47 protein-coding genes (2 of these 47 only partly in view) are annotated in these 57,671 nt (G+C 57.7%); 29 read left to right on the top strand and 18 right to left on the bottom strand.

Features of this window, described 5'->3' with window-relative positions; translation table 11 throughout:
- The 4 genes in view from AM329_RS24170 to AM329_RS24155 are tightly spaced (at most 2 nt apart) and all read left to right on the top strand, a layout consistent with a single transcriptional unit that may run on beyond the window.
- Nucleotides 1-535: the 3' portion of a DUF3131 domain-containing protein gene (locus AM329_RS24170; protein ID WP_032609973.1), read on the top strand. Its footprint begins 860 nt before the window's first position; the window shows 535 of its 1,395 coding nt (coding positions 861-1,395); its start codon lies beyond the left edge, outside the window; its stop codon occupies nucleotides 533-535.
- Nucleotides 532-966: a globin gene (locus AM329_RS24165; protein WP_003862244.1), complete on the top strand. Its 435-nt coding sequence runs from the start codon at nucleotides 532-534 to the stop codon at nucleotides 964-966. Before AM329_RS24170 ends, AM329_RS24165 begins: the two co-directional genes overlap by 4 nt.
- A gap of 2 nt (nucleotides 967-968) precedes the next feature.
- Nucleotides 969-3,677 (top strand): response regulator, encoded by a 2,709-nt coding sequence (locus AM329_RS24160; RefSeq protein ID WP_022651692.1) that lies wholly within the window; start codon nucleotides 969-971, stop codon nucleotides 3,675-3,677.
- A complete protein-coding gene (locus tag AM329_RS24155) occupies nucleotides 3,646-5,844 on the top strand; it encodes a glycoside hydrolase family 2 (protein WP_032609974.1) in 2,199 nt (732 codons plus the stop codon). Before AM329_RS24160 ends, AM329_RS24155 begins: the two co-directional genes overlap by 32 nt.
- A 38-nt stretch (nucleotides 5,845-5,882) precedes the next feature.
- Here the strand turns inward: AM329_RS24155 and AM329_RS25925 are convergent, their stop codons facing one another.
- Complete coding sequence (locus tag AM329_RS25925; protein ID WP_155858692.1) at nucleotides 5,883-6,050, bottom strand: hypothetical protein; 168 nt, start codon at nucleotides 6,048-6,050, stop codon at nucleotides 5,883-5,885.
- Nucleotides 6,051-6,066: 16 nt separating this feature from the next.
- Here AM329_RS25925 and AM329_RS24150 point away from each other — a divergent pair, with 16 nt between their 5' ends.
- Nucleotides 6,067-6,306, top strand: coding sequence for a hypothetical protein (locus AM329_RS24150; protein WP_050596974.1), 240 nt, complete (start codon nucleotides 6,067-6,069; stop codon nucleotides 6,304-6,306).
- A gap of 39 nt (nucleotides 6,307-6,345) precedes the next feature.
- On the opposite strand, the gene AM329_RS24145 is transcribed toward AM329_RS24150, so the two are convergent.
- On the bottom strand, nucleotides 6,346-7,068 hold the full coding sequence (locus AM329_RS24145; RefSeq protein ID WP_003862234.1) for an SDR family oxidoreductase: 723 nt from the start codon (nucleotides 7,066-7,068) through the stop codon (nucleotides 6,346-6,348).
- Nucleotides 7,069-7,166: 98 nt separating this feature from the next.
- Between AM329_RS24145 and AM329_RS24140 the strand changes: the two genes are divergently transcribed.
- The 7 genes from AM329_RS24140 (at nucleotide 7,167) to AM329_RS24110 (ending at nucleotide 26,164) form a co-directional block, all read left to right on the top strand.
- Nucleotides 7,167-8,084 carry a LysR family transcriptional regulator gene (locus AM329_RS24140; RefSeq protein WP_003862232.1) on the top strand — a complete coding sequence of 306 codons (918 nt, stop codon included), beginning with the start codon at nucleotides 7,167-7,169 and terminating at the stop codon, nucleotides 8,082-8,084.
- Nucleotides 8,085-8,977: 893 nt separating this feature from the next.
- Nucleotides 8,978-20,401, top strand: coding sequence for a BapA/Bap/LapF family large adhesin (locus AM329_RS24135; protein ID WP_032609978.1), 11,424 nt, complete (start codon nucleotides 8,978-8,980; stop codon nucleotides 20,399-20,401).
- An 82-nt stretch (nucleotides 20,402-20,483) separates the two neighbouring features.
- Nucleotides 20,484-21,887, top strand: coding sequence for a TolC family outer membrane protein (locus AM329_RS24130; protein ID WP_022651698.1), 1,404 nt, complete (start codon nucleotides 20,484-20,486; stop codon nucleotides 21,885-21,887).
- A complete protein-coding gene (locus tag AM329_RS24125) occupies nucleotides 21,884-24,076 on the top strand; it encodes a type I secretion system permease/ATPase (protein WP_032609980.1) in 2,193 nt (730 codons plus the stop codon). The genes AM329_RS24130 and AM329_RS24125 overlap by 4 nt, the downstream gene beginning before the upstream one ends.
- Nucleotides 24,057-25,256, top strand: coding sequence for an HlyD family efflux transporter periplasmic adaptor subunit (locus AM329_RS24120; protein WP_032609982.1), 1,200 nt, complete (start codon nucleotides 24,057-24,059; stop codon nucleotides 25,254-25,256). Before AM329_RS24125 ends, AM329_RS24120 begins: the two co-directional genes overlap by 20 nt.
- 250 nt (nucleotides 25,257-25,506) lie before the next feature.
- A complete protein-coding gene (locus AM329_RS24115) occupies nucleotides 25,507-25,806 on the top strand; it encodes a type II toxin-antitoxin system RelE/ParE family toxin (protein ID WP_032609983.1) in 300 nt (99 codons plus the stop codon).
- Between the two features lie 10 nt (nucleotides 25,807-25,816).
- Nucleotides 25,817-26,164, top strand: a complete 348-nt coding sequence (locus tag AM329_RS24110) for a HigA family addiction module antitoxin (protein ID WP_032609984.1) — start codon at nucleotides 25,817-25,819, stop codon at nucleotides 26,162-26,164.
- 75 nt (nucleotides 26,165-26,239) lie between these two features.
- Here AM329_RS24110 and AM329_RS24105 read toward each other — a convergent pair whose 3' ends face one another.
- Nucleotides 26,240-27,421: a PLP-dependent aminotransferase family protein gene (locus AM329_RS24105; protein WP_023314694.1), complete on the bottom strand. Its 1,182-nt coding sequence runs from the start codon at nucleotides 27,419-27,421 to the stop codon at nucleotides 26,240-26,242.
- Between the two features lie 20 nt (nucleotides 27,422-27,441).
- Nucleotides 27,442-28,329: a LysR family transcriptional regulator gene (locus AM329_RS24100; protein ID WP_022651703.1), complete on the bottom strand. Its 888-nt coding sequence runs from the start codon at nucleotides 28,327-28,329 to the stop codon at nucleotides 27,442-27,444.
- 97 nt (nucleotides 28,330-28,426) lie between these two features.
- Between AM329_RS24100 and AM329_RS24095 the strand changes: the two genes are divergently transcribed.
- Complete coding sequence (locus tag AM329_RS24095; protein ID WP_022651704.1) at nucleotides 28,427-29,029, top strand: short chain dehydrogenase; 603 nt, start codon at nucleotides 28,427-28,429, stop codon at nucleotides 29,027-29,029.
- On the opposite strand, the gene AM329_RS24090 is transcribed toward AM329_RS24095, so the two are convergent.
- From AM329_RS24090 to AM329_RS24070, 5 genes are all read right to left on the bottom strand, one after another.
- Complete coding sequence (locus tag AM329_RS24090; protein WP_022651705.1) at nucleotides 29,026-29,757, bottom strand: bifunctional 2-polyprenyl-6-hydroxyphenol methylase/3-demethylubiquinol 3-O-methyltransferase UbiG; 732 nt, start codon at nucleotides 29,755-29,757, stop codon at nucleotides 29,026-29,028. The genes AM329_RS24095 and AM329_RS24090 overlap by 4 nt on opposite strands.
- A gap of 74 nt (nucleotides 29,758-29,831) precedes the next feature.
- Entirely contained in the window at nucleotides 29,832-30,830 is a 999-nt protein-coding gene (locus AM329_RS24085; RefSeq protein ID WP_022651706.1) for a transketolase family protein, read from the bottom strand.
- The gene (locus AM329_RS24080) at nucleotides 30,830-31,675 is read right to left on the bottom strand and encodes a transketolase (RefSeq protein WP_032609986.1); all 846 of its coding nucleotides are present in this window, start codon (nucleotides 31,673-31,675) and stop codon (nucleotides 30,830-30,832) included. The genes AM329_RS24085 and AM329_RS24080 overlap by 1 nt, the downstream gene beginning before the upstream one ends.
- A 12-nt stretch (nucleotides 31,676-31,687) precedes the next feature.
- Nucleotides 31,688-32,437, bottom strand: a complete 750-nt coding sequence (locus AM329_RS24075; RefSeq protein ID WP_032609987.1) for an SDR family NAD(P)-dependent oxidoreductase — start codon at nucleotides 32,435-32,437, stop codon at nucleotides 31,688-31,690.
- Between the two features lie 36 nt (nucleotides 32,438-32,473).
- Complete coding sequence (locus AM329_RS24070; RefSeq protein WP_023323645.1) at nucleotides 32,474-33,805, bottom strand: MFS transporter; 1,332 nt, start codon at nucleotides 33,803-33,805, stop codon at nucleotides 32,474-32,476.
- A gap of 215 nt (nucleotides 33,806-34,020) precedes the next feature.
- On the opposite strand from AM329_RS24070, the gene AM329_RS24065 reads away from it, so the two are divergent.
- Nucleotides 34,021-34,941: a LysR substrate-binding domain-containing protein gene (locus AM329_RS24065; RefSeq protein WP_023323646.1), complete on the top strand. Its 921-nt coding sequence runs from the start codon at nucleotides 34,021-34,023 to the stop codon at nucleotides 34,939-34,941.
- A gap of 18 nt (nucleotides 34,942-34,959) precedes the next feature.
- On the opposite strand, the gene AM329_RS24060 is transcribed toward AM329_RS24065, so the two are convergent.
- The 6 genes from AM329_RS24060 to AM329_RS24035 all read right to left on the bottom strand — a co-directional run bounded on the left by AM329_RS24060 (nucleotide 34,960) and on the right by AM329_RS24035 (nucleotide 42,556).
- Nucleotides 34,960-36,339, bottom strand: a complete 1,380-nt coding sequence (locus tag AM329_RS24060) for an amidohydrolase family protein (protein WP_023314699.1) — start codon at nucleotides 36,337-36,339, stop codon at nucleotides 34,960-34,962.
- Nucleotide 36,340: 1 nt separating this feature from the next.
- Nucleotides 36,341-37,297: a carbamate kinase family protein gene (locus AM329_RS24055; protein WP_032609988.1), complete on the bottom strand. Its 957-nt coding sequence runs from the start codon at nucleotides 37,295-37,297 to the stop codon at nucleotides 36,341-36,343.
- Nucleotides 37,294-38,874 (bottom strand): hypothetical protein, encoded by a 1,581-nt coding sequence (locus AM329_RS24050; RefSeq protein ID WP_032609989.1) that lies wholly within the window; start codon nucleotides 38,872-38,874, stop codon nucleotides 37,294-37,296. The genes AM329_RS24055 and AM329_RS24050 overlap by 4 nt, the downstream gene beginning before the upstream one ends.
- A gap of 11 nt (nucleotides 38,875-38,885) precedes the next feature.
- Nucleotides 38,886-40,301 carry a DUF1116 domain-containing protein gene (locus tag AM329_RS24045; protein ID WP_032609990.1) on the bottom strand — a complete coding sequence of 472 codons (1,416 nt, stop codon included), beginning with the start codon at nucleotides 40,299-40,301 and terminating at the stop codon, nucleotides 38,886-38,888.
- Nucleotides 40,301-41,842 (bottom strand): acyl-CoA synthetase FdrA, encoded by a 1,542-nt coding sequence (fdrA, locus tag AM329_RS24040; RefSeq protein WP_032609992.1) that lies wholly within the window; start codon nucleotides 41,840-41,842, stop codon nucleotides 40,301-40,303. The genes AM329_RS24045 and fdrA overlap by 1 nt, the downstream gene beginning before the upstream one ends.
- Before the next feature lie 108 nt (nucleotides 41,843-41,950).
- On the bottom strand, nucleotides 41,951-42,556 hold the full coding sequence (locus AM329_RS24035) for an ankyrin repeat domain-containing protein (protein WP_022651715.1): 606 nt from the start codon (nucleotides 42,554-42,556) through the stop codon (nucleotides 41,951-41,953).
- Nucleotides 42,557-42,876: 320 nt separating this feature from the next.
- Between AM329_RS24035 and AM329_RS24030 the strand changes: the two genes are divergently transcribed.
- Complete coding sequence (locus AM329_RS24030; protein ID WP_015571650.1) at nucleotides 42,877-43,806, top strand: LysR substrate-binding domain-containing protein; 930 nt, start codon at nucleotides 42,877-42,879, stop codon at nucleotides 43,804-43,806.
- On the opposite strand, the gene AM329_RS24025 is transcribed toward AM329_RS24030, so the two are convergent.
- Entirely contained in the window at nucleotides 43,803-43,961 is a 159-nt protein-coding gene (locus AM329_RS24025) for a YqaE/Pmp3 family membrane protein (protein WP_003862203.1), read from the bottom strand. The two genes, AM329_RS24030 and AM329_RS24025, sit on opposite strands and share 4 nt — an antisense overlap.
- 179 nt (nucleotides 43,962-44,140) lie before the next feature.
- Here AM329_RS24025 and AM329_RS24020 point away from each other — a divergent pair, with 179 nt between their 5' ends.
- A complete protein-coding gene (locus AM329_RS24020; RefSeq protein ID WP_032609995.1) occupies nucleotides 44,141-44,659 on the top strand; it encodes a rhodanese family protein in 519 nt (172 codons plus the stop codon).
- Nucleotides 44,660-44,741: 82 nt separating this feature from the next.
- Complete coding sequence (locus AM329_RS24015) at nucleotides 44,742-44,921, top strand: hypothetical protein (RefSeq protein WP_003862199.1); 180 nt, start codon at nucleotides 44,742-44,744, stop codon at nucleotides 44,919-44,921.
- A 37-nt stretch (nucleotides 44,922-44,958) separates the two neighbouring features.
- On the opposite strand, the gene stpA is transcribed toward AM329_RS24015, so the two are convergent.
- Entirely contained in the window at nucleotides 44,959-45,363 is a 405-nt protein-coding gene (stpA, locus tag AM329_RS24010; RefSeq protein WP_022651717.1) for a DNA-binding protein StpA, read from the bottom strand.
- 496 nt (nucleotides 45,364-45,859) lie between these two features.
- Between stpA and alaE the strand changes: the two genes are divergently transcribed.
- Nucleotides 45,860-46,309 (top strand): L-alanine exporter AlaE, encoded by a 450-nt coding sequence (gene alaE / locus AM329_RS24005; protein ID WP_032609996.1) that lies wholly within the window; start codon nucleotides 45,860-45,862, stop codon nucleotides 46,307-46,309.
- A 32-nt stretch (nucleotides 46,310-46,341) separates the two neighbouring features.
- Here alaE and AM329_RS24000 read toward each other — a convergent pair whose 3' ends face one another.
- The gene (locus AM329_RS24000; RefSeq protein WP_006811693.1) at nucleotides 46,342-46,686 is read right to left on the bottom strand and encodes a DUF2002 family protein; all 345 of its coding nucleotides are present in this window, start codon (nucleotides 46,684-46,686) and stop codon (nucleotides 46,342-46,344) included.
- Between the two features lie 158 nt (nucleotides 46,687-46,844).
- Between AM329_RS24000 and AM329_RS23995 the strand changes: the two genes are divergently transcribed.
- The 11 genes from AM329_RS23995 to emrA all read left to right on the top strand — a co-directional run.
- Complete coding sequence (locus AM329_RS23995; RefSeq protein ID WP_017382769.1) at nucleotides 46,845-47,171, top strand: DUF883 domain-containing protein; 327 nt, start codon at nucleotides 46,845-46,847, stop codon at nucleotides 47,169-47,171.
- A 243-nt stretch (nucleotides 47,172-47,414) separates the two neighbouring features.
- A complete protein-coding gene (gene nrdH / locus AM329_RS23990; RefSeq protein ID WP_032609998.1) occupies nucleotides 47,415-47,654 on the top strand; it encodes a glutaredoxin-like protein NrdH in 240 nt (79 codons plus the stop codon).
- A complete protein-coding gene (gene nrdI, locus AM329_RS23985; protein WP_003862188.1) occupies nucleotides 47,651-48,061 on the top strand; it encodes a class Ib ribonucleoside-diphosphate reductase assembly flavoprotein NrdI in 411 nt (136 codons plus the stop codon). The genes nrdH and nrdI overlap by 4 nt, the downstream gene beginning before the upstream one ends.
- Complete coding sequence (gene nrdE, locus AM329_RS23980; RefSeq protein WP_022651719.1) at nucleotides 48,034-50,178, top strand: class 1b ribonucleoside-diphosphate reductase subunit alpha; 2,145 nt, start codon at nucleotides 48,034-48,036, stop codon at nucleotides 50,176-50,178. The genes nrdI and nrdE overlap by 28 nt, the downstream gene beginning before the upstream one ends.
- 9 nt (nucleotides 50,179-50,187) lie before the next feature.
- Complete coding sequence (gene nrdF / locus AM329_RS23975) at nucleotides 50,188-51,147, top strand: class 1b ribonucleoside-diphosphate reductase subunit beta (protein ID WP_022649130.1); 960 nt, start codon at nucleotides 50,188-50,190, stop codon at nucleotides 51,145-51,147.
- Between the two features lie 333 nt (nucleotides 51,148-51,480).
- Nucleotides 51,481-52,683: a glycine betaine/L-proline ABC transporter ATP-binding protein ProV gene (gene proV / locus AM329_RS23970; protein WP_022651720.1), complete on the top strand. Its 1,203-nt coding sequence runs from the start codon at nucleotides 51,481-51,483 to the stop codon at nucleotides 52,681-52,683.
- Entirely contained in the window at nucleotides 52,676-53,740 is a 1,065-nt protein-coding gene (gene proW, locus AM329_RS25705; protein WP_015571659.1) for a glycine betaine/L-proline ABC transporter permease ProW, read from the top strand. Before proV ends, proW begins: the two co-directional genes overlap by 8 nt.
- A gap of 9 nt (nucleotides 53,741-53,749) precedes the next feature.
- Complete coding sequence (gene proX, locus AM329_RS25700; protein ID WP_017382774.1) at nucleotides 53,750-54,745, top strand: glycine betaine/L-proline ABC transporter substrate-binding protein ProX; 996 nt, start codon at nucleotides 53,750-53,752, stop codon at nucleotides 54,743-54,745.
- A 190-nt stretch (nucleotides 54,746-54,935) separates the two neighbouring features.
- Nucleotides 54,936-56,120, top strand: a complete 1,185-nt coding sequence (locus AM329_RS23960) for an MFS transporter (protein WP_032610002.1) — start codon at nucleotides 54,936-54,938, stop codon at nucleotides 56,118-56,120.
- A 314-nt stretch (nucleotides 56,121-56,434) separates the two neighbouring features.
- Complete coding sequence (gene emrR / locus AM329_RS23955) at nucleotides 56,435-56,965, top strand: multidrug efflux transporter EmrAB transcriptional repressor EmrR (RefSeq protein WP_017694792.1); 531 nt, start codon at nucleotides 56,435-56,437, stop codon at nucleotides 56,963-56,965.
- A gap of 130 nt (nucleotides 56,966-57,095) precedes the next feature.
- Nucleotides 57,096-57,671: the beginning of a multidrug efflux MFS transporter periplasmic adaptor subunit EmrA gene (gene emrA, locus AM329_RS23950; protein ID WP_022651722.1), read on the top strand. 597 nt of this gene lie beyond the right edge of the window; the window shows 576 of its 1,173 coding nt (coding positions 1-576); the start codon lies at nucleotides 57,096-57,098; its stop codon lies beyond the right edge, outside the window.

Below are 57,671 nucleotides of genomic sequence, written 5' to 3'. Positions count from 1 at the left end.
CGTCGATATTCAAAAAAGGCTGCGCGCCCGGGCCGAAGGAGTATGGCTCAGCCAAAAAACGCGCTGGGAGCACGACGGCATACTCACCGCACGCGCCGATTTTTACCTCTCTCAGGCGCCATGGCACGTCGAGGACACCGTCTGGGGGAATGGTTACGCCTGGAATACGTTGGGCGATGACGGTAAAAGCTATCCCCGGCTGGCACAGGTGACCACCAAAGCGGTCTTCATGCTCTGGACGCTGTGGGAAAACGAATATACCGATGCCCTTATGGCTATAACCCGACACCTGAATAACCCGCAACAGGGCTGGTTTGAGGGCCGCGTTGAGGCCACCGGCGATATCAACCCGACGCTAACCCTCTCGACGAACGCCATGGTGCTGGAAGCGCTGCTGTACAAACACAACGCCGGACCGCTGTTTGAAAACGGCCTTGTGAAGAATGATGGCTATTTTGCCCGCCGCACGTCGGATCCTTTCAATCCGCCCGGCCTCTGCCTGCCCGGCGAACGTGCCTTGAGGGCCGCACCATGAAATTTTATCGCGATCTCTTTGACGCCAGCCTGAACCGCGTCCTGCCGGAGAATGATAAACGGCACTTTTTTGAAACGTTCTGGGAAACGTTTATCCATATGTCACCGGAGACAGAACAGCACTTTGCCCGGGACCAGGGCGGAGATGGCCAGCAGACGATCTTCAAGAGCTTTTTCGCCATGCTTGCCGTTGACGGTGCGCTGTTTGTACCCGATTTTCTGGAACGCCTGGCGCGGGAGCAGAGTGATGAAGGACTAGGCCTGCCACCGCGATTTTTCGGCCTCTGGCGGGAGGCAATGCTCAGGACCGTGCGCGCCTGCGATCCACTTTGCGATGAAGAGATCCTCACAGCCTGGGCGATGGCAATTGCCCCCGGGCTGGAGTATCTGCGCCGCCAGGCGGAGCTGCACTATAAGGCCAGAGGTGAGTAACCATGCGAGCCACATCCCGTTTCGATCTCAACGCGCTGCCTGTGGGGGTGATGATTTACGATCCCGCCGAGCATCTGCTGGCCTGGAATGACCAGATATCGCGCTTTTACCCGGTGATCGCCCCCTGGCTGATCGCCGGCGCTTCCCTCGAGAGCCTGGCGGAGAAATTTATTGATGCGGGTTATAACATCGACTCCACCCGCCGCCGGACCCTGCGTGAAGCGATCGTTCGCAACTGCCGTCAGTCAAGCCATCGAGAGGTGCGGCAGTCGGGAAACCGGCGGCTCTACGTGCAGCACCAGCGTCTCGCCGATGGCGGCATTCTCAGCCTGCATACCGATATTACCGAGCTTGACGACGCCCAGCGCTCGCGCCAGCAGCTGCACGATGATTTTTTACTGACCGCAGAGTCCATTCAGATCGGCATCTGGAACTGGCAGGTCTCTCACGACAGCCTGGAGGTGAACGATACGTTGCTGGCGATGGTGGGTCAGTCGCGTACGCAGCTGCACTACCCGCTGCGCTTTTTACTGAATCTGGTCCATGAAGAGGATCGTGCCGTCCTGCGCAACGCGATGATCGCCTCCAGGCAGGAGCACATGCCGGTGTTTGAAAGTGAGATTCGCGTGCAACACGCGACGCAGGGCTGGCGCTGGATGCTGGTTTCGGGACAGGTGGTCACCCTCAGTATGCAGCAGCAGGCCGAACGGGTGATCGGCACCCTACAGGACATCACCCGCCGCAAGGAGGCCGAGTTGTTAGCCATTGAAGCGGCGAAAGTGGCCCGGGAGGCCAACGAGGCGAAGAGTGCATTTCTCGCCAACATGAGCCACGAAATTCGCACCCCGATGAACGGCATTCTGGGCATGACTCAGCTCTGCCTCGATACACAGCTCACCCCCGAACAGCGTGAATATCTTTCTCTGGTGATGAGTTCAGCGCAGTCACTGCTGCATATCATCAATGACATTCTCGATTTCTCACGCATTGAGTCAGGTAAGATGACCGTCGATACAGAGCCGCTGGAAATCCGCCCCTTTGTGCAGTCGCTCATCCGCCCGCATATGCCCTCCGCCAGCGAAAAAGGCATTGAACTGCTGGTGGATATCGCTCCGGGGGTGCCGGAAGTGCTAATCGTTGATGGTCCCCGACTACGTCAAATTCTGACTAATCTCCTGGGCAACGCGCTGAAGTTCACCCATCACGGTGAGGTTATGCTGGCAATAGAGCCTACAGAAAGTGAAGGGCACTGGCGTTTTCGCATACGCGACAGCGGCATTGGCATCCCGATGGAGAAACAAAAAGCCATTTTCGAGGCGTTCAGCCAGGCCGATAGCTCTACCACCCGCCGCTACGGCGGTACTGGCCTCGGGCTGACCATTTCTGCCCGCCTGGTAAGTCTGATGGGCGGAGAGCTAACGGTTCAGAGCGAGCCGGGTGAAGGCAGCGAATTTGCTTTTACGTTGCCACTGGAAGGTCAGTTGGCTGTCTCAGCAACCGATGCTCCTGTAGCACGCTTTAACGGCGAATCGGTACTGGTGGTAGACGACAACAGTACCAACCTGCGGCTGCTGGACACCATGCTTCGCCAGATGGGTCTGACACCGACCTGTGTTAACAACGCCGGGGAAGCGTTAAGCCTGACCGCAAAAAGGGGATACTGGCCGCTGATCCTGCTGGATGCCCAGATGCCGGATATGGACGGTGTATCGCTGGCCATTGAGCTCTCCGTTATGCCGCAGGCCGAGCAAAGCCACATCATTATGCTCAGTTCCATGAGCCGCCATTTCGATGCCAATATGCTCAAGCGCATCGGGGTTGCCCACTATTTGCATAAGCCGGTTGCCCAACGTGAACTCTATCAAACCATAGCCAGCGTCCTGGCACCCGCTCCACATCTGGCATCGCCCCCTTCTCTTTCTCCCTCTCCCGTCACCTCGCCTGTACCGGCGCAGGGCGGACTTCACATTCTTCTGGCCGAGGACAACCTGGTGAATCAGAAAGTCGCCAGACGCCTGCTGGAGCAGCTCGGCCACCGTTGCGAAGTGGTATCCAATGGCCGTGAGGCCCTCGAACGCTGGCGTGAACAGTCCTGGGATTTGATGTTGGTTGACTTGCAAATGCCAGAAATGGACGGTGAAACGGCCATTCGCCTGCTTCGTGAGGAGACACTGACGCGGGGGCGTAGCCACCAGCCCGCCATCGCGATGACCGCCCATGCCATGCAGGGTGACAAGGCGCGCTGTCTGGCAATGGGCTTCGACGGCTATATTGCCAAGCCGGTAAGTCAGGAGGCGCTCAGGGAGGAGATAGCCCATGTTCTCGCCGGAGAAGATAAGGGTCTGCCGGATGAGGCACAGCTGTTAAAACAGTGCGCGGACGATCCTGAACTGGTTAATGAATTGCTGGCGCTGTTCGGCAACGGTCTTGACGAGGCGGTGGCAGCCATGGCGCTGAACATTGCGCATAATGACCGCGATGCCCTGCGGCGGGCCGCTCATAAGCTTCGCGGCGAAGCCGTCACCCTCGGTTTCATTCGTCTTTCAGAAGTGCTCCAGCAATTGGAGAGTCAGGCGGTCTCGCTGAACCAGACGGGGCTGAGCGTTTTACATGGCGAGCTTATCGAGGAGGCCAGACGCTCTGCGGCCTGGCTGCGCCGCAGAGCACAGGAGGTTAAAGATGATCAGGCTTCTTCTGCTGCTGGCAATTAGCCCTCTGCTGGCCCAGGCCAGCCAGCCCGTCACCTGGTCACTGGCCGGAATGTGGCGCGTGCATGACGCCAACCTCAGCACCTTTGATGGCGCCAGCGCGCCTGACCGCGACTGGCGATCGATTGCGGTTCCGGCCAACTGGTACAGCGCCGGATACGATCATCAGGGTGCCCTCTGGTATCGGCACGAATTTACCCTGCCCAGGCGCGCGCCCGATACCATGGCCACCCTGGTCTTTGATGGCGTGGACTATTTTGCCGACGTCACGCTCAACGGCAGGCATCTTGCCCATCACGAGGGGTATTTTCAGCGCTTCTCGGTAGACATAAGCGATGCTTTGCAGCGACACAATAAGCTCGCCGTGCGGGTGGACAGTCCCTGGGAAGATCCGAAAACAATCTGGCCGCTGCATAAAACGATGGTTAAAGGCGTACTTAACCAGCACGATACCCGCCCTGGCGGGGCCTGGTCAGAGGACGGCCAGGATGCCAACTCCGGGGGGATCTGGTCGCCGGTAAAGCTACATTTGAGCCGCGGAGTGACCATCGACGAGGTAATACTGCGTCCGGACTGGCGTGAAGGGCTGAGCAAACCAGCGCTGCACGCCGAGATCCGCTACCGGGCGTTGTCTGCCGGTGACGTAACTTTGCGCCTGTCGGCCACGCCAGACAATTTTACGGGCCCGCCTGTAAAGCAGAAATTCCCTGTAAACCTTGCGAGAACGGACGGAAAGCCGCAATCGCTTCGCGTCACGCTGCCAATGCAAGGCGCCAGGCTCTGGTGGCCAGTGGGCTATGGCAGGCCAAACCTGTACCGAGTGCGCGCAACCCTGACGGATAAGCAAGGAGTGATGGATACCGCAGTTGCCCGTACCGGGTTACGCAAGATAGTGAAGCAGCCTGACAACAAGGGCTGGCTCTTTAATGACAAACGCCTGTTTATCAAAGGGAGTAATTACATCGGCTCCCCGTGGCTTAGCACCATGACACGCAAAAAATATCGCCGCGATTTCAGGCTGGTGCAGGCAATGAACGCCAACGCGATACGCGTTCACTCGCATGTGGCAGGCCGGGCACTTTACGATGTGGCTGACGAAATGGGGCTGATGATCTGGCAGGATGTCCCCCTGCAATGGGGTTACAATAACAGCGACGCCTTCGCGGATAATGCCGCGCGACAGACCCGCGAGATGGTTGAACAGTTTGGTAATTCCCCGGCCATTATCGTCTGGGGCGGTCATAACGAGCCGCCATGGAATTCACCGTGGATGGAAAAACGCTTTCCCGACTGGAATAAAAACCTGAACCAGACGCTGACGAAACGCGTCGGAGACGCGCTTTCGCAAGATACCTCGCGCATAGTGCATCGTTTTTCTGCGGTGGAAGAACACTACTGGGCCGGATGGTACTTTGGCACCATGCGCGATCTTCTTGGCCCCGCCAAAACCGCGATCATCACGGAGTTTGGCGCTCAGGCGCTACCGCGACTCTCAACCCTGAAAACCATCATTCCCGCCCGCCTGATGTGGCCGAAAAGCACCGCCGCCGACGATCCCGGCTGGACGCACTGGAAATACCATAACTTCCAGCCCTTCCAGACCTTTAAATTTGCCAATATTCCGCGGGGCAATACCATTCAGGAGATGATTGCCAACACCCAGCGTTACCAGGCAGAGCTGGTGGCAATGGCGGCAGAGAGCTATCGTCGGCAGCGCTACCAGCCGGTAACTGCCCTCTTCCACTTTATGTTTGTAGAAACCTGGCCCTCCATCAACTGGGGCGTCGTGGATTATCTGCGTAAGCCGAAAGCGGGCTACTACGCCCTGCAAAAAGCCTATCAGCCTATTCTGCCGTCGATTGAACCCGTGACGGCGGTGTGGCGTCAGGGAAGCGAAGCAACGGTTCGCCTGTGGGCGATCAATGACACCTGGTCCGCCTGTGAGGCGTGTCGTCTGAAGTGGCAGGTGAAGCAAAATGGTCGGGTGCTGGCTAAAGGCAATACAAGCCTCACGCTTCCCCCCGATTCGGGCAGCAGGATCAAGGACATCACCGTCACACCGACCACCAGGCATAACGTTACCATTGAGTATGATATTTCGGATCGCGCCGGTAACACCGTGGGTTCCAACCAGCGCAATGAGAGAGTGGAAAGCCCTCCTGAGCAATGAATGCTGGTTACCCAACGATGCTATTGATACCCGGCATGTCAGCCTTTAAGCGTGTTAACGAACCAGCACATGGCCTGGCCGGGCGGATGTTCTTCCAGGTGCACTGCCCGCATGGAAAAACCGGTCCCGACGTCGGGCTGCATCTGCACGTTCAGCGTAACCCGTTTTCCCGCTGCGAAATCTTCCTCGACCATTGGCAGCGGCATATAACCCCCCCAGTCCGTGGAGCTGGCGCCTCAGTTCAACATTCGCGTCACCTCGCTTCAGCCGGGTGCCGTTGAAAGTGAATTATTCGAGCATATCAGTGACAAAAATTATCGTGCACAGATGGAACAGCTGAAGGAAAAGATGACGTTCCTGAAAGCCGATGATGTCGCCGACTCGATTCCTTACGTGTTGCAGGAACCGGAACATGTGAACGTGGCAGAGCTGTTTATTATGCCGCCCGAACAGCCGTGGTAAGAGAGTGAAGCGGGTCAGGCTGATGCCTGACCCGCTACGTTAGTTTGCGGAGGCCGTAGGTCTGATGGTGATTTCGGTGGTATCGACACTCTCAGGCGCCTCGATGATGTGGCGCACGGCGCGAGCGATATCAGCTGGTTTGAGAGCAATAGCTCGGTACGCATCCATCACCGCCATGGTTTCTTCGTGCGTAATGGTCGAGGCCAGTTCGCTTTCCACCACTCCGGGGTTGACGCAGGTCACGCGGATGTTTGAACTTTCCTGACGCAAACCATCGGAAATGGCCCGGACCGCAAATTTGGTCGCACAATAAACTGCGGCCGTGGGCACGACGGACAAGGCACCGATCGAGCCAATATTAATGATCTGCCCCGAGTTCTGGGCTTCCATAATCGGCAGAACCGCGCCAATTCCCCACAGTACCCCCTTAATATTCACGTCAATGGTGCGTTCCCACTCATCCTGCTTGCCAGCCGAAAGCGGAGACAGAGGCATAATGCCCGCATTGTTAATAAGAACGTCAATGCGGCCCCACTTTTCCCGTGCAGCCTCAACGAAGGCGGCCATAGACTGGCGGCTGGTAACGTCTAATACCTGAGCCTCTGCCTCTCCTCCTGCGCTGCGGATTTCATCAGCCAGGGCGTGGATGCGCTCCAGCCTGCGTGCCCCCAGGAAAACTTTTGCGCCTGCCTTTCCCAGCTCTCTGGCAATACCTTCTCCAATACCGCTGGAGGCACCGGTAATTAAGATCACTTTGTTCATGTTTTGCTCCTTCAGTTGAGTTCAAAGCAATCATAGAGTCTCAACATTGTTTCTTGTATCCTGCCTTTACTGGACTCACTGGTTAGCAATGTTAAACAATGAAAATTGATCTTAATTTGTTACCGCTTTTTCTGGCGGTCGCCGAGGAGCGCAGCTTCAGCGCGGCCGCCGGGCGGCTAGGCATCACCCGTTCCGCTGTCAGCCAGGGGATAAGACGTCTCGAAGATGGGTTTCAGACCCTGCTGGTGATGCGCACCACGCGCTCGGTAAGGCTCACCGAAGCGGGTGAACGGTTGCATAAATCGTTGCTGGGGCCCATCGCCAACATTGAGGCGGCCTTTGACGATGTCACCTCGGACAGCATGCCGCGCGGACAGCTCAGGATCGCTGTCACCTCAATAGCGGAAGCGTTTCTTTCGGGCCCACTGCTCGCCTCGTTTACGGCCGCGCATCCTGCGGTATCGCTTGATGTCTTCGTGTCAGATGAGGAATTCGATATCGTGGCAGCGGGCTATGATGCTGGGGTGAGACTGGGCGAAGTTATCGAAAAAGACATGATCGCGATTCCCCTTACGGGCCAGCAGCGTGAACGGGTGGTGGCTTCACCTTCCTATCTGGCGACACACAGCGCACCGGCGCATCCCCGTGAGCTGGTCGCTCATCGGTGTATCGGCTGGCGCCCTTCCCCGGACGTTGCCCCCTATCGCTGGGAGTTTGAGGAAGCAGGCGTCCCTTTCGATGTGGCAATTGAACCACAAATCACCACTAACGATCTGCGTCTTATGCTCAGCCTCGCGCTGGCCGGCGGTGGTATAACCTTTGCCACCGAGGACACCTTCACACCGTACATTGAATCAGGACAGCTGGTTTCCTTACTGGATGCGTTTCTTCCATCTTTTCCTGGTTTTTATCTCTATTTTCCCCAGCGCCACAATATGGCCCCCAAGCTCAGAGCCCTGATCGAGCACATCCGCCAGTGGCGACAGCTCCCCGCCACGCAACCCACACAGCGTTGAATGGTTCCAACCCTGAATGCAGATTTTCCTCAATCTGCTGCGTCCCTTTGATGAGCATCAACGACAGCACGTCATTACCATGGAAAATGACAACGGACACGATGGGCAGGACTTCACACAAGGATGGAACCTTAAAAATGTACAGACCAATAGTTGTTATCCTTTTTATTCTTTTGACATTAGCCGCCCTCGTGGAAATCGGCTTAATTTCTTTAGACTAATACCGATTGCCTCTGAAAGGCCACGCTTGCGGCCTTTTATTTATAAAACATGAGAAGAAATCACGTTATTTTTGGAGTAGCAGAAATTAACCCGCACGCAAAAATATATTTTATAAATGAGAGAATTTAAAATATATCATACACCAGAAATTTTACCCTAACTTAAATTACTATTAAGCAGAAATTAAACATAACCAAAATTAAATATTTACCGCACATTTTAATTATTATTATCGCCCCACCAGCAGCGTTTTAAGGGTTGCACCTTTAACGCCAAAACCCTTGACCCACGTGCCCTCATAGCTAACGAAATATATTAACGCTATCAATTAATCGCCCCTGCAATAGCCGTACTGGGTTTACGAACACTTAATTTGCATATTCAGACATTTATAGCTATATCATTTTCATAACGAAATAAATCAATACCTGCACAAATAATAAGGCTTATAAATCGCAAACATATAAATAAACAACTATTTCCTGTGTAAATAATTAGCTTTGCCCTGAGGTTGCCACTTTTAATCCTGGCGGGCATCGGTCGCGCTAAAGAAAGTAACGGTAAATCCTGTTTATTAAACAGTATTTTCGCCGGGAGCGCGTTCGTCTCTTCAGAAACGATGGCTTTGTTTTACACGCCGTAACCAATCACTCAGCTGGAGTAATAATTGTATGAGCCAAATATCTGTTATATCTAAATTAACTGGCGTGGAAACGACCACGGAAGGGACACAGATAACACTCGATCACTCCTCAATCGTTAAACTTAACGTGGATCGCGCCGACATCTCAGGTTACTCCCGCAGCGGAAACGATCTGGTGATTACCCTCAACTCGGGCGAAGTGATTACCCTCAAGAATTTCTACGTCACCGACGCGCAGGGCGTGAGCCAGCTGGTGCTTGAGGAGAGCGACGGTGCGCTGTGGTGGATTGAAGATCCAACCGGTGCCGCAACCTATGAATCCATCGCCTCCACCGATGCATTACTGGCGGCGTCAGGGAGTGATGCCGGCGGCGCCGCTGCGTGGCCCTGGGTGCTGGGTGGCCTGGCCGCCGCAGGTGGGATTGCTATTGCGGCGGGAACTGGCGGTGGAGGTGGCGGAGATGACGATAACAACAGCCCGAATCCCGGCAATCCGGGAAATCCTTCCGAGCCAGATACCACGCCTCCGGATGCCCCCACCAATCTACAGGTCTCACCTGACGGCAAAACCGTCACCGGTACCGCTGAGCCGGGCAGCACGATTACCCTGAAAGATGCCGATGGCAACACCATCGGAACGGGCAAGGCGGGCAGCGACGGAAAATTTACGATTGATCTCGGTACGCCACTCACCAACGGGGAACAGATCACCGCCACCGCCACCGATCCATCCGGCAATACCAGCCAGGGCGGTCAGGTCACGGCACCGGATCTCACCGCACCGGATGCCCCGGCCAATCTGGAGGTCTCCCCTGACGGCAAAACCGTCACCGGTACCGCTGAGCCGGGCAGCACCGTTACCCTGAAAGATACCGATGGCAACACCATCGGAACGGGCAAAGCGGGTAGCGACGGGAAATTTACGATTGATCTGGGTACGCCGCTCACCAACGGGGAACAGATCACCGCTACCGCCACCGATCCGTCCGGCAATACCAGCCCGGGCGTTCAGGTCACGGCACCGGATTTAACCGCGCCGGATGCACCGGAGATTGTCACCGTCAATGATAACGTAGGCGCCGAAACAGGCCCGCTGAGCAACGGACAACGCACGGACGATGCCCGCCCGACCTTCAGCGGCATCAGTGAAGCCGGCACCGTCATTACCTTCTATGACAACGGGAAACCGATTGGCACCGCCACAGCCGATGCCACAGGGAAATGGAGCTTTACCCCGTCGACCAACCTGTCTGAAGGCAACCACGCCATTACCACCACCGCGACCGATGCCGCAGGCAATACTAGCCCGGCGTCCACGGCGGTAAGCTTCGTGGTCGATACCGTCGCGCCTGGCGCGCCAACTATCGTCAGCATCACCGATGATGTTGCGCCTGGCACCGGCACACTCGGGAGTGGAAGCAGCACCAACGACCCACGGCCACAGCTCACCGGCACGGCGGAAGCGGGCTCGACGGTCACCATCTATGATAACGGCATTGCCATTGGCACAGCCGTTGTGGGCAGTAACGGAAGCTGGAGCTTTACGCCGTCGGTGAACCTGAGCGAAGGCAGCCACCAGCTTACCGTGCGCGCCACCGACGTCGCCGGTAACACTGGCCCGGCCTCTCCGGTCTTTACCGTCACGGTAGATGTCACCGCGCCGCAAACGCCTTCCGGGTTTATCATTAACGACGACACGGGCGTACTGAAAGGAGCGATCGGTGCCGGGCAGTTTACCGATGCCTCAGAGCCACGTCTGACGGGCAGAGGCGAACCGGGCAGCACGATCACGGTTTACGATAACGGCGTTGTTATCGGCACCACCACCGTTCTGCCGAACGGCACCTGGAGCATCACGCCGACGAGTCCACTGGCAGAAGGCGCACACTCGATTACCCTGCGGGAAACCGATGCGGCAGGCAACCAGAGCGGTCTGTCTCAGCCGATCAACTTTACCGTCGATCTTACGCCGCCAGACATGCCGGTTGCGACGCTCAACTCCGCAGGCACCCAGATCACCGGTACCGCCGAGCCGGGCAGTAAAATCGTCATCACCAACAATGCCGGGCTGCAAATCGGGACCGCCACTGCCGACAGCAACGGCAACTATGTCGTCAACCTGAACCCTGCGCAGACCAACGGCGAGATTATCTCCGTGGTCGCCTCCGATGCCGCAGGCAACCAGAGCTCACCGGCGCTGGTCAACGCAGCGGATATCACCCCACCTGCCGCACCGGGCAACCTGGTGGTGGCGGAAGACGGGGCCAGCGTCAGCGGAACCGCCGAGCCAAACAGCACGATTATCATTAAAGCGCCGGACGGTACGATCATCGGCCAGGCCACCGCCGGCCCGGACGGCACCTTCACCATCCCGATTTCGCCAGCCCAGACCAACGGCGAAGCCCTTGAAGTGACGGCCACCGACGGCAGCGGTAACACCAGCCCGTCTGGCTTTGCCGACGCGCCAGACAGCACCCCACCGCTGGCACCGGAAAACGTGGTGATCTCTGCCGACGGCACCACCGTAACCGGTACAGCCGAGCCGGGCAGCACCGTCACCATCCGTGAAAATGGCGTGAAGGTCGGGGAAACGGTCGCCGACGATCAGGGGAATTTCAGCGTTGAACTGATCCCGCCGAAAGCCAACGGCGAAGCCCTGACCGCCGATGCCACCGATACCGCCGGAAACACCGGCCCGACCGCGCCGTTTGACGCGCCGGACATCACCGCGGCACAAACCCCGGTCATCACGGGCGTGGTGGATGATGCCCCAGGCGTCACCGGTCCTGTCAGCCAGAACGGTCTCACCAACGACAACACGCCAACCATCAACGGAACGGGCGAGCCTGGCACCACCATTACCCTCTACAGCGGTACTACCGTGCTTGGCACCGCGCTGGTTTCGGCGAACGGTCAGTGGTCCATCACGCTGGAAACCGCGCTACCGGACGGCGGGCACGTGCTGACGGCGACGGCGGTTGACGCCAATAATAACCTCAGCGGGACATCGAACACCTGGAGCATCACGGTGGATACCGCCGCGCCGGGCGCGCCGGCCATTACGCAGGTCATTGATGACGTACCGGGCCGCACGGGTGCGCTCGACACCAATGAAACTACCAACGACACGCTCCCGACGCTGAACGGTACCGGTGAGCCGGGCTCCACCGTGACGATCCGCCTGGACGGACAGGATATTGGTACTGCCGTTGTTAACAGCGGTGGCGCATGGACATTCACACCTGCTACCCCATTAGTGAACGGGCAGCATACGTTCACCGTCGTCGCGAGCGATGCGGCCGGTAACGCCAGCGCACCATCAGCCGGCTTTACCCTTACCGTCGATACCACCCCGCCACCAGCGGCCACCATTGACACCGTCTCCGATAACGTGGGGCCCGTGCAGCTTCCGCTTAACAGCGGGGACACCACCGACGACACGCTGCCGCAGTTGCAGGGAACCGCACCGGACGGCACCACCATCACGATCTATGACGGAACCACCCTGCTCGGCACGGCGGTGCTCGACGGCAGCGGCGGCTGGAGCTTTACGCCAACCACGCCGCTGACGGACGGCCCGCACTCGCTGACGGTCCACGCAACGGATGAGGCGGGTAACACCACCATTTCGCCGCCGTTTGAACTGGCGATCGACACGACCGCGCCTGCAACGCCGGATATTCCTGAGATCACCGTCAACCCGGACGGCGGCACGCCGGGGACGGCTCTGAATCCAGGGGAGACCACCCGGGATACCACGCCAACCCTGAGCGGCTCGGGCACGCCGGGGGATATCGTGAACATTTACGATGGCGCTACTAAAATTGGTGAAGCCGAGATCGATGGCGACGGTAACTGGAGCTGGACGCCGGATGATCCGCTCCCTGACGGCACCTACGATCTCTCCCTGACGGTCACTAACCAGGACAGCGCCGGGAACGAAAGCGCGCCGTCCACGCCGGTGACCATTACCATTGATACTGACGCGCCTGCCCAACCGGGAACCCCAACGGTGACAGACAGCGTAAGCCAGATCACCGGACCCGTGCTGGATGGCGAATCCACCAACGATCCGCGTCCGGTCCTGAGTGGCACCGGTACGCCGAATGACGTCATTACCATCTATGACCAGGTGGGTACAGGCGAGCCGCAGGCCGTGGGCAGCGTTACGGTGGACGGTAACGGTAACTGGAGCTGGCGTCCTGAGAGCAACATTGGCGAAGGGACGCACGAATACACGGCGACCGCCACCGATGAAGCCGGGAATGAATCTGTGCCATCAGCCGGTATCACGATAACGGTCGATACCCTCGCCCCGGATACTCCGGTTATCAGTGCCATTGGTGGCGTGCAGAATGGCGAGTCTACCAACGACACTACGCCAGGCATCGGCGGAACCGGCACCACCGGCGAGACGGTGATCATCTACAACAACGGCGTGGAAGTCGCGCGCGTAGAAGTCGTCAATAATGAATGGTCCTATACCCTGCCGACACAAACCGACGGCCCGCTGAATATCACCGTCGCCGCGGTGGACGATGCCGGTAACGTTAGCCCGGTAAGTCCGGTCTTTACGGTGGAGGTTGATACGCAGGCGCCAACCGTGCCGCAAATTGACGCCGTCTCTGACAGCCAGCTGACCAACAGCGTGCTTTACACCCGCGACGGTACGCCAACCCTCACCGGGATTGGCGAGCCGGGTTCGAGCGTCACCGTCTCCGTTGATGGTGTCGCCTCGCCGGTGGTCGTGGAGGTTCAGCCGAACGGGACATGGTCCTGGACCGCCGACCCTGCGCTCACCGAGGGGCCGCATACCTTCTCAGTGGTCGCGAGTGACGCGGCGGGGAATACCTCCGCCAGCTCCGGCGATCTCAGCGTGACGGTGGATACCCTGCCGCCTGCAACGCCAACGAATATGACCATTGCCGCGGAGGGCACCCCGCTGACCGGGACGGCGGATGACGGAACCACGGTGACGGTTCGTGACGCCAACGGCAATATCATCGGGACCGGGGTCGCGACGGGAGGCTCCTTCTCCATTGCCCTCTCCCCGGCCCAGTTGGATGCCGCGACGCTGACGCTGATCGCCACGGACCCCGCAGGCAATGCCAGCCCGTCAACCACCTTTGACGTGCCGGACTCTCCGCTCGAGCTGCCTGCGGTGCCGGTGATTACGGCGATCAACGATGACGTCGATCCCGTCACGGGCGATGTGAAAGATAAAACCACCAATGACACCACGCCTACCCTTACCGGCACCGCCGATCCGGGCAGCGTGATCGCCATTTATCAGGATGGGGTGCTGGTTCCGCTGACCAACGTTGTTGCGGATGCAAACGGCAACTGGAGCTACACGCCGCTGTTGCCGCTGACGGAAGGGCCACACACCTTCGCCGTGACCGCCACTAACACCACCACCGGCGCGACCAGCGGGCAGTCGCCTGTCGCGACCGTCACCGTCGACCTTACCGCCCCGACAGCGCCAGCCATCGGTGCGGTGACCGATGACGTAGGTCCGATCACCGGGCCAATCGCCGACGGGCAGAGTACCAACGACAACCGTCCTACCCTGACCGGGACAGGCACGGCCGGGGACACCATTACGGTGTACGATGACGGCGACCCGCTGGGCACCGTTATTGTCGGTCCGACTGGCACCTGGAGCTACACGCCGCCTGCGCTGGACGACGGCAGCCACACCCTGACCGTGACCGCCACCGATCCGGCAGGCAATGAGAGCACCCCGTCGGCCGGGATCACCATTGTGGTCGACACCGTCTCCACCACGCCGGTGATTACCAGCGTGACGGATAACGCAGGCAATGCGGCAACGCCTGTTCCAAGCGGCGATCCAACCAACGACACCACGCCAACCCTGACCGGTACCGCTGAGCCGAACAGCGTCGTCGCCATTTTTGATGGCACCACGCAGATTGGTACCGTGGCAGCAGACGGTACCGGCGCCTGGACATTTACTCCTGAAACCGCCCTCGGCGAAGGGACGCATGACTTTACCGTCAGAGCCACGGATCCGCAGGGCAACGTCAGCCAGCCGTCCAACGCCTGGAGCGTCGAAATCGATCTTACTGCGCCACAGGTGCCGACGATCGTTACGGTCAGCGACAACGCCCCGGGTGGCGTAACCGGCCCGCTTACCGCCGGGCAGGTGACAAATGACACCACGCCAACCCTGAGCGGCACCGGCCAGGCGGGCACCACTATTCACGTTCTGAATAACGGCGTGGAGATTGGTACCACTACGGTCGACGGCAACGGTAACTGGACCTTTACGCCGGATCCGGTCCTGACGGACGGGACGTATAACCTGCGCGTAAACGCCAGCGATGATGTTGGAAACGTCTCCGCCAACTCGCCAGTGTTCGCCTTTACGGTGGATACCACTGGCCCTGCGGCCCCGGTGGTCACCACGGTGATAGACGATGTCAGCCCGGGAACGGGAATCATCGCCAGCAACGGTTCCACCAACGACACCCGTCCAACCTTCAACGGTACGGGGGAAGTGGGCGCAACGGTGCACGTTATTGTCGATGATGTGGAAATCGGCACGGCGGTCGTCAACGCCCAGGGTAACTGGACCTTCACGCCGACCACCGCGCTGGGTGAAGGGCCGCATACCATTACCTTTAACGCCACCGATGCCGCAGGCAATACCGGGGTCACCTCGCCACCGTTCAACCTGACGGTGGATACGACGGTGCCCGAAGCACCGGTCTTTACCCCCGCCACCGACAATGCCGGTCCCGTGCTGGGCCCGGTCGCCTCGGGACAAAGCACAGACGACACCACGCCAACGCTGAACGGCACCGCGGCAGCCAACGCGACCATCACCATCTATGAGAATGGTCAGCAGGTGGGCACCGCCGTGGCGGATGCCAACGGCGTATGGAGCTTCACCACCGGCACGCTGGCAAACGGCAGCCACACCTGGACCGCCACGGCAACCGATGCCGCGGGCAACATCAGTCCTGCCTCACCGGGCTTTACGCTGGTTGTGGATACAACTGTGCCTGCCGCGCCGGTTATCACCCAGGCGATAGACGATGTTGGCACCATCACCGGGGCGATTGGCTCCGGCCAGACCACGAACGATCCTCTCCCGCGGCTGGTGGGGACCAGCGAGCCGCTGGCCACCGTGAATATCTACGAGGGCACTACGCTGGTGGGCACCGGTACTGCCGATGCTAACGGCAACTGGACCGTCGATATCACCGTGCCGCTGGGCACCGGGTCACACACCTTTACCGCAGAAGCAACGGATCAGGCGGGTAACACCGGCGCGCCGTCCGCCGACTTCAGCCTGATCATTGACACCACGCCGCCAGCGCTACCGGTGCTGACCAGTGTCACCGACGACGTCGGTAATGCTGCGACGCCTGTCGCCAACGGCGGGTTAACCAACGATGCACGACCAACGCTCACCGGTACGGCAGAAGCCGGCGCGACGGTAACCATCTACGACAATGGGGTACAGATTGGCACCGCGGTCGCCACCGGCGGCGCGTGGAGCTTTACGCCGTCCACCCCGCTGGCTGACGGGCCGCATAATCTGACCTTCTCCGCCACCGACGCCGTGGGCAACGCCAGCGCGCAGACCGGGGGTTACACCATCAATGTGGATGCCACCGCCCCTGTCGCACCGGCAATCACCTCGATTGTGGATGATGTGGGAACCGTCACCGGCCCTGTCACCGGCACCAACCCAACCAACGACACCCGTCCGACCTTAAACGGCACGGCGGAAGCCAATGCCACCGTACGTATTTACGACGGCACGACGCTGGTGGGAACCGTTACCGCCGATGCCAACGGCAACTGGACGCTGCCGCAAACCAGCACCACGCTGATCGAAGGCGCGCATAGCTTCACCGCCACCGCCACCGATGCCGCGGGCAATACCAGCGCGCCATCGCCGATTATCACGATCAATGTTGACCTGACGCCGCCAGCAGCCCCAACCGGGCTGGCGGTGATCACCAACGGGACGCAGGTTACCGGTACGGCGGAAGCGGGAAGTACCGTCACCATCACCAGCAGCACCGGAACCGTGCTTGGCACAGCCGTTGCGGACGGCAGCGGAAACTTCAGCGTCACCCTCACCCCTCCACAGACCGGCGGGGAGTCACTGATTGTCTTTGCTACCGATAAGGCCGGTAACGCGGGTATCACCACCTCCGTGATTGCCCCGATCACCACGATCCCGAACGCGCCGGTTATCGCTAACATCGACGATAACGTCGGCACGGTGACGGGCAACCTGACCAACGGGAAAACCACCGATGACACCACGCCAACCCTGAGCGGCACGGCGCAGCCGAACGCGACCATCACCCTCTATAACAACGGGGTGCTGATGGGCACGGTCACCGCGAATGCCAGCGGCAACTGGAGCTTCACCACGCCGGTGCTGAGCGAAGGGCCACATGCCTTCACCGCCACGGCGAGCAACGGCTCGGGCACCAGCCCGATTTCCACGTCGACCACCGTCATTGTCGATCTCACTGCGCCAACGGCTCCAACCGGGACCTTCAACGCAGACGGCAGCGTACTGACCGGTAGCGCCGAAGCGGGCAGCACCGTCACCATCCGTCTGGCGGACAATTCAACGGTCACCGCCACGGCAGACAGCAACGGATCCTGGAGCTACACCTTCCTCAATAAACAGACGGAAGGCCAGACGCTGCAAATCACCGCCACCGATGCGGCAGGGAACGTCTCGCTGCCCGGCTCAGCCCTTGCGCCGGTGGTGCCGCTCTCTGCCAGCACCAACGTTGAAGAGCTGGCGCTGACGACCACCGCAACGGTGACCAACTCGCAGTACAGCGACTATGGTTTCCTGCTGGTGGGTGCCGTAGGTAACGTGCTGACGCTGCTCGGCAACGACACCGCGCAGGTAGGTTTCACCGTCGGCAACGGCGGCAGTGCGGATATTGCCGTGAACGCCAACGCCACGGGTGCCGTTCTTTCCCTGCTCAATACCCTTGAGCTGGTGGTACAGCGCTTTGACGCCGCCAACAACACCTGGACCACCGTGGTCGATACCGGACAGCCGCAGTTCGCTGACCTGCTGACCCTCGGCGCGACGGGGGTGTCGCTGAACCTGACCGGTCTGGCGGATGGTCAGTATCGCGTCCTGAGCTACAACACTAACCTGCTGGCAACCGGTTCTTACACCAGCCTCGATGTGGCGGTGAAAGAGACCAGCGCAGGCACCGTGTCCGGCGAAACCAACATTGTCGGTAACGTCATCACCGACGTGGATCCAACCGCAGGCAGCGACAACGCCCCGGCGGGCACCACCGTCACCGCGGTCACCAACGCCCAGGGCACCACCACCAGCGTTACGGCTGACGGCACAGTGATTCAGGGGCAGTACGGCACGCTGACCATCAACCTGGACGGCAGCTATACCTATAACCTGACCAACACCAGCGCCGCCGTCATTGGCCGCACGGAGAACTTTACCTACACCATCACCCACAACGGCACCAGCGCCTCGGCAAATTTGGTGCTGTCGCTGGGCGAAGGCACCAGCAGCAGCGGTATCGTGGCCGTGGACGATACCGCCTCGCTGACCTTCGATACCACCGTGGAGGCGATCAACAACGGCACCTCGTCGCAGGGCGGCTTTACCCTGGTGGGGATCAACCTTGGCAATACGCTGGGGCTGAACCTGCTGGACGATCTGGCCAACCCGATCATCTATAACGTGGAAGAAGGCACCACCCGCACCATGACCGTTCAGGCGTCCGTGGGCGGCGTCGCGCTGGCCTCGGTGTTCGACCTTTACATCTATAAGTTCAACAATGCGACACAGACCTTCGAGCAGATGCGCGTTGAACCCGGCTGGCTGCGCGCGCCGCTGCTGGGCGGCACCTCCCCGCAGCTGACGCTGAATCTGCCCGCCGGTGAGTACCTGTTCCTGCTCAATACGGCGGCGGGGATCACCGCGCTGACGGCCTACACGCTGAACGTCTTGCAGGATCATGTCTACAGCGTGGCAAGCGTGAGCGAGAGCACCACCGGCGATGTGCTGGCGGATGATATTGCGCCAGCGGGTACCGTAGTCTCCGACGTTAACGGCGTGGCGGTGAACAGCAGCGGTCTGACGGAGATCACCGGCGAGTACGGTACGCTGCGGATCAACGCGGCCGGAGAGTACACCTACACCCTGAACAGCGGGGTCGGCGCGGACCATATCAGCACGCCGGATACCTTCGTTTACACCATCACCGCGCCTGACGGCTCGAAAGACACGGCATCGTTGAACATCACCCCAACCGCGCGCCCAATGGATGCGGTAAACGATGTCAGCACCGCGATGGACGTCACGTCGGTTCACCATACGGCCGCCTATTCCGATACGACGGTCGGGTCGGCGAGCTGGAACGCTGCGCTGCTTGCCTCAACCCAGGGCAGCGGGAGCGGGACCTTCGTGGTGGATCCTAATACCGCGCTGCATAACGTGGTTCTGTCGTTTAACGTCGCCTCGCTGCTGACGCTTACCGGGTTAACGGTGGACTGGACGCTGTCCAACGGCGCAACCACCGTCAGAACCGGCTCGTTTAACGGTGGGTTACTGCTGGGCGGCACGGCGACCATCAACCTGACGGGTCTCGATCTGGAGGCGGGAACCTATACGCTGAGCTATACGGGCAAAATGGGGCCATTGGGGGTAGGAAATATCACCATCACCCCAAGCGTGACCGGCACCAGCTACTCGCTGTCGCAGTTCGACGCGACGGGTACCCACACCGTTGACGGCAATATCTTCGACGGCACCGACTCCGCAGGGGCGATGGACCAGCTCCACTCGGTTGATACCCGCGTGAGCATTACCGGCTACGACGGCGTTACCACTACGCTGGATCCGTACACCGGCAGCACGATGTCAAACATCACGGGCCACTACGGGACGCTGGCGATTGCCGCTGACGGCAGTTACACCTACACCCTCAACCCGGGTATCTCGCTCTCTACCATTACCAGCAAGGAGGTCTTTAACTACACCCTGACCGATGCCAACGGTGTTAAAGATACCGCGTCGCTGACCATTGACATGGCGCCGAAATTTGTCAGTTCGGAGCATAACGATGTGATTAGCGGTACGGCCTACGGCGACACGTTGATTTATCAGGTGTTGAACAACACGGCGGGTAACGCCACCGCAGGTAACAGCACGGGCGACCACTGGACGAACTTCTCCCTCACGCAGGGAGACAAGATCGACATTGGCGATCTGCTGGTGGGGTGGAACGGTAGCGCGTCGACGCTGGGGAACTATGTCTCTGTTTCACAAAGCGGTAACAATACTGTGATCTCCATCGACCGTGACGGCACGGGAGCCGCCTACACTAAATCTACACTCGTTACGCTGGACAATGTTCAGACCACCTACGACGAGCTTGTAAACCAGCAACACATCATTACCTGATAGCACCTGCAAGAAATGACCCGGCCGCGCGCAGCGCCCGGGCATAAACAAAAAAGCAGTACTTTTTTATTAGGGACAAGACATGGGAAAGAAGATGCCTTACTGGTGGCTCTCGTGCTGCCTGATATCTGTGCCCGCTATCGCGGCAAACCCTGCGGCGATGATTAATACCGGACAATTAAGCGAAACGCAGGAACTCCCCTCTTTAAATGGCCGCGTGGCGCCCGTAGCCAGCAAAGCCGCCCCCGGCACGCTACAGCTGAATGAAGCGGTTAACCGCGCCGTGACCTGGCATCCGGCCATCAGTGAAGCCGTCGGCAAACTTTATCAGCAGAGCGAAAATGTGGACGTCGCTAAATCGAAATATTATCCGCAAATTAACGCTGGCATGGATAACGGCTATAGCCACGACGGTGACGATAATGGCTTTACCCCCTCGCTGGTGCTTTCTCTTTCGCAAATGCTGTACGACTTCGGCAAAGTCGCAAGCCAGGTGCGCGCGGAAAACGCGGGCGTCGCCCAGCAGCAGGCCAACGTGCTGGTGAGCATCGACACCATCGCCCACGATACCGCCATCGCCATGGTGCAGGTGCAGACCTGGCAGCAGATGGTCGAGACCGCCAAAGAACAGCTGGATGCCCTGTCCTCCATCGGCACCCTGACGAAACAACGTAATGATGAAGGCGCAACGTCACTCTCTGACGTGGTGCAGACCGATGCCCGTATCGAAGGGGCGCGTGCGCAGCTGATGCAGTATCAGGCGAGCCTCGACAGCTCGCGCGCCACGCTGATGAGCTTGCTGGGCTGGGACAGCCTGAACGCGGTCAGCAATGACTTTCCGCAAAGCCTGGCCCGCAGCTGCGACATCACCGAGCCGGACGATCGTCTGGTGCCCTCGGTATTAGCGGCCTGGGCGCAGGCCAACGTCGCGCAGGCAAATCTCGATTATGCCAACGCGCAAATGACCCCTACCGTTTCTCTGGAGCCGGAAGTTCGTCACTACCTGAACGACCGCTACGCGGGCAACGAAACGCGGGACCGCACCCAGTACTCCGCGTGGGTTAAAGTGCAAATGCCGCTCTATCAGGGTGGCGGCCTCACCGCCCGGCGTAACGCCGCCGGACACGCGGTGGAATCCGCCCAGTCCACCATCCAGCGCACCCGTCTTGAGGTGCGGCAAAAACTGCTGGAAGCGCGCAGCCAGGTGATGAGCCTGATGAGCACGCTTCAGATCCAGGGCCGTCAGGAAGCGCTCAGCGCCCGCACCCGCGAGCTGTATCAGCAGCAGTATCTCGATCTTGGATCCCGCCCGCTGCTCGACGTGCTCAACGCCGAGCAGGAGGTGTATCAGGCGCGCTTTACCCAACAGCAAACCGCCGGACAGCTGCATCAGCTTCAGCTGAACTGTCTGTACAACACCGGGCGCCTGCGTCACGCGTTCGATCTTGAAAACCGCACCATCCAGACCGTGGAGATCCAGCCATGAAGCAACGCGATATCCCGCAGGGTGAAAACATGACGGATCAGGCGCTGGAGCAGTGGGCGCAGGCGTTTGGCTACGTGGCGACGCGCTATCGCGTTGCCTGCTCGCCAGGCTCGCTCGTCGCAGGCGCGCCGTGGCTGAAAGGCAAACCGATGGTGCCCGCGCTGACGCAGCTCGCCCGTGAAGCCGGGCTGACATTCCAGTTGCTGACGGCCGATCAGCACGCTATCAACAGCTGGCGTCTGCCGGTGGTGGTGGAGCTGAACGACGGTAAAATCGGCGTCATCGACAATTTCGACGGCGAGGATACGCTTGAAGTCAGCTTTTTCGACGACAGCACGCACACCAACCGCCTGTCGATGAGCGCGATGCTGCCTGCCATCCGCCACGTCATCGCCCTGCGTCCGCAGGCGGCGCTGAAGGACAGCCGCGTGGATGCCTATATATCAAAATACCGCCCGGACTGGCTCTACCGGCTGGTGATGCGCGACCTTCGCCCTTACAGCTGGGTGATGCTGGCTGCACTGTTCATTAACGTGCTCTCACTCTCGGGCATCGTCTTTTCCATGCAGGTGTATGACCGGGTGATCCCCGCCCAGTCCTATCCGACGCTCTATGTGCTGACTATCGGGGTGCTGATCGCCACGCTGTTTGGCTTTGTGCTGCGCGTGGCGCGCGGACACATTATGGATCTGCTGGGCAAACGCTCGGATCTGCGCGTCTCGGATCGGGTGTTCGGCCACGCGCTGCGGCTGCGCCACAGCGCCATTCCGCGATCCACCGGAAGCTTTATCTCCCAGCTGCGCGAGCTGGAGCAGATCCGCGAGATGGTCACCTCCTCCACCATCTCCACCATCGTCGATCTGCCGTTTTTTATCCTGTTTGTGATTGTGCTGGCGATCATCGCCCCGCAGCTGGCGTGGATCGCTCCGGTGGCGGCGGTGATCATGGTCCTGCCTGGCCTGCTGCTGCAAAAGAAGCTGGCGGAGCTGGCGAAGCAGTCGGCGCATGAATCAACCCTGCGCAACGCGGTGCTGGTGGAAAGCGTGCAGGGGCTGGAGGACATCAAGCTGATGCAGGCAGAGAACCGCTTTTTGCAGCAGTGGAACAGCTATATCCAGATCACCGCCGAATCCGGCCTGCGCACCCGCGAACTGACGCAGAACCTGATCAGCTGGGGGATGACCATTCAGAGCCTGGTCTATGCCGGGGTGATCGTGGTGGGCGCGCCGATGGTGATCGACGGCACCTTAACCACCGGTTCGGTGGTGGCCGCCTCGATGCTCGCCTCACGGATGATCGCCCCGATGGCGACGCTATGCGGCGTGCTGGCCCGCTGGCAGCAGGTGAAGGCGGCCAAAGAGGGGCTGGACAGCATTATGCAGCTGCCGACCGAGAACCAGCGCGAAGAGACACCGATCCGCCAGGACGTGCTGCGCGGCCACTATCTTTTCGAGCAGGCGCAGTTCCGCTATCACCCGGAAGATCCCCGCATGGCGCTACGCATTAACCGCCTGGAGATCAAAGCGGGCGAAAAAGTGGCGATCCTCGGGCGCAACGGCGCGGGCAAATCAACCCTGTTGCAGGCGATGGCGGGCGGGATGGATCTGGCGGGCGGTGAACTGCGGCTCGACAACCTCAGCCTGCCGCATCTGGACGTGGCTGACGTGCGGAGAAACGTCGGCTTTATGACCCAAAACGCCCGGCTGTTTTATGGCACCCTGCGCGAGAACATTACGCTCGGCATGCCGCGCGCCACCGATAAAGAGATCTTCGAGGTGCTGGAGATGTGCGGCGCGGCCAGCTTTGTGCAGAAGCTGCCAAAGGGGCTGGATTACCCGATTATGGAGAACGGCGTCGGGCTGTCCGGCGGGCAGCGGCAGTCTATTCTGCTGGCGCGGATGCTGCTGCGCGACCCGAATATCGTGCTGATGGATGAACCGACCGCCTCCCTTGATGAACATACCGAGCGGGAATTTATTCAACGTCTCGGGGCGTGGCTCGGCAACCGCACGCTGGTTGTCGCGACCCACCGCGTGCCGGTGCTGGAGCTGGTGGAGCGCGTGGTGGTACTCAAAGATGGCATGCTGGTGATGGACGCGCCAAAAGCCCAGGCGCTGAACAACAGCCGTATGCAGCAACAGCAGCAGGCAACCGGACGGGAGTGGAAAAATGAAAATCAGTCAGCGTGACGTTGCCGCAGTAGAAGATCTGGATAACGCGCTCGACTCCGAAAGCGGTTATACCGGCGCCCGGCGCATTGTTTTCTTCTCCCTGGTGATGTTTGTGGTGCTCGGCGTCTGGGCGTGGTTCGGCGTGCTGGACGAAGTCTCAACCGGGACCGGTAAAGTGATCCCCAGCTCACGCGAGCAGGTGTTGCAGTCGCTGGATGGGGGGATCCTCACCGAGCTGAACGTGCACGAAGGGGATCAGGTGCAGGCCGGACAGGTGCTGGCGCGGCTGGATCCTACCCGCTCGGAATCTAACGTCGGCGAAAGCGCGGCGCGTTACCGCGCGTCGCTGGCCTCCAGCGCGCGTCTGTATGCCGAGGTGAACGATCTGCCGCTCAAATTCCCGCCGTCCCTGGCGAAATGGACCGACCTGACCGCCGCTGAAACGCGGCTCTACAACTCGCGCCGCGCCCAGCTGGAGGACACGCAGCGTGAGCTGCGCTCCGCCCTGGCGCTCGCCAATAAAGAGCTGGCGATCACCCAGCGGCTGGTGAAAACCGGGGCCGCCAGCCACGTGGAAGTGCTGCGCCTGCAACGGCAGAAAAGCGACCTGGAGCTGAAGCTCACCGACGTCCGTTCCCAGTATTACGTGCAGGCCCGTGAAGCGCTGTCGAAGGCCAACGCCGAGGTGGATATGGTGTCAGCGATCCTGAAAGGCCGCGAGGATTCCGTTACCCGCCTGACGGTGAAGTCTCCGGTGCGCGGGATCGTGAAAAACATCAAGGTGACCACCATCGGCGGCGTCATACCGCCCAACGGCGAGTTAATGGAAATTGTGCCGGTGGACGATCACCTGCTGATTGAAACCCGCCTCTCGCCGCGGGATATCGCCTTTATCCACCCTAATCAGGAGGCGCTGGTGAAAATCACTGCCTACGATTACGCGATTTACGGTGGGCTGCACGGGGTGGTGGAGACCATTTCGCCGGACACCATTCAGGACGAAGCGAAGCCGGAGGTGTTCTATTACCGGGTATTTATCCGTACCAGCCAGGATTATCTGGTGAATAAGGCGGGCAGGCACTTCTCGATCGTGCCGGGGATGATAGCGACGGTGGATATTAAGACCGGAGAGAAAACGGTGCTGGATTATATGATCAAACCGTTTAACCGGGCGAAGGAGGCGCTGAGGGAGCGTTAGTCAAACGCCGGGTGGCGGCTGCGCCTTACCCGGCCTACATTCTCGCAGGCCCGCGCAAGCGCAGCGCCGCCGGGCATTAATCCGCACGCAAGACGTGGAATCCGCCTCGAAGAATTAACCTTTAGTCATGCATCACACTTCCCTTCAGCCATGACCAGGGTAATATTACTCGCAGACAAAACGCACTTGCGCACAGTGCGGGAGTGCATTACTATCCACTCAGCTTCAAGGACTGGAGCTTACCAGCATTATGATTAATCATTTTCGGGATCAATGGCTTGAGGATTTTTTTCTCTACGGGAGATCGAGCAATGTTATTCCTTTGAATCTGGAAACAGCGCTTGCAAGAAAGCTCGACATCATCAATGCGGCCATGTCGCACCTGGATTTACGATCGCCACCGGGCAATATATATGAAGCATTGAGTCCTACGTTGAAGGGATACTCCTCTATCCGGGTAAACAGACAATACAGGCTTGTATTTCGCTGGTCAGAGGGAAAAGCAGACGATCTCTATCTCTCTCCACACAAGTACACGCAACACAAGTGAGGCATCATCTATGACACTTCAACAGGCACTCCGCAAACCCACCACGCCGGGCGAGGTGTTGCAGTATGAGTATCTTGAACCGCTCAATCTGAAAATCAACGATCTGGCAGAGGTGCTAAATGTACACCGCAATACCGTAAGCGCGTTGGTCAATAACAATCGCAAACTTACTGCCGATATGGCGATCAAACTGGCAAAAGCCTTTAATACCACTATTGAATTTTGGCTGAACTTACAGCTAAACGTTGATATCTGGGAAACGCAATCTAACTCCCGCACGCAGGAGGAGTTAAGCCGGATAAAAACCGTTGCGGAAGTCATGGCGAAGCGAAAATCCGGCAAGCCGGACGTTGCCTGATCCGCTCGCGCCACGCAATACGCTTACCCGACACGGGAACGGCGCATAACGGCATCTGCCATTATGCGCATCCGGTTACAGGGAAATTCTCAGGCGTCGAACCGCTTCTTTAAGCTGCTCATCCGTTGGGGTAACGAAAGACATGCGCAGCGTGGTATGGTCCGGCTCGTTGCAGTAGAAGAACTCACCCGGCACAAACACGACGCCGTTGCTCAACGTTTTTTCCAGCCATTTCGTCGTATTGATGCCGTTATTCATTTTCGCCCACAGGAACATGCCGCCCTTTGGCTTGTGGAACGACATCACATCGCCCAGCTCCGCTTCCAGTTCACTGGCAAAGGTCTGGTATTTCTGGCGATAGGCTTCGCGGATCATTTTAATCTGATTCGCCAGACGACCGGTTTTCAGATATTCGTACGTCATCAGCTGCGACAGCGTGCTGGTGTGCAGATCGGTGGTTTGCTTGAGGTTCACTACCGCGCGCTTTAGCCACTCCGGCACCAGCACCCAGCCCACGCGGGTGCCCGGCGCGAGGATTTTAGAGAAGGTGGAGGTGTACACCACGTTATCCTCATTGCCGATATCTTTGGCATGAGCAATCAGCGGGCGGAACGCTTCGTCGGTGTAGTTGATCTCGCTGTACGGGTCGTCTTCGATAATCACGAAGTCATAGCGCTTCGATAATTCCACCAGCTGTTTACGACGCGCTTCGGAGAGCGTCACGCCGCCCGGGTTACCAAAGGTTGGCACGATATAAACCGCTTTGATGGTTTTAGTTGCCACCAGCGCTTCAAGTTCATCCACTTTCATGCCGTCGCCGTCGGTACCGACGGATTCAAATTTCGCCTGCGCCAGGCCAAAGACCTGCAACGCGGCGAGGTAGGTAGGCCGCTCCACGACGACCGTATCGCCCGGGTTGATTAACGCCCGCGCCAGCACGTCAAGCGACTGTTGCGAGCCGGAAGTAATGACCACGTCATCGGCTTTACAGGCGATGCCGCGACCTTCAGAGATGCGTTGGATCTCTTCGCGCAGCCCCGGGACGCCTTCCGTCAGACCGTACTGGAATGCTTCGCCAAAATGCTGAGACAGCACGGCATCAGCGGCGATTTTTAAACCTTCATGATCGAACAGGTCCGGATTTGGAATACCGCCACCCAGCGAAATCACGCCTGCCATTTTGCTATGTTTTAATAATTCACGGATGGCAGAGGATTGCAGGCCCTGCGCGCTGCTGGCGAGTTTGTTTGCAGACATTCTTTACTTACCTTCTTTTTTTATATTGTGCCCAATCTTAGCAGAATATGGGCAATAAATTCCGTTAGCTTAGGCAGCGGCCGCAAATCCTGGCGCCACAGTAAATGCACCGGCCTCGGCGCGGGCGTAAACGCTTCCAGAACCCGAACCAGCCTGCCGCTCGCCAGCTCTTCCGCCACCAGCACTTCCGGTTGCAGCAGGAGTCCCGCCCCGGCTCGCGCCGCCATGCGTAAGCCGTAGCCGTCATTGCATCGTAAGACGGCATCACGCTTCCAGCGCACTTCGCCTTCCACACCCGGCAGCCGCCACTCGTTACGCGCCGTCCATACCGTGTGCGACAGGCACAGGTGATCCACCAGATCGGCTGGCGTTTGCGGCGTACCGTGACGCGCCAGATAATCCGGCGCGGCGCAGATCACCATGTTGTAGGGACACAGATATTTCGCCACCAGGTCCTCATTACGGATCTCACCGATACGAATGGCCAGATCGACCCCTTCCTCGACCAGATCAACCATTCGGTTGGTGAGATCCAGTTCGATGCGCACTTCCGGGTAACGCTGCAAAAACGTGGCCGTCAGAGGCGCGATAACGCAGCCGCCAAACGAGGTGGGCGCTGTCACGCGCAGGGTGCCGGCGGGTGTGGCTCGCAGGCGCTCAACCGCGTTTTCAGCAATCGAGACCTGCTCCAGCACGCGCCTGGCCTCTTCGAAATAAACGCGTCCGGCGTCGGTCAGGCTCTGGCGACGGGTGTTGCGCTCCAGCAGCCGCGTGCCGAGCTGCGTTTCCAGCTGCGTAATATACTTCCCGACCATCACCGCCGACATCTCCAGCCGGGCCGCCGCGCCGGTAAAGCTGCCGCTTTCCACCACCGCGATGAACGTCTCCATGCCGCGAAGCTTATCCATATTCCGAACCTCTGGTTAGCAATCTTCTAACATCAACCCAGTTTATCTGAATTTTTATTTATTAAAGAATGAAGGCTCACAACATAAGGAGTCTGCTATGAAAATCGTCATTATTGGTGCCAGCGGTACGGTCGGTCGTGCTGTGACAGAAGAGCTAAGCCGTCGTCACGAGGTGATCAGCGTGGGTCGCACGCAGGGCGACCATCAGGTGGATATCACCTCGCAGGCGAGCGTACAGGCGCTGTTCGAAAAGATCGGCCCGGTGGATGCGATTGTCTCCGCCAGCGGTGGGGTACACTTCGGCCCGCTCGCAACCATGACCGACGGCGAGTTCAACCGGGGTTTGCAGGATAAGCTGCTGGGGCAGATTCGTCTGGCGCTGACCGGCCAGCACTACCTGAACGAAGGCGGCTCGATTACGCTGATAAGCGGCATTGTGGCTCACGAGCCAATTGCTCAGGGCGTCAATGCCACCACGGTGAATGCGGCGCTGGAAGGGTTTGTGCGCGCCGCGGCCTGTGAACTGCCGCGCGGGATCCGCATTAACCTGATCAGCCCGACGGTGCTGACGGAATCCGTCGAAGCATATGATGGCTTCTTCCCGGGCTTTGAAAGCGTTCCCGCTGCGACCGTTGCGCAGGCCTACCGCCGCAGCGTGGAAGGGGTACAGAGCGGGCGGGTATATAAAGTCGGCTATTAAGCCTTACGGGCGGCGATCAGCACCAGCATCGGGCGTTCCGCCTCTTCGGCCAGCGCGGGCCAGGCGTCAACCTGCGTCTGCGTTGGTCCCCACTCATTGACTTCGCTTATCGTCAATCCGGCCTTGATCAGTGCGTTAAGCGTGGTGCCCAGCGTGCGGTGGTATTTAATCACCCCGTCCGCCAGCCAGTTGCTGACGCGCTGGCTTTCGTCCTGATAATGATTCACGCCCCAGAACCGCTCGCCGCTGTCGTCGGTCAGCCAGCCCTGACGGGTGGCGCAGGTATAAATCGGGTGCTCCATCGAGAAGACCAGGCTGCCACCGGGTTTTAGCGCGCGCTGCACCCTGGCGAATAGCGTGTCCAGCTCCGGCAGGTAGTGTAGCGCCAGCGAGCTGTAGACCAGATCGAGGCTATTCGCTTTCAGCGCCAGAGATTCCAGATCGCTACGCTGATAGTGAATCCGATTGTCATCAGTCAGTTCAGCCGCGCGGGCGAGCATTTTTTCTGAAATATCAACACCCGTGACGTCAGACGCGCCCAGCTCGCGCGCTGCGCGACAGAACCATCCGTAGCCGCAGCCGAGATCGACAACCGCTTTACCGGTTAAATCTGGCAGCATTGCCTTGAGCGCGGGCCACTCCGGCGCGCCGTTCAGGCCCTGAACCGAGCGCGGAAGCTGGGCATAGCCTTCAAAAAATGCCGGGTTGTCGTAGATGTTTTGCGCCATAACGGACTCCTTTATCGCAACAGTGGCGAGGGTAAAGCACCCCTCGCCCGTTGACAACGTATCCGTCTTATAAATCACAGCCTGCGCCGGATTTTCTCCACCATGGCTGTGGTTGAGATCCCGTAGCGGTCATGGAGGGTGGGCAACGCGCCCGCATCAAGGAACGCGTCCGGCAGCGCGACGGTATCGAAATCCACGTTCACGCGGTTGCGCATCAACAGCGACGCGACGGCTTCGCACAACCCGCCTACGCTGCTGTGGTTTTCCGCCACGATGACCAGCCGTCCCGGCTTCGCAGCCTGCGCCAGGATCGTCTCTTCGTCCAGCGGCTTAATGGTGGGCGAGTGCAGCACCGCCACGCTGACGTTATCCTTACGCAGCTGCTTCGCCGCCTCCAGCGCACGCATGGTCATCAGGCCTGAGGCGACGATCAGGACATCGTTCCCCTCTTCCAGCAGCGCAGCTTTGCCAATCTTAAACTGGTAGTTGTACTGGTCCAGCACCACCGGCACCTTGCCGCGCAGCAGGCGCATATAGACAGGGCCATCGTGCGCTGCCATCGCCGGCACCGCCTGTTCGGTGTCGATTGCGTCACAGGGATCGATAATCGTCATGCCCGGAATACCGCGCATAATCGCAATATCTTCCGTCGCCTGGTGGCTCGGCCCGTAACCGGTGGTTAGCCCCGGCAGCGCCGCGCAGATCTTCACGTTCAGGTGCTCTTCAGCAATCACCTGATGGATAAAATCGTAGGCGCGGCGGGTGGCGAAGACGGCATAGGTGGTGGCGAAAGGAATAAAACCCTCTTTCGCCATGCCGCCCGCGGCCCCCATTAACAACTGCTCGGCCATGCCCATCTGAAAGAAGCGTTCCGGGTAGGCCTGAGCGAAAATATGCAGATCGGTGTACTTCGACAGATCCGCAGTCATGCCGACGACCTCCGGTCGCTGTTCCGCCAGCTTCACCAGCGCGTGGCCGAACGGTGCGGCTCGCGTCTCCTGGCCCTCTTCCGCGATAGAGGCAATCATCGCCGACGTGGTTAAACGCGGTTTTTTCTCCGTGGTCTGGCTCATTACAGCACTCCTTCAGGTTTGTTGGCATCCAGCACAGCGAGTGCCTTTTGCCACTCGTCAGCATCCACGCGAATAAAATGGTTCTTGTCACGCTTTTCGAGGAACGGCACGCCCTTGCCCATCAGCGTGTCGCACAAAATGACGCGCGGCTGGTTTTCCGGGTAGCGTTTGGCGTTATCAAACGCCGTTACCAGTGAAGGGACATCGTTGCCGTTGACGCGCTGCACGTACCAGCCGAAGGAGGTCCATTTATCTTCCAGCGGCTCAAAGCCGAGGATCGCGTGCGAGTTGCCATCCGCCTGCTGGCGGTTAATGTCCACCAGCACGATCAGGTTCGACAGGCCGTGATGTGCCGCCGACATCGCAGCTTCCCAGGTTGACCCTTCGTCCAGCTCGCCGTCCGACATGGAGTTAACGACCCATGCCGCGCTCTGCTTGCGCTTCAGCCCCAGCGCCATGCCAACGCCAATGCTTAAGCCCTGCCCCAGCGAACCGCCGGAGATCTCCATGCCCGGCGTGTAGGTTGCCATGCCGGACATCGGCAGGCGGCTGTCGTCCGCGCCGTAGGTCTCCAGCTCCTCTTCAGGAACGATCCCCGCTTCAATCAGGGCGGCGTAACAGGCAATGGCGTAGTGGCCGTGAGAGAGCAAAAAACGGTCACGCCCCTCCCACTCCGGCTCGCCCGGCTTAAGGTTCATTCCGTGGGTAAACGCGGTGGCCAGCACATCGGCATAGCCCAGCGCCTGCCCGATGTAGCCCTGCCCCTGCACTTCGCCCATGCGCAGCGCGTAGCGGCGAATGCGCCAGGCCGCGGCGGCAACCTGTTGAACTGTGGTATCCGTCATCGTCGTATCTCCTTAATGGATCAGCATCCCGCCGTTCACGTCGAGCGTGATACCGGAGGAGTAAGAAGAGAGGTCGCTGCCGAGGAACAGCGCGGCGCGGGCAATATCCTGCGCGTCTCCGAGGCGGTTAAGCGGAATGCCCGCCAGAATGGACGTTTTCATCTCATCGCTCAGCTTGCCTGCGGTAATGTCCGTCTGGATAAGACCCGGCGTGATGCAGTTTACGCGCACATTGTCGGGCCCCAGCTCACGCGCCATGGCTTTTGCCAGCCCCAGCACACCCGCTTTTGCAGCGCTGTAGTGTGGGCCGCCAAAGATGCCGCCGCCGCGCTGGGCCGATACCGATGAAATGCAGACGATGCTGCCCGACTTTTGCGCGCGCATAGTGGGAATAACCGCCTGGGACATTAGCAGCGTGCCGCGCAGGCTGACGTCAAGCACCGCATCGTAATTTTCGCGTTTGATATCCATCAGCTTGATCGGCTGAGTTATGCCGGCGTTATTCACCAGAATATCGATGCGCCCGTATTTCCCCAGCACCTGCTCAATGGCGGCATTAACCTGTAATTCATTGCTGACGTTCGCCGCAAGGCCCAGATGTTCGTCGCCAAGGCTCGCGGCGGCAGCCCGGCTGGCTTCAGCGTTTAAATCGATAATCACCACTTTCGCACCCTGTTCAGCATATAATTTCGCCGTAGCGAAACCCAAACCGCGTACGGAAGCCGCGCCGGTAATAACGGCGACTTTATTTTTCAGTAGCATACATTTACTCCATTAGGACAAGAGAGATTTAATGTTTTATTTCGGCTCTTCCAGCAGCATAATCATTATTAAGCCAATGGCTGCGCAAATACCGAAATAAATAAACACGGAATTAAAACTACCTGTTTTATCCAGCAGATAACCTGCCAGCATCGGGGAAACAAATCCGCCGAGATTACCGCCGCTATTGATAATGGACGCGGCAATCGGATAGGTTTTACTGTCCGCAACAGCCATTCCATAAGCCGTAAAAGCGGGCCAGCCGATATTCAGACAGAGGCCGACAAAAAATAACCCGACGCAAACCGCGACGGTGCTTTGCGGAATATTCAGCATAATAACCATCATTAAAACGGTGCTGATGGCGGTAAACATCATGGTCGGTTTACGTCGGCGGCCGAGCAGTTTGTCGGAGACGTAGCCGCCAAAAATCGCACCGATAAATCCACCGATGCACGGCATGCTGGCGACCAGCCCCATGCTCATAAACGTAAAGCCTTTCTCTTTCACCAGATAGAGCGGGATCCACGTCAACAGTCCGTACAGCACGCTGACCATCATAAAATAGGCCAGGCAGTCGCCGAGAATATTCTTCGAGGTAAACAGCCCTTTCACCGTGCTTACCGGGGCTAATTCCCGCACGCGGATCAGCCGATCGAGGCGTGCAAAGCCTGGTGAAATCACGATATTTTCCCGTCTGGCGTCCGGGGTCTCCTGACCGGCGGTAATGGTCTCCAGCTCCGCTTTCGAGACGAATGCGCTCTCGGACGGCCTGGTGCGTACCAGCAGATACCACAGGACGGCAATGACCAGGCCGGGGATCGCAAAGGAGAAGAAGACCCAGCGCCAGCCCCAGGTCATGGCGATCCACACTGCCAGCGGCGGCACGAGGATGGGCGCGAACATGGTGGCGGCGATGTAGACGCCCGTGGCCGTGGCCTTCTCCTTTGGCGGAAACCAGTTATTGATGGTGGAGGCCAGCCCGACCGGGCACGGCCCCTCTGTTAACCCCAGCCCCAGGCGGATACACTTCAGGCCCAGAACCGAGGTTGCGGTGCCCATCAGCCAGGTAAAGGCAGAGAAGCCGAATATCGACAGTGCCACCATGCCGCGAATTCCCTTTTTGGCAATAAAAAAGCCCGCAGGAATTTGGCTCAGGGCGTATCCCAAAAAAAACATGCTGGCGATGGCACCGGCTTCGAAATTATTGATATGAAATTCGTCAATGATAAACGGCAGTACTGCACCAATATTTGTTCGGTCAGCATAGTTAATGGCATAAACAATAAAAATTAATGCCAGCACAACGAAACGGTAATTGGTTTTTTTAGTCTTTATGTAGGGGACAGCTTGTTCTATACGAGACATAACTTACCTCATTATTCGAACACCGTGAGTCGTTTTATTATTGCGTTCAACGTCAATATATCGGCTCACCCATGAAACGCCATTCAATAAAGCTCATTTATTGCTGAGATAAATTTGATTCGCGATACAGCTCAAAAAAATAACATCGGGATAAAATTGCCCGCTCGCAGTCTCAATGTTATGTTTTTTATCAATTATCGTGTAAGGAGTAGGCCATGTCCGCGCAGGATCGCCAGACGTTATCGCTGCCCTCGCTCAGAAATTTGCAGGCGTTTATCGCCGTTGCTAACGCCCTGAGCATCCATCAGGCGGCGGAACAGCTCAACGTCACGCCTTCGGCGGTAAGCCACCAGATCGCGTCGCTGGAATCGTGGCTGGGCAAGAAATTATTTATCCGCAGCGGCAAAGGGGTTCAACTCACCCCGACGGGAGAAAAATATCTGCGGGAGGTCTCGGCGGCGATGAGCGCCATCGGGCGCGCCACCGATCAAATCGTGAAAGAAAAAGACAATGCTGTGCTTCGCGTGCACTCTTCCCCCACCTTCGGGCTGTCCTGGCTGTTGCGCCGTCTGGGCAGATTCCGCGCCGAATATCCTGATATCACCATCAATCTCACCTGCTCCTATGAGAACCTACAGTTCGCCAGAGATAATATCGACATTGATATCCGTCACGGTATTCCGGACTGGGACGCCTACCGGGTGATGACCATTAAAAACGACACGCTGGTGGTATTGGCCTCGCCGGACTATGCAGAAGAGCATCCCATCAGCACGCCCGCCGATCTGCTGCAACAGTCGCTTATCTCGTCCACCAGCACTCTGGTGAACTGGGAGAAATGGTTCGCCTGGCACAATATCGACAGGCCCTGGCTTAATTTCAGCCTCAGCTTCGACCGCTCCTACATGAGCTTTGAAGCGGCGCGCATGGGGCTTGGGTTTATTCTGGAGAGCAAAATGATGGCTACCGATCACCTGAAGGATGGCTCGCTGGTGCAGGTGCTGCCTGATGAAATGGGTATCGCCATCAACGCGCACCATCTGGTGATGCCGCACATGAACGAACGCGCGTGGAAGATCCAGCAGTTCGTCGAGTGGATTGACCGTGAGTTGCGATTGTCGGGGTATCACCTGTAGCGATACCCCAACGTGGCGTCAGGCGACCGTGCCCCAGACCAGATTCCCCTTGTGGAACGTCGCGGTGCGCGGAGAAATGCGCGCCACCGCCTCGGCGGAACAGGAGGCGTCAACCAGCACAAAGCTGGCGTCGTCCTGCGCTTTAGGCCACACGCGCTCACCTTTGTCGTTCAGCGGCAGCACGTCGCCGGTGGCGATGCCCAGCGCCCGCGAAAGCGTCTGCTCGTTCGGGCGAATATAGAGCTGGGCGTAGAGGTTGGCTTTCTCCAGCATGTCCCCCAGACCGTACGGCGACCAGTGGTCGATCACGCTGTCGGTACCGGTCATGACAAACACGCCTTTATCACGTAACTGCTTCAGCGGCATGTGCAGGGTGCCAATCGGCACGGTCGAGGCGATGGTTACCTGCTGTGCCGCCATGCGGGTGGCGATCTCATCCACCTGCTGTTCGTTAAGCGTGGCCAGCGCGAAGGCGTGGCTGATGGTCAGCTTCCCCTTCAGCGCCGGCGTTTTCTCCACGGTTTCTACCATGTAGTTCACCGCCGCCACGCCCGCCGGGCTGGTTTCATGCAGGTGAATATCCACCCCTTTGTCGTAATCCAGCGCAATCTGGAACATGGTATCTAGCGATTTCTCCATCGCGCCGTCGACGCTGGTTGGGTCCAGCCCGCCCACATAATGCGCCCCCGCCTGCATCGCCTCGCGCATCAGCTTTTCAGAATTCGACAGCAGCAGGCCGTGCTGCGGGAAGGCAACGATTTCGCAGTCAAAGCCTGCGCCCCGGCGCGCCAGTACCGCCTGCAAATTTTCCAGGTTTTTCAGGCCGGAAACCGGCTCTATGTTGCAGTGGCTGCGGGCGATGGTGGACCCTTTGGACTGGATCAGGTCGATCAGCTTTTCGGCGCGTTCTTGCGTGTAGGGCTGTAACTCCGGCAGCAGCTTCTGCTCCAGGCGGATCATGTCCTGAATGGTGGTGCCCGCCGGACGGTTCAGGGAGCGCCACGGGCCGCCGTAGAAGGTTTTATCCAGGTGAATGTGCATGTCGCGCATCGCCGGAAGCATCAGCTTTTTACCCGCGTCGTAGTGCGGCAGGGTCGCGTCGGCGTGGCTGCCGTTATCGCGCAGGGCGACGATTTTCCCGTCTTTGATCTCCAGCGTTTTCAGCTCGGTGCGGGTGCTTGTCGCCACGCTGCCGTCGTAGTTAAACCCGGCTTCCAGCAGCACGTTGTCGAGATAGTAATGTTTTGCGGTGATGTTCATCGGTTTACCCGTCTCGCAGGTTGCCTTTACAGAATCGGCAGCATACGCGACGGAACCCGTGGCGCCAAACAGCGCGCAGGCAGTAACCATTTTGCCGCTCTGGCTGATAAACTCGCGGCGGCTTTTATTCTCACTCATCTTATCTTCCTTCATTAATAATATGGGTACCCGTTTCACCGCGCAGCGCTGCGGGCAGGCAGTCCGGCGAGGTGATGATTACGCGCCTGCCGCCATGGCGTAAAAATTCCAGCGAAGCGACGATTTTTGGCAACATGCTACCTGCCGGGAAGTGGCCTTCATCCATGTAGCGCGTCATCTGCGCCACGTTGACGGTATCCAGCGCCTGCTGGTTCGGCTTGCCGAAGTTCACGCACACTTTCTCCACGCCGGTGGTGATCACCAGCACGTCGGCGCGGATCTCGCGCGCCAGCAGCGCGGTGGAGAGATCTTTATCGATAACCGCATCCACGCTCTGGTAATCGCCCTGGTCACTGCGCACCACAGGAATGCCTCCGCCCCCCGCGCCGATGACCACAAAACCTTTCTGCGTTAGCGCCTTAATCGCATCCGCCTCGACGATGCGCCGCGGCTGGGGCGAGGCCACCACGCGGCGATAGCCCCGGCCTGAATCCTCAACAAAATGCCAGTCCGGGTGCGCGAGCTGTAGCTCGTCGCGCTGCGCCTCGCTGAAGAACGCGCCGATCGGTTTTGTCGGGTGCGTAAAGCCGGGATCGTTTTTATCCACCTCCACCTGGGTGACGACCGTGACCGCCTTTTGCTCGCCACGCGCCGCCAGGCGGTTGTTGAGCGCCTGCTGGATCAGGTAGCCGATGCCGCCCTGGGTATCCGCCACGCAGTTTGCCAGCGGGGTCAGCGGCAGCCCTTCCCGCTCGTGGGCGATTTCGGCGCGGCGCAGATCCAGCCCCACCTGCGGGCCATTGCCATGGGTGAGCACGATGTCATAGTCCGAGGCCAGCATTTCGAGCACCGACTCAGCCACCGCTTTGACCGCCTGCGCCTGATGCTCAATCGACTGGCTGGCGTTGTCTTTGATAATGCTGTTGCCGCCGATGGCGACGACCATAAGCTCTTTCATTTTGTTTCCTTTAGAAGGTGCGTTCTGGTGCCCTCACCCCGGCCCTCTCCCACAGGGAGAGGGGGATTAACAGAGGTATCCAGCACATGCTTCACCACAAACATCCCGCCCATCATCAGGTAGGCCGTGACAAACATCAGGGAACTGCCCTCGGCAAAGCCCACCACCGGGGCGTGGATCACGCCAAACAGCGCCAGCAGCGCGCCTCCTGCGGCGGCGACGGCCCCGCGCAGCGGTTTGTTGATAATGGCGAAGATGGCGATACAGCCCCAGAGCATGCTGGCGAGCGGCGCGCCGTTGCCGAGATGCATCAGGCCTTCGTAGTAGATCCCCTTGCTGTGCAGCACGTCGGTGCCGATTTTCGCCGCGCTGGTCCCCCCGGCGCTCATCACGCTGTTCATCATGGTCAGCGCCCAGTTGGCGATCCACGGGAACAGGCAGATGAAGATGACGGGCACCTCCACTTTCGGGGGTTCCCTCACCACCTGGTTGGCGGTGACGACACCGATAAACACCAGAATCGGCACGATGGCGGTCATCGGTATGATGGCGAGCATAAAGGCCCCCAGCCCGAACAGCGGCACGATGAACATGGTCACGCCGGACGCCAGGGTGTAGCCGATGCTGGCGCCCATCGCTTTCCAGCCAGGATGGCCGACGTAGACCGTGACCGGGAACGGATTGCCCATCAGGCAGCCGAGCATCGAGGCCAGACCGTTCGCCAGCATTACCTTGCGGGTCGGGTATTCATCCCCTGCCGCGTGGGCGCTTTCGATGTTCTCCAGGTCAAAGATGTAGTTTGCCAGCCCCAGCGGTACGGCGGACGCCAGATAAGGCAGCGCGTGCGGCAGCCCCTGCATAAAGCTGTCCACGTGCACTTCCGGCGGGTTAAAGCCGAAGGATGACATGGACGCTTTAATGGCATCCGGGCTTTGCAGGCCAGAGATCCACGCAAGTAGAGTACCGGCAATTAACAGCAGCAGGCCGGTCGGGATACGGGCGAAAATCGGCTTTTTACCGAACCAGTTAATGAAGATCAGCAGCAGGACGATAAACGACACGGTCGGCGCTTCGAACGCCTGCAACATCGGGTTCATCGCCAGCAGCAGCAAGCCAAGACCGGACAGGCACGACAGCAGCACGGTGCGCGGGATCATCTTGCGGATGGTTTCCCCCAGGAAGGAACCGCCCGCGAGGATCATCGCTTCCACAAAGCACCACACCAGGCCAATCTGAATCGCGAAATCCGCATCGCCAGTTTGCTGGTAAACCGGCATTAAGACCAGGAAGGTCACGGTAAAAATCGACGGCGCGCTCGGGCCGGACGGCAACGCGGTGACGTCCGTTCGTCCGGTAGCGCGCGCCATTTGCAGGCCAAACCACGTATAGCAAAGACTCGCCACCAGCACCGCCAGCCCGAAGGCTGGCGCGATGCGTCCATAAACAATCTCCTTCGGGATGCCGACGACAAAAATGAGCAGCCCCATCATGGTCAGCAAATTGGTCAGGTTGTTGGTCATCAACCCGAAATAAGCTGCCCAGTCACCTCTTTTCCACTCCAGTTTCATGTTTTTCATGGATGCATGCCTTATAAAAAGTAGCGATCGCGGAAGGTCAACAGCGCCTTTTCAAAACAGCTAAACGGCGGGTGAACGATGCCCGCCCCAATCATGCCGATCCCGGCGTCCTTGTGGGCAATGGCGGTATTAATGACCGGCAGAATGCCGCTGCCCGCGACCTTCGTGATGTCGATGGCGGTCGGGATCCCCATAAAGGAGAGCAGCGGAATGGTGACGTTCGGGTTTTCGCCGAGGGTGATTTCGCGCATCTGGCGAGAAAAATCGATGGCTTCCTCCACCGTGCCGCCCACCAGCGCCACGATTGCCGGGGCCGTCGCCATCGCAAAGCCGCCGATGCCGTAGGTTTCGGTGATGGCGCTGTCGCCGATATCCAGCCCGGAGTCTTCCGGCTTATAGCCCGCGAACATCGGGCCGATCACCTGCTGCGCCGGGCCGGTGAACCACTGCCCCGGCAGGCCAGAAACGCGCAGGCCGAACTCGTAGCCGTTGCGCGCCATGGTGGTGACGACGGTGCTGTACTCAATGCCGTGGGCAGCATCCAGCGCGGCCTTACACATCGCCATCCACGTCGGACCGGAGAAATAGTCGCTGCTGGCGACAAACTCGAACACTTCACGCTGCTGCGTCACGGGATAGCCCGCCTGGATCAGCCCCGGCGTCAGCGCCTGAATAAGCAGCGTGGTGCCCGCGTTGTTGCGGTTGTGGCACTCGTCGCCCATGTGCAGCGCCTGGGCCAGCATCAGGCGCAGGTCGATTTCGCCGATAATCTTCATCGCGTCGCGCAGCATCGGGCCGAGCACGTCGCGCATCCAGTTCAGGCGCTCGATCACGCTCTGGTCATTAGCCCCCATACGCAGGATCTTCGCCATCTGCTCGCTGAGGTTGGTGAAGGCGCGGTTGCCGTAAGTTTTGTTCTCAACGATGTGCATAAACATCGACGCGGAGGTGACGCCCGCCATAGAGCCCACACAGTCGTGCTCGTGGCACGGCGAGAAGGTGATGTCACCTGACGCCGCCAGCCTTGCGGCGTCCTCCAGATCCGTCGCCAGCCCTTCAAACACCAGCGCGCCGGTAACCGCACCTTTCATCGCACCGCACATGTTTTCCCAGGTAACTGGCGGACCGGCGTGCAGAATGGTCGTGCGGGTCATGCCCGGCACCACGTTGATGGCCTGGTCATAGCCCACCAGCACCGGATGGGACTGAATAATCCGCTCCAGGGCAATTTTGTTTGCGGCGGCAATTTTCTCCGCCAGCGGTTTTTCCGCCAGCTGGTCGAGCGCTTCAACAACCTGCATATTGCCCTGCCCCGGCGGCGTCCAGTCGAGCTGGGTCACGGGAACGTGCTGCTTTTTGAGGTCGTCGCTGAACATCGCAATGCCGACGTTAATGACGTTTAGCGGCTGGTTGAATAAAGTGGTCATTATGCTTTCTCCCCTTTGCAGACAAATTCGCGTGCCAGTAATCCGGTGTTGGTGCTGCTGCTGGCCCAGATGACGCCTGCGTCGGTCAGCAGCTGGCACTGCTGCGCCAGCGACTGCGGATCCTGATCGGTGCCGAGCACGTAGCCGAGAATTTCCAACGGACGGTTGTCGGCGTTCGCGATCGCCTGTGCCTCTTTGATCGCCTCGATCATCACCCCCACCGGATCGTCGTGCGCGCCAAAGCCCAGCACGAAGTCCATCACGATGACGCCCACCTGCGGATCGCGCGCCTCCTGTAGCAGGCGGCTGATGCGGTTGGTCGGGTCGATCATTGGGTGTGGCTTGCCGTTGGTGAAATCATCGTCACCGAAATCAAGGAAGGTGTGGGCCTGGCTAACGCTGATATCTTTCAGACGCCTGGCCGGGTCCGGCTGGATGTTGCTGTAAACATCGTCAAACTTCTCCAGCGCGGCAAACATCGCTTCGTCGCACAGGGTGCCGCCGCAGAACAGGCCGCGAATGTACTTCTGCTGCGACGTCAGGCGGGTGCGTACCTCTTCGATCAGCGGCCAGTTGAGCGGATGTAAATCCAGGTCGTCTTTTTTAATGCCGGTAAGCAGCACCGCTTTCAGGGCCGCCTCTTTGGTGCCACGAGCAAACTGCAAACCGTCTTCATCGGCAGGCGGTTCGTTGCGGCCCAGGAAGCACACAACTACAGGCTTGCGGCAGGCGCGTGCCCGGGCCAGCACCTTCTCAGCCACCGCGGGTGCTGGCGGTTTGGAGATGAGCGCTATCACCCGAGTAGCGTCGTCCGCCTCCAGCATGTCGATGGCGTCGAGCATCATCAGGCCGCCGATCTTCTCGCTAAGATCGCGTCCGCCGGTGCCGATCAACTGCGACACGCCGCCGCCGAACTCATGAATGCGCACGCTCAGCTCCTGGCTGCCGGTACCGGAGGCGCCAACGATGCCAATCGTCCCGCGACGCACCGCGTTGGCGAAGCACAGCCCCGCGCCGTTGATAATGGCGGTGCCGCAGTCTGGCCCCATCATCAGCAGACCCTTTTCATGCGCCAGCTGCTTCAGCGCCAGCTCGTCGTCGAGCGATACGTTATCGGAGAACAGCATCACGTTAAGATCGTTTTCCAGCGCCTGACGCGCTTTCCGGGCGGCGAAGGTGCCGTTGACGGAAATCACCGCCAGGTTGCTGTCCGGACGATGGGTTTTGGCGCTGGCAATCGACGCGTAGCGTGCTTCATGGGAGCCCGTGCGCTCTTTACGCGTGAACAGCGCTTCAATGGAGGCCAGGGTTTCATCATTTGCCGCGTCGCCTTTAATCACGATCATCAGGTCGCCATTTTTCGCGTCCGCTAATTCCGGCGTTAATAGCCCGAGGTTTTTTAATACGCCTTTGTTCATTTCCGTCGCCATCGCCACAAACGCCTGCTCGACGCCCGGCAATTTATTGGCTTTGGTGGAAACCGACATTAAGGAAACCGAATCGAAATACGTATTCTTTTTTATGACGATTTTGGTTGGCATTATTTTCACCTGTTTAAGATAAAAGGGGGCCGCCGTCGTGCTAAATGCACGTCGGTAACAATGCGTTTTTTCAGTAACGGCCAGCCAGGGGAAGGCTGACCGAATGCGCTACGCGCCTGCCGCCAGCAGCAGGTCTGCGATCGCGTTGAAGCCTTTTTCCCGCGCCAGTTCGAGCGGGGTTTTGCCGTATTTATCGGTCATGTGCGGGTTCGCGCCGTGATCCAGCAGCAGCTTCACAATTTCCTGCTGCTTTGCGCCGCCGTCGTTTAATACGATGGCCTCCAGCAACGGCGTCCAGCCGACAAAATTGGTGTGGTTGACGTTGATGTCGGTTTTTTCCAGCAGCTCACGCACGATTTCAACGTGCCCTTTTTCACTGGCAGGGGTAATGCCCACGCCGCCAAAGCGCGTCAGACGGTCGAGATCCGGATCCGCCGGAAGGACAATGCGCAGCAGGGTTAAATCATTGGTCAGGCAGCTGATCAGGAAGGGGTTAAAACAGGTCTGGTCCTGTTTATCAATATCCGCCCCGGCGGCAATTAAAAATTCCACACAGGCGTAATGCTTTTTCAGGCTGGCAATAATAATGGCGGTTCTTTTCTGGCGGTTGGTTACGTTAATATCCACGCCTTTTTCCAGGCAGGCTTTTAGCGCGTCGATATTGCCCTCTTCTGCCGCCAGCAGAAATTCTGTAACCAGTGCAGTTGCAGACATATTCAGATTCCCTATGTTTCACTTCTGATGGCCTGAGAATAGCAACAGCCTGGTCATAAAAGAATCCGCTTAAAAATCATTCATCGACACGCAATTCATTGTTGAGTTAAATTCAACGGTCCGGCAGAAACGTGCGTCTGTGCAACCTTTTTCTTATGTTTTACCGCTTTTACACACTTCAGGCTGCATTATCCTTATGGCTGAAAAAGCCTTACACAGCGCGGCCCTACGTAAAAATACAGAACTGTGACCAACATCAACTATGATGTAACGCCAGTGTTAAAATATGTTCAAAACTGATGGTCACCAGGAGCCATAATATGAATTCCATCTTTACCGAAGAGAATTTGCTGGCCTTCACCACCGCGGCACGTTTTGGCAGTTTTAGCAAAGCGGCTGCCGAGCTGGGCGTAACCACCTCGGCCATCAGTTACACCATCAAACGCATGGAGACCGGCCTGGACGTGGTGCTGTTTGTACGCAACACGCGCAGCATTGAGCTGACCGAATCCGGTTTTTATTTTTATCGTAAAGCGACCGACCTGCTGAATGACTTTCATGCCATCAAGCGCGGGATTGATACCATTTCTCAGGGCATTGAGACGCGGGTGCGCATCTGCATAAATCAGCTTTTGTATACGCCACGCCATACCGCGCGTTTGCTCCAGGTGCTGAAAAAACAGTTTCCCACCTGCCAGATCACGGTGACGACCGAGGTGTATAACGGCGTCTGGGATTCCATCATTAATAATCAGGCCAATATCGCCATTGGCGCGCCGGATACGCTGCTGGACGGCGGCGGCATTGATTATACCGAGATAGGCGCGATCCGCTGGGTATTTGCCATCGCGCCCACGCATCCGCTGGCGTTCGCCCCAGAGCCCATCTCCGAAAGTCAGCTGCGTCTGTATCCCAATATCATGGTCGAGGATACCGCGCATACCATCAATAAGAAGGTGGGCTGGCTGCTTCACGGTCAGGAGGCGATTCTGGTGCCGGACTTCAACACGAAATGCCAGTGTCAGATCCTGGGGGAAGGTATTGGATTTTTACCGGAATACATGACGCGTGAGGCGGTGGAGGATGGGCTGCTGGTAACGCGGCGAATCAATAATCCGCGCCAGGATTCGCGCATGCTGCTCGCCACGCAGCATGCGGCGACCGGTCAGGTCACGCGCTGGATAAAACAGCAATTTGGCCCCGAAGGCGTGCTGACCCGGATCTACAGTGACTTACTGTGGCGTACCTAGCTCTTCGTCTGAACCCAAAATGCGTGGATAAGACCGGGGAAGTAGCCCAGGATGGTCAGAAGGATATTCAGAATAAACGCCCAGCCCAGCCCCTTGCCAAGCAGCACGCCCAGCGGCGGGAGAATAATCGTAAAAACAACGCGCCAAAAACCCATAAATAACTCCGTGCAAGCTAACCAATTGAAAATTATAAAAGACACTTCTCTAAGCGTAGCCAGTTTACGGGTAACTGCCATTCGTCTCTCGCGCTTTTACCTGCCTTTACCCTCTTTACACTGGCTTAAACCCGGCCTTAAATGCTCTACTGTTTTGAAATTGACCGTAAGGAAACATAATGTCTCTTCCTCTTATTTCGCCGCAGCAGGCAAACGCGCTTATTGCTGAAGGCGCCAAACTTATCGATATTCGCGACCCCGACGAGTATGCCCGCGAGCATATTCCGGCGGCGCACTCCATTCCGCTGGATTCGTTACCCGGCGGGCTTAACGCGGCGCCGGGAGAAACGGTGATTTTCCACTGTCAGTCCGGCGCACGAACCTCAAACAATGCTGCTCGTCTGGCGCAGGCAGCATCCCCTGCGAACGCCTGTGTGGTTGAGGGAGGCATTCAGGGCTGGAAACAGGCCGGACTGCTGACCGTTGAAGATCGATCGCAGCCGCTTCCGCTGATGCGTCAGGTGCAGATCGCTGCCGGGCTGCTGATCCTCTGCGGCGTGGTGTTGGGTTACAGCGTCTCCAGCGGTTTTTTCCTGCTGAGCGGTTTTGTGGGCGCCGGGCTGCTGTTCGCCGGAGTGACAGGTTTTTGCGGTATGGCGCGACTTCTGAAAGTGATGCCGTGGAACCGACGTACCTGATAAGGAGTATCTGAAAGATTAGGCTGTACCCCGTCCCGGACGTGGGCTATGGTGAAGATCATGACAATGATGAGGAGGTGCTATGTTTTCTGTCGGTGATTATGTCCAACCGCGTCAGGGCGGTCCGAAACTGAAAGTGCTCGAAGTGAATGGTGAAAACATTGTGGCCGTGCAGGCCAGCGATGAGCAGGGCGAGAAATATCACCTGAAAGCGGCGGACGTAGTTCTGTACTCCGAAGAAGGTGACTTTGGCGTCTGCTAAGTCAATAATCGGGCGGAATACACCGCCCGAATAATCATCAGATCAGGAAATCGTCCAGCGATTTACCGTTTGCCAGTGCGGTCGCAATTGGCTTTGGCGTACGTCCCTGACCGGTCCAGGTTTTTTCTTCACCGTTCGCGTCAATAAAACGATATTTCGCCGCACGCGCTTTACGTTTTTTCGTCGGCTGACCCGCCTGCGCCAGGTCACTGCCTAACAGATCGCTCGGAGAAATACCGTCAGCTTTCATCAGTTCCAGCAGAGCATTAATTTTATCCTGCTGTTCAGCGCGTTGACGCTCTAATTCAGCCTGCTCGCTGCGTTTTTCTTCAGTGACAATCCGGAATTTTTCCAGCACTTCTTCCAGAACATCCATGGATAATTCACGTGCCAGCGCCCGGAGGGTACGAATATTATTAAGATTCTGTAACGTTAAAGCCATAATAATGAAAAACCTTTCTTCGTGTGTATAACATAAATCAGGCAACAGAATAATTGATTTTGGTTCTGATATCTACCCACTGTGACGTTTTGACATTATTGTAAATGTTTTAGAATATCCCGTTAATATAACCCTGAAATATATGTCTGCTTTAAAGCGTAATATACCGCCCTTCCCCAGGCCAAAAAACCCTGTTTTAAACCGTTCAAAAAACCGCCTCCAAAATCCCACACAACAAAGGTTTCACACGCGCATAGATAATCTAATTCATTGATATATTTCACTAAAATAGGCGCGAGGAGAGAAAATAACGAAGCGCGCAAAAAACGCACATTTTTAGAGAATTTTATGGCTAAAGCGCCAGTAAATAAAAATTAATCACTACTTGTTAGTTAAAAGCCAGAGAGATACGCTATACACTCAAAACAAACCAACCTAAAGCACTAAAGGCCGCAGGTAAAACGCCACTTTTGTGTCCTGTTCGAGGAGTTCAGACATGTTCTCACCGCAGTCTCGCCTGCGCCATGCGGTAGCGGATACGTTCGCGATGGTCGTTTACTGTTCCGTCGTGAATATGCTGATTGAAATTTTCCTGTCGGGAATGTCCTTTGAGCAATCTCTCTCGTCGCGCCTGGTGGCCATTCCGGTGAATATCTTGATCGCCTGGCCGTACGGCCTGTACCGCGATGCAGTGATGCGTTTAGCCCGGCGTATTAGCCCGGCGGGTTGGGTAAAAAACCTGGCGGACGTGCTGGCTTACGTGACGTTCCAGTCCCCGGTGTATGTGTTTATTTTGCTGACGGTGGGCGCAGACTGGCATCAAATCGCCGCTGCGGTAAGTTCAAATATCGTGGTATCCATGCTGATGGGTGCGGTGTACGGTTACTTTCTTGACTACTGCCGCCGCCTGTTCAAAGTCAGCCCTTATAGCCAGGCAAAAGCGTAAGGTAAGGCGACTGGCTCATGCCAGTCGCAGAGTTATTGTACGTCGCCAAACAGCCCTTTCAGGAATCGCTCCAGCGCCATACGCGAGCTGAAACCGTGCGGAATACCATAATGTTCATGCGTCTCGCCGCCTAAATAGAGCGGAAATTGCTGATAATGATCGCAGGTTTTAATATCCGAGGCGGGCTCAGCAAATGACAGGCTTCTGTCTTTGAGTGTCGGGTGAATAATGAGAGCAGTACGCCCCATTCTTGCTTCACGGTTGACGTAAACATAATTCTCACCACGGCGATATCCGTACGCTTTTGATGTTACCTCATCCATGGTGAACCCTTCTTTTTCAAGAACGCGCGCCACCTCATCGGGTCGTAAATACATATCTTTTCCTCATTATCATTCCTGCCCGGCAACCTTACAGTATTCAGCATTAGCAGGGCTTTCAGAATATTCCATAAACTGCCCGATAAGCCGTGACTCGCTTCAGATATTACATTTCTGGACTAAACTAAACGGGAACACAAATTATGGAGGATCGTATGTTTAACAGACCGAACCGAAACGATATTAATGACGACACACAGGATATTCGTAACGATGTCAGCCAATTAGCGGACACGCTGGAAGCCGTATTGAAATCCTGGGGCTCTGACGCGAAGGACGAAGCAGATGCCGCGAAACGTAAGGCTCAGTCTCTGCTGCGTGAAACGCGGGCAAGGATGAATGGCCGCTCACGTACCACTCAGGCGGCCTGCGACATGGCCAGCTGCGCCACCACCTTCGTACGTGAAAAACCGCTTTGTACGCTGGGAACGGTCGCGGCGGTCGGGATTTTTGTCGGCGCCCTGCTTAGTCTGCGTAAGTAAGCGCGCGTTCTTAGCCCCGGTAGCCTCAGGCGCCGGGGCTTTTCTTTGCCTGACAACCTGAAAAAACCGTACAGCCCGCCCTGCCCCGCCAGGCTCATCATCGGGGCCTTATTAATCTGAATTTCCCATATCTTGTGTGGTTGAAACTTATATAAACTACATCTAGTATTCCCTTTAGTAAGACACACACAATATGACGCGTTTACTCGCGCCGTCCTCTCATTCTAAATGGAAATGCGAATCATGAGCATTATTATTTACACTCGTAACGATTGTGTTCAGTGCCACGCCACGAAACGGGCGATGGAGAGCCGCGGCGTGGCATTTGAGATGGTCAATATTGATCAGGTGCCCGACGCGGCAGACACCCTGCGGGCGCAGGGTTTCCGTCAGCTTCCGGTTGTGGTTGCCGGCAACACCAGCTGGTCTGGCTTCCGTCCGGACATGATCAACCGCCTTGCCGCTCAGGGCGTCAGTGCATGAGCACGCTGGTCTACTTTTCCAGCAGCTCGGAAAACACGCTTCGGTTTATGGAGCGTCTCGGGCTGCCCGCGATACGCATTCCGCTGAACGAGCGGGAGCGTATTCAGGTAGACGAACCCTACATTCTGGTGGTGCCCAGCTATGGCGGTGGCGGCACCGCAGGGGCTGTGCCTCGTCAGGTGATCCGCTTTCTGAACGATCCCCATAACCGGCAGCTTATTCGCGGCGTGATCGCCGCAGGCAATCGCAACTTCGGCGAGGCCTTTGCCCGCGCCGGGGATGTCATCTCTCAAAAATGCGGCGTGCCGTATCTCTATCGTTTTGAATTGATGGGGACACAGCAGGACGTAGAGAACGTGCGTAAAGGAGTGAACGAATTTTGGCAACGACAACCGCAGAGCGCGTGATTCAGGCAACGCCGGATTACCACGCATTAAACGCCATGCTAAACCTCTATGACCGGGAGGGGCGCATTCAGTTTGATAAAGATCGTGAGGCGGTGGACGCCTTTTTTGCCGCTCATGTGCGCCCGAACAGCATCGTTTTTGGCAGCCAGCAGGAACGTCTCGACTGGCTGGTAAAAGAGGGTTATTACGAAGAGCGTGTCCTGACCCGCTACGACCGCGCCTTCGTGGTGGCATTGTTTGAACGGGCGCACGCCAGCGGTTTTCGCTTCCAGACGTTTCTCGGCGCGTGGAAGTATTACACCAGCTACACCCTGAAAACCTTTGACGGCAAACGCTATTTAGAAAGCTTTGAAGATCGGGTGGTGATGGTGGCGCTGACGCTGGCGCAGGGCGATGAAGTGCTGGCCGAAAGTCTCACGGAGGAGATCCTCTCCGGCCGCTTCCAGCCCGCCACGCCAACGTTCCTTAACTGCGGGAAAGCCCAGCGCGGCGAGCTGGTCTCCTGCTTCCTGCTGCGTATTGAAGACAATATGGAGTCGATTGGCCGTGCGGTAAATTCGGCGCTACAGCTTTCGAAACGCGGCGGCGGTGTGGCATTTCTGCTTTCGAACCTGCGGGAAGCGGGCGCGCCGATTAAGCGCATCGAAAATCAGTCCTCCGGCGTCATCCCGGTGATGAAGATGCTGGAAGATGCCTTTTCGTACGCCAACCAGCTTGGCGCGCGTCAGGGCGCGGGTGCGGTTTATCTGCACGCGCACCACCCGGACATTCTGCGTTTTCTGGATACCAAACGTGAAAACGCCGATGAAAAGATCCGCATTAAAACCCTGTCGCTCGGCGTGGTGATCCCGGATATCACGTTTAAGCTGGCTAAAGAGAATGCCGACATGGCGCTCTTCTCACCGTATGATGTTGAGCGGATTTACGGCAAAGCCTTTGGCGACGTGGCGATAAGCGAGCTGTACGACGAGCTGGTGGCCGACGATCGCATTCGTAAAAAAACCATCAACGCCCGGGATTTCTTCCAGACGCTGGCTGAAATTCAGTTTGAATCCGGTTATCCGTACATCATGTACGAGGATACGGTGAACCGCGCCAACCCGATTGGCGGGCGCATCAACATGAGCAATCTGTGCTCGGAGATTTTGCAGGTCAACAGCGCGTCCAGCTACGACGAGAACCTCGACTACGCGGACGTGGGCAAGGATATCTCCTGTAACCTCGGGTCGCTGAATATTGCCCACACCATGGACTCTCCCGATTTTGGCCGCACGGTAGAGACCGCCATTCGCGGACTGACGGCGGTATCAGACATGAGCCACATCCGCAGCGTACCGTCTATTGAAGCGGGCAACGCCGCGTCGCATGCCATCGGCCTTGGGCAGATGAACCTGCACGGCTATCTGGCGCGGGAGGGCATCGCCTACGGCAGCCCCGAAGGGCTGGATTTCACCAACCTTTATTTCTACACCGTCACCTGGCATGCGGTGCATACCTCGATGATGCTGGCGCGCGAACGCCACCAGCGGTTCGCAGGCTTTGAGCAGTCCCGCTACGCCAGCGGAGAGTATTTCAGCCAGTATCTGGAAGGCGACTGGCAGCCGAAAACCGAAAAAGTACGCGCGCTGTTTGCCCGCGCTGGCATCACCCTGCCGACGCGTGAGATGTGGCAACAGCTGCGTGAAGAGGTGATGCGCTACGGCATTTATAACCAGAACCTTCAGGCGGTGCCGCCAACCGGCTCCATTTCCTATATCAATCACGCCACGTCGAGCATCCACCCCATCGTGTCGAAGATTGAAATCCGTAAGGAAGGCAAAACCGGGCGCGTCTACTACCCTGCCCCGTTTATGACCAATGAGAATCTGGCTCTGTACCAGGACGCCTATGAAATTGGCCCGGAAAAGATCATTGATACCTACGCCGAGGCGACTAAACATGTGGATCAGGGGCTGTCGCTGACGCTCTTCTTCCCGGACACCGCCACCACGCGGGATATCAACAAAGCGCAGATCTACGCCTGGAAGAAAGGCATCAAAACGCTGTACTACATTCGCCTGCGCCAGCTCGCGCTGGAAGGCACCGAAATTGAAGGCTGCGTGTCCTGCGCGCTGTAAGGAGAAAGGATGAAACTGTCACGCGTAAGCGCCGTTAACTGGAACAAAATTCAGGATGATAAAGACCTGGAGGTATGGAACCGCCTGACCAGCAACTTCTGGCTGCCGGAAAAGGTGCCGCTCTCCAACGATATTCCGGCCTGGCAAACTCTGAGCCATGCCGAGCAGCAGCTGACAATCCGCGTCTTCACCGGCCTGACGCTGCTGGACACCATTCAGAATACCGTGGGTGCGCCCGCGCTGATGAGTGATGCGCTGACCCCGCACGAGGAGGCGGTAATGTCGAATATCAGCTTTATGGAGGCGGTGCATGCCCGCTCTTACAGCTCGATTTTCTCCACTCTGTGCCAGACCAGGGACGTGGACGCCGCCTACGCCTGGAGTGAAGAGAGCGCGTCATTGCAGCGCAAGGCAGATCTGGTGCTGGAATATTACCGGGCCGACGAGCCGCTGAAGAAGAAGATCGCCAGCGTATTCCTGGAATCTTTCCTCTTCTATTCCGGCTTCTGGCTGCCTATGTACTGGTCGAGCCGGGGCAAGCTCACCAACACCGCCGATTTGATTCGCCTCATCATCCGCGATGAAGCGGTACACGGGTATTACATCGGCTATAAGTACCAGAAAGGACTGGAGAAAGTCACCCCGGAAAAACGCGAGGAACTCAAAGGTTTTGCCCTCGATTTACTGATGGATCTGTATGACAACGAGCTGAGTTATACCGAGGAGCTGTACGCCGGAACGGGCTGGGAAGAGGACGTAAAAGCCTTCCTCTGCTACAACGCCAACAAGGCGCTGATGAACCTGGGCTACGAAGCGTTATTCCCACCGGAAATGGCGGAAGTGAACCCGGCGATCCTCGCGGCGCTGTCGCCCAACGCCGATGAAAACCACGACTTCTTTTCCGGGTCCGGCTCGTCGTACGTGATGGGTAAAGCGGTGGAGACGCAAGACGAGGACTGGGATTTTTAATGAATGAATTAACGTTCATTAATTAACTCTGCATTTCATTATTTCCAGCCAAATATTCCACCAGGTACTACACTGTAATTTTCCCGTCATATTCGCCTGAAACACACCGATTCAGGCGAAATTTCCCCATGCAGCAGCAAAAAATTGAGAAAAATTCAAACCGCCCTCAGCCCTTTATTCATGGGAAATTCAGCCGTTTCGCTTGCGGCAAAATTCTGGCCTTCGGCTGGCCCAGGGTTGTCTCAGATTCTGAGTATGTTAGGGTAATGCCAGTTAACTATTTACCATGGTAATCATATCGACATAAACAAATAACAGGACACTCTCTATTGCATGGCAATTAAATTAGAAGTGAAAAATCTTTATAAAGTATTTGGCGAGCACCCGCAGCGTGCTTTCAAATATATTGAGAAAGGCCTTTCGAAAGAGCAAATTCTGGAAAAAACCGGGCTATCGCTTGGCGTTAAAGACGCCAGTCTGGCCATTGAAGAAGGCGAGATTTTTGTCATCATGGGATTATCCGGTTCGGGTAAATCCACTATGGTTCGCCTTCTCAATCGCCTGATTGAACCCACCCGCGGACAGGTGCTGATTGACGGCGTTGATATCGCCAGAATATCAGACGCGGAACTCCGCGAGGTGCGCAGAAAGAAAATTGCGATGGTGTTTCAGTCATTTGCACTGATGCCGCACATGACGGTACTCGATAATACCGCCTTTGGCATGGAGTTAGCCGGTATCCCCGCTCAGGAACGTCAGGAAAAAGCCCTTGATGCACTGCGTCAGGTCGGGCTGGAAAATTATGCTCATGCGTATCCGGATGAACTCTCCGGCGGTATGCGTCAGCGTGTGGGATTAGCGCGCGCATTAGCGATTAATCCGGATATTTTATTAATGGACGAAGCCTTCTCGGCGCTCGATCCCTTAATTCGCACCGAGATGCAGGATGAGCTGGTAAAATTACAGGCCAAACATCAGCGCACCATTGTTTTTATTTCTCACGATTTGGATGAAGCCATGCGTATTGGTGACCGTATCGCCATTATGCAAAATGGTGAAGTGGTGCAGGTCGGCACACCGGATGAAATTCTCAATAATCCGGCGAATGATTATGTGCGCACCTTCTTCCGCGGCGTGGATATTAGCCACGTATTCAGTGCGAAAGATATTGCCCGTCGAACACCAAACGGCATTATTCGTAAAACGCCAGGTTTTGGTCCGCGCTCCGCGCTGAAGCTGTTGCAGGACGAAGACCGTGAATACGGTTATCTGGTTGAACGCGGCAATAAATTTGTCGGCGTTGTCTCCATCGACTCCCTGAAAACCGCCCTGAGCGAAAACCAGGGAATCGATGCGGCGTTGATTGACGCTCCGCTTGCCGTGGACGCCGAAACGCCGCTCAGCGAGTTGCTCTCTCACGTGGGTCAGGCGCCGTGCGCCGTGCCGGTTGTCGGTGAAGAACAACAGTACGTTGGCATCATCTCAAAACGGATGCTGCTACAGGCTTTAGATCGCGAGGGGACAAACAATGGCTGATCAATCAAACCCATGGGGCACCACTGAAGCAGCGGACAGCGCGGCGCAATCTGCCGATGCGTGGGGTTCGACGCCTGCGCCTGCCGATGGCGGCGGCGCGGCAGACTGGCTCAACAGCGCACCAGCGCCTGCCCCAGAGCATTTCAATATTATGGATCCGTTCCACAAGACGCTGATCCCGCTGGATAGCTGGGTAACGGAGGGGATCGACTGGGTCGTTACCCACTTCCGTCCGGTGTTCCAGGGGATCCGCATCCCGGTGGATTACATCCTGAACGGCTTCCAGCAGCTGATGCTGGGCATGCCCGCGCCGGTGGCGATTATCCTGTTCTCGCTGATCGCATGGCAGTTCGGCAGCGCGGGTATGGGGATCGCCACGCTGATCTCCCTGATTGCCATCGGCGCGATTGGCGCGTGGTCTCAGGCGATGATCACCCTGGCGCTGGTGCTGACCGCCCTGCTGTTCTGCGTGGTGATCGGCCTGCCGATGGGGATCTGGCTGGCGCGCAGCCCCCGGGCCGCGAAAATTATCCGCCCGCTGCTGGATGCGATGCAGACCACGCCAGCGTTCGTTTACCTGGTGCCTATCGTGATGCTGTTCGGCATCGGTAACGTACCGGGGGTGGTCGTGACCATTATCTTCGCCCTTCCGCCAATTATTCGTCTGACCATTCTGGGCATTAACCAGGTGCCTGCGGATCTGATAGAGGCATCGCGCTCGTTCGGCGCCAGCCCGCGTCAGATGCTGTTTAAGGTTCAGCTTCCGCTGGCGATGCCGACCATTATGGCAGGTGTTAACCAGACGCTGATGCTGGCGCTGTCGATGGTGGTGATCGCCTCAATGATTGCCGTTGGCGGGTTAGGTCAGATGGTACTGCGCGGCATTGGCCGTCTCGATATGGGGCTGGCGACCGTCGGCGGCGTCGGGATTGTGATCCTCGCCATCATTCTTGACCGCCTGACCCAGGCTGTCGGTCGTGATTCACGCAGTCGCGGCAACCGTCGCTGGTACACCACCGGCCCTGTCGGGTTACTCACCCGCCCATTCACAAAATAAGGAACAACGATGCGACATAACGTACTTTTTGCCACAGCGTTTGCGACCCTTGTCTCCACCAGCGCAGTTGCCGCTGACCTGCCGGGCAAAGGCATTACCGTGCAGCCGGTGCAGAGCACCATTTCGGAAGAGTCCTTCCAGACCCAGATTGTCAGCCGTGCGCTGGAGAAACTGGGCTATACGGTGAATACCGCCAGCGAAGTGGATTACAACGTGGGCTATACCTCCATTGCCTCCGGCGATGCCACCTTTACCGCCGTGAACTGGCAGCCGCTGCACGACGATATGTATGCCGCCGCAGGCGGTGACAAGAAATTCTACCGTGAAGGCACCTTTGTGACCGGCGCTGCGCAGGGATATTTGATCGACAAGAAAACCGCCGATAAGTATCACATCACCAATATTGAACAGCTGAAAGATCCGAAGATCGCCAAACTCTTTGATACCAACGGTGACGGTAAAGCCGACATGATGGGCTGCTCGCCGGGCTGGGGCTGTGAAGCGGTGATTAACCACCAGAACAAAGCCTTCGATCTGGCTAAGACCGTCGACGTGAGCCACGGCAATTACTCTGCGATGATGGCCGACACCATCGCCCGCTTTAAAGAAGGCAAGCCAGTGATCTACTACACCTGGACGCCGTACTGGGTGAGCGACGTGCTGAAGCCGGGCAAAGACGTGGTGTGGTTGCAGGTGCCCTTCTCTTCCCTGCCGGGCGAGCAGAAAGATATCGACACCAAACTGCCAAATGGCATGAACTATGGCTTCCCGGTGAATACCATGCATATCGTGGCGAACAAAGCCTGGGCCGAGAAAAACCCTGCGGCGGCGAAGCTGTTCTCGGTGATGAAACTGCCGCTGGCTGACATTAACGCCCAGAACGCGATGATGCACGCGGGTAAATCATCCGAAGCAGATATCAAAGGCCACGTGGATGGCTGGATCAAAGCCCACCAGCAGCAGTTCGATGGCTGGGTGAAAGAGGCGCTTGAGGCGCAGAAGTAAAGTACTTTCCCCTCACCCCAGCACTCTCCCGAAGGGAGGGGGTGTTAGCGTTCCCTCTCCCTTCTGGGGAGAGGGTTAGGGTGAGGGGCTTAACCGCACAAACACACACATAACAATTCCCCAACATTCACCATCATTGGTTATTATGTTTCCGGAAAAATAATCACTTAACTCACGATTCCTGAAACTAATGACAAAAACAACTCAAGGGCTTAGCCCCGCACTCATCCTTTTAATGTCCGTGGCAACGGGTCTGGCCGTCGCCAGCAACTATTACGCACAACCACTGCTCGACACCATCGCACGCGCCTTCGATCTTTCAGCCAGCTCCGCCGGCTTTATTGTCACCGCAGCACAGCTCGGCTATGCGGCCGGGCTGCTGTTCCTGGTGCCATTAGGCGATATGTTTGAGCGCCGGATGCTTATCGTCTCCATGACGCTGCTGGCGGCGGGCGGAATGTTGATCACCGCCAGCAGCCAGTCGTTAACGATGATGATTATCGGCACCGCGCTGACGGGGCTGTTCTCGGTGGTGGCGCAAATTCTGGTTCCCCTCGCCGCGACGCTGGCTTCCCCGGAAAAACGCGGCAAAGTGGTCGGTACTATCATGAGCGGCCTGCTGCTGGGCATCCTGCTGGCGCGAACCGTTGCCGGGCTGCTGGCGAGCCTCGGCGGCTGGCGCACCGTTTACTGGGTGGCGAGCGTGCTGATGCTTATCATGGCGCTGGCCCTGTGGCGCGGCCTGCCAAAGGTGAAGCAGGAAAATCACCTGAACTATCCGCAGCTCCTCGCCTCCGTTTTCAGCCTTTTCACCCGGGATAAACTCCTGCGCACGCGCGCCATTCTGGGGTGTCTCACCTTCGCCAACTTCAGCATCTTATGGACGTCGATGGCGTTTCTGCTCGCCGCGCCACCGTTTAACTACTCAGAAGGCGTGATTGGCCTGTTCGGGCTGGCAGGCGCGGCTGGCGCACTGGGCGCGCGCCCGGCGGGTGGGCTGGCCGATAAAGGTAAATCTCATATGACCACCTCCGCAGGGCTGGTTTTACTCCTGCTCTCCTGGGCGGCCATCTGGTACGGACACGTCTCCGTGCTGGCGCTGATTGTCGGTATTCTGGTGCTAGACCTCACCGTGCAGGGCGTACACATCACCAACCAGACCGTGATTTACCGCATGAAGCCGGACGCCCGTAACCGTCTGACGGCCGGGTACATGACCAGCTACTTTATCGGCGGCGCGGCGGGCTCGCTCATCTCAGCCTCCGCCTGGCAGCATGCGGGCTGGACGGGCGTGTGCGCCATCGGCGCCATCGTCGCGGCGATAAATCTGCTGGTATGGTGGCGCGGCTATCACCGTCAGGAAGCAATTCACTAAGTTTTACATTGCTTTGGGTCCCCTGGAGTGTAAAGGGGGCCTGCATCTGTTAAGGTAACGGTAATCATTTATCTCAGAAATTTTACTGTGGGTGACATATTTACTACCGGCATGAATAGTTCAGACCCCTGTCCTCACATCCCCTCTTTCGCGGGTACACACCCCACGCTCTCTGTGCTCACCGGGTCACGGATTTACCCGGCGCTTTCTGATGGTGACATACGTTTGGCGGATATAACCGCACAAATAATTCATTTACATTATTTGTCACTGTCGTTACTATATCGGCTGTAATTAATGAGGTTATGCCCAAAATGGATAGTTCGTTTACGCCCATTGAACAAATGCTTAAGTTCCGTGCCAGTCGTCATGAGGACTTCCCGTATCAGGAAATTCTGCTGACCCGCCTGTGCATGCACATGCAGGGTAAGCTGCTGGAAAATCGTAACAAGATGCTGAAAGCGCAAGGGATTAACGAGACGTTGTTTATGGCGTTGATTACGCTGGAGTCTCAGGAAAATCACAGCATTCAGCCATCGGAACTGAGCTGTGCGCTGGGGTCATCCCGTACCAATGCAACCCGTATCGCGGATGAACTGGAAAAGCGCGGCTGGATTGAACGCCGTGAAAGCGATAACGATCGCCGCTGCCTGCATCTGCAACTGACCGAGAAAGGTCACGAATTCTTGCGCGAAGTGCTGCCACCGCAGCACAACTGCCTGCACCAGCTCTGGTCTGCCCTCAGCACCGCCGAGCGCGACCAGCTTGAGCATATTACTCGCAAGCTGCTCACCCGTCTGGACCAGATGGATGAAGATGGCGTCATCCTTGAGGCGCTGCGCTAACGCGACGATCCGCTCAACATTCCAGATTGCTAAAAAGAAAAACTGACAGGCCAGCACGTGAAACTGCTGGCCTTTCTGACAACAGGTCGGCTCAGCCGATGTGAAAATAAAAAGATCGTGGAGAACAACAATGAGCGCAAATGCGGAGAACACCCCCCCGCAGCAACCGGTCAACAAAAAGGGCAAACGTAAGAGCGCCCTTATTCTGCTGACCTTGCTCTTTATTATTATTGCCGTGGCATATGGGATCTATTGGTTTTTAGTCTTGCGTCATGTTGAAGAGACAGACGATGCATACGTGGCAGGGAATCAGGTTCAAATCATGGCCCAGGTGTCAGGCAGCGTGACGAAAGTCTGGGCTGATAACACCGACTTTGTGAAAAAAGGCGATGTGCTGGTCACGCTCGATCCAACCGACGCCCAACAGGCTTTTGAAAAAGCACAGACGGCTCTGGCCTCCAGCGTTCGCCAGACCCGCCAGCTGATGATCAACAGCAAGCAGCTTCAGGCCAATATCGACGTGCAGAAAACGGCGCTGGCTCAGGCGCAGAGCGACCTCAATCGTCGTGTTCCTCTCGGCACCGCCAACCTGATTGGCCGTGAAGAGTTGCAGCACGCCCGCGATGCGGTGGCCAGCGCACAGGCGCAGCTGGACGTGGCGATCCAACAGTACAACGCTAATCAGGCGATGGTGCTGGGTACTTCT

Origin of the sequence: Enterobacter cloacae complex sp. AR_0002, from assembly GCF_001922365.1 — a bacterium.
Taxonomy (GTDB): Bacteria; Pseudomonadota; Gammaproteobacteria; order Enterobacterales; family Enterobacteriaceae; genus Enterobacter; species Enterobacter hormaechei_C.
The sequence above is the reverse complement of the archived record's forward strand: the minus strand, read 5'-3'. Positions and strand labels throughout refer to the sequence as shown.

Coding starts and splice junctions, on each gene's coding strand:
- AM329_RS24165 (WP_003862244.1), top strand. CDS start 532: ATGAAATTTTATCGCGATCTCTTTGACGCCAGCCTGAACCGCGTCCTG.
- AM329_RS24160 (WP_022651692.1), top strand. CDS start 969: ATGCGAGCCACATCCCGTTTCGATCTCAACGCGCTGCCTGTGGGGGTG.
- AM329_RS24155 (WP_032609974.1), top strand. CDS start 3,646: ATGATCAGGCTTCTTCTGCTGCTGGCAATTAGCCCTCTGCTGGCCCAG.
- AM329_RS25925 (WP_155858692.1), bottom strand. CDS start 6,050: ATGCCGCTGCCAATGGTCGAGGAAGATTTCGCAGCGGGAAAACGGGTT.
- AM329_RS24145 (WP_003862234.1), bottom strand. CDS start 7,068: ATGAACAAAGTGATCTTAATTACCGGTGCCTCCAGCGGTATTGGAGAA.
- AM329_RS24140 (WP_003862232.1), top strand. CDS start 7,167: ATGAAAATTGATCTTAATTTGTTACCGCTTTTTCTGGCGGTCGCCGAG.
- AM329_RS24135 (WP_032609978.1), top strand. CDS start 8,978: ATGAGCCAAATATCTGTTATATCTAAATTAACTGGCGTGGAAACGACC.
- AM329_RS24130 (WP_022651698.1), top strand. CDS start 20,484: ATGGGAAAGAAGATGCCTTACTGGTGGCTCTCGTGCTGCCTGATATCT.
- AM329_RS24125 (WP_032609980.1), top strand. CDS start 21,884: ATGAAGCAACGCGATATCCCGCAGGGTGAAAACATGACGGATCAGGCG.
- AM329_RS24120 (WP_032609982.1), top strand. CDS start 24,057: ATGAAAATCAGTCAGCGTGACGTTGCCGCAGTAGAAGATCTGGATAAC.
- AM329_RS24115 (WP_032609983.1), top strand. CDS start 25,507: ATGATTAATCATTTTCGGGATCAATGGCTTGAGGATTTTTTTCTCTAC.
- AM329_RS24110 (WP_032609984.1), top strand. CDS start 25,817: ATGACACTTCAACAGGCACTCCGCAAACCCACCACGCCGGGCGAGGTG.
- AM329_RS24105 (WP_023314694.1), bottom strand. CDS start 27,421: ATGTCTGCAAACAAACTCGCCAGCAGCGCGCAGGGCCTGCAATCCTCT.
- AM329_RS24100 (WP_022651703.1), bottom strand. CDS start 28,329: ATGGATAAGCTTCGCGGCATGGAGACGTTCATCGCGGTGGTGGAAAGC.
- AM329_RS24095 (WP_022651704.1), top strand. CDS start 28,427: ATGAAAATCGTCATTATTGGTGCCAGCGGTACGGTCGGTCGTGCTGTG.
- AM329_RS24090 (WP_022651705.1), bottom strand. CDS start 29,757: ATGGCGCAAAACATCTACGACAACCCGGCATTTTTTGAAGGCTATGCC.
- AM329_RS24085 (WP_022651706.1), bottom strand. CDS start 30,830: ATGAGCCAGACCACGGAGAAAAAACCGCGTTTAACCACGTCGGCGATG.
- AM329_RS24080 (WP_032609986.1), bottom strand. CDS start 31,675: ATGACGGATACCACAGTTCAACAGGTTGCCGCCGCGGCCTGGCGCATT.
- AM329_RS24075 (WP_032609987.1), bottom strand. CDS start 32,437: ATGCTACTGAAAAATAAAGTCGCCGTTATTACCGGCGCGGCTTCCGTA.
- AM329_RS24070 (WP_023323645.1), bottom strand. CDS start 33,805: ATGTCTCGTATAGAACAAGCTGTCCCCTACATAAAGACTAAAAAAACC.
- AM329_RS24065 (WP_023323646.1), top strand. CDS start 34,021: ATGTCCGCGCAGGATCGCCAGACGTTATCGCTGCCCTCGCTCAGAAAT.
- AM329_RS24060 (WP_023314699.1), bottom strand. CDS start 36,339: ATGAGTGAGAATAAAAGCCGCCGCGAGTTTATCAGCCAGAGCGGCAAA.
- AM329_RS24055 (WP_032609988.1), bottom strand. CDS start 37,297: ATGAAAGAGCTTATGGTCGTCGCCATCGGCGGCAACAGCATTATCAAA.
- AM329_RS24050 (WP_032609989.1), bottom strand. CDS start 38,874: ATGAAAAACATGAAACTGGAGTGGAAAAGAGGTGACTGGGCAGCTTAT.
- AM329_RS24045 (WP_032609990.1), bottom strand. CDS start 40,301: ATGACCACTTTATTCAACCAGCCGCTAAACGTCATTAACGTCGGCATT.
- fdrA (WP_032609992.1), bottom strand. CDS start 41,842: ATGCCAACCAAAATCGTCATAAAAAAGAATACGTATTTCGATTCGGTT.
- AM329_RS24035 (WP_022651715.1), bottom strand. CDS start 42,556: ATGTCTGCAACTGCACTGGTTACAGAATTTCTGCTGGCGGCAGAAGAG.
- AM329_RS24030 (WP_015571650.1), top strand. CDS start 42,877: ATGAATTCCATCTTTACCGAAGAGAATTTGCTGGCCTTCACCACCGCG.
- AM329_RS24025 (WP_003862203.1), bottom strand. CDS start 43,961: ATGGGTTTTTGGCGCGTTGTTTTTACGATTATTCTCCCGCCGCTGGGC.
- AM329_RS24020 (WP_032609995.1), top strand. CDS start 44,141: ATGTCTCTTCCTCTTATTTCGCCGCAGCAGGCAAACGCGCTTATTGCT.
- AM329_RS24015 (WP_003862199.1), top strand. CDS start 44,742: ATGTTTTCTGTCGGTGATTATGTCCAACCGCGTCAGGGCGGTCCGAAA.
- stpA (WP_022651717.1), bottom strand. CDS start 45,363: ATGGCTTTAACGTTACAGAATCTTAATAATATTCGTACCCTCCGGGCG.
- alaE (WP_032609996.1), top strand. CDS start 45,860: ATGTTCTCACCGCAGTCTCGCCTGCGCCATGCGGTAGCGGATACGTTC.
- AM329_RS24000 (WP_006811693.1), bottom strand. CDS start 46,686: ATGTATTTACGACCCGATGAGGTGGCGCGCGTTCTTGAAAAAGAAGGG.
- AM329_RS23995 (WP_017382769.1), top strand. CDS start 46,845: ATGTTTAACAGACCGAACCGAAACGATATTAATGACGACACACAGGAT.
- nrdH (WP_032609998.1), top strand. CDS start 47,415: ATGAGCATTATTATTTACACTCGTAACGATTGTGTTCAGTGCCACGCC.
- nrdI (WP_003862188.1), top strand. CDS start 47,651: ATGAGCACGCTGGTCTACTTTTCCAGCAGCTCGGAAAACACGCTTCGG.
- nrdF (WP_022649130.1), top strand. CDS start 50,188: ATGAAACTGTCACGCGTAAGCGCCGTTAACTGGAACAAAATTCAGGAT.
- proV (WP_022651720.1), top strand. CDS start 51,481: ATGGCAATTAAATTAGAAGTGAAAAATCTTTATAAAGTATTTGGCGAG.
- proW (WP_015571659.1), top strand. CDS start 52,676: ATGGCTGATCAATCAAACCCATGGGGCACCACTGAAGCAGCGGACAGC.
- proX (WP_017382774.1), top strand. CDS start 53,750: ATGCGACATAACGTACTTTTTGCCACAGCGTTTGCGACCCTTGTCTCC.
- AM329_RS23960 (WP_032610002.1), top strand. CDS start 54,936: ATGACAAAAACAACTCAAGGGCTTAGCCCCGCACTCATCCTTTTAATG.
- emrR (WP_017694792.1), top strand. CDS start 56,435: ATGGATAGTTCGTTTACGCCCATTGAACAAATGCTTAAGTTCCGTGCC.